56 protein-coding genes (1 of these 56 cut by a window edge) are annotated in these 57,165 nt (G+C 55.2%); 38 read left to right on the forward strand and 18 right to left on the reverse strand.

Annotated elements, in window-relative coordinates:
• From ugpB to ugpQ, 5 genes are all read left to right on the forward strand, one after another.
• Positions 1–1,312, forward strand: partial view of a sn-glycerol-3-phosphate ABC transporter substrate-binding protein UgpB gene (ugpB, locus tag KGP24_RS01630; RefSeq protein WP_223562159.1) — the 3' portion only. Its footprint begins 5 nt before the window's first position; the window shows 1,312 of its 1,317 coding nt (coding positions 6–1,317); the start codon falls outside the window, past its left edge; its stop codon occupies positions 1,310–1,312.
• A gap of 74 nt (positions 1,313–1,386) precedes the next feature.
• Positions 1,387–2,274 (forward strand): sn-glycerol-3-phosphate ABC transporter permease UgpA, encoded by an 888-nt coding sequence (gene ugpA, locus KGP24_RS01635; protein ID WP_223562160.1) that lies wholly within the window; start codon positions 1,387–1,389, stop codon positions 2,272–2,274.
• Complete coding sequence (gene ugpE / locus KGP24_RS01640) at positions 2,271–3,116, forward strand: sn-glycerol-3-phosphate ABC transporter permease UgpE (RefSeq protein WP_223562161.1); 846 nt, start codon at positions 2,271–2,273, stop codon at positions 3,114–3,116. The genes ugpA and ugpE overlap by 4 nt, the downstream gene beginning before the upstream one ends.
• A 1-nt stretch (position 3,117) precedes the next feature.
• Positions 3,118–4,188: a sn-glycerol-3-phosphate import ATP-binding protein UgpC gene (locus tag KGP24_RS01645; protein ID WP_223562162.1), complete on the forward strand. Its 1,071-nt coding sequence runs from the start codon at positions 3,118–3,120 to the stop codon at positions 4,186–4,188.
• Positions 4,185–4,931 (forward strand): glycerophosphodiester phosphodiesterase, encoded by a 747-nt coding sequence (ugpQ, locus tag KGP24_RS01650; protein WP_223562163.1) that lies wholly within the window; start codon positions 4,185–4,187, stop codon positions 4,929–4,931. Before KGP24_RS01645 ends, ugpQ begins: the two co-directional genes overlap by 4 nt.
• Here the strand turns inward: ugpQ and KGP24_RS01655 are convergent.
• Complete coding sequence (locus tag KGP24_RS01655; protein ID WP_223562164.1) at positions 4,915–5,292, reverse strand: DUF2756 family protein; 378 nt, start codon at positions 5,290–5,292, stop codon at positions 4,915–4,917. The genes ugpQ and KGP24_RS01655 overlap by 17 nt on opposite strands.
• 123 nt (positions 5,293–5,415) lie before the next feature.
• Here KGP24_RS01655 and ggt point away from each other — a divergent pair, with 123 nt between their 5' ends.
• Positions 5,416–7,161: a gamma-glutamyltransferase gene (gene ggt / locus KGP24_RS01660; RefSeq protein WP_223562165.1), complete on the forward strand. Its 1,746-nt coding sequence runs from the start codon at positions 5,416–5,418 to the stop codon at positions 7,159–7,161.
• A gap of 88 nt (positions 7,162–7,249) precedes the next feature.
• Here ggt and yhhY read toward each other — a convergent pair whose 3' ends face one another.
• Complete coding sequence (yhhY, locus tag KGP24_RS01665) at positions 7,250–7,738, reverse strand: N-acetyltransferase (protein WP_223562166.1); 489 nt, start codon at positions 7,736–7,738, stop codon at positions 7,250–7,252.
• 255 nt (positions 7,739–7,993) lie between these two features.
• Between yhhY and KGP24_RS01670 the strand changes: the two genes are divergently transcribed.
• From KGP24_RS01670 to gntU, 5 genes are all read left to right on the forward strand, one after another.
• Positions 7,994–9,031, forward strand: coding sequence for an oxidoreductase (locus KGP24_RS01670; RefSeq protein WP_223562167.1), 1,038 nt, complete (start codon positions 7,994–7,996; stop codon positions 9,029–9,031).
• Positions 9,032–9,153: 122 nt separating this feature from the next.
• Positions 9,154–9,849, forward strand: coding sequence for a pirin family protein (locus tag KGP24_RS01675; protein ID WP_223562168.1), 696 nt, complete (start codon positions 9,154–9,156; stop codon positions 9,847–9,849).
• 101 nt (positions 9,850–9,950) lie between these two features.
• Positions 9,951–10,946, forward strand: a complete 996-nt coding sequence (gene gntR, locus KGP24_RS01680; RefSeq protein ID WP_021242747.1) for a gluconate operon transcriptional repressor GntR — start codon at positions 9,951–9,953, stop codon at positions 10,944–10,946.
• A gap of 126 nt (positions 10,947–11,072) precedes the next feature.
• Positions 11,073–11,600, forward strand: coding sequence for a gluconokinase (gene gntK / locus KGP24_RS01685; RefSeq protein WP_223562169.1), 528 nt, complete (start codon positions 11,073–11,075; stop codon positions 11,598–11,600).
• A 3-nt stretch (positions 11,601–11,603) separates the two neighbouring features.
• A complete protein-coding gene (gene gntU, locus KGP24_RS01690) occupies positions 11,604–12,944 on the forward strand; it encodes a gluconate transporter (protein ID WP_010436459.1) in 1,341 nt (446 codons plus the stop codon).
• A gap of 118 nt (positions 12,945–13,062) precedes the next feature.
• Here the strand turns inward: gntU and plsB are convergent, their stop codons facing one another.
• Positions 13,063–15,483: a glycerol-3-phosphate 1-O-acyltransferase PlsB gene (gene plsB / locus KGP24_RS01695; protein ID WP_223562170.1), complete on the reverse strand. Its 2,421-nt coding sequence runs from the start codon at positions 15,481–15,483 to the stop codon at positions 13,063–13,065.
• Between the two features lie 154 nt (positions 15,484–15,637).
• Between plsB and KGP24_RS01700 the strand changes: the two genes are divergently transcribed.
• From KGP24_RS01700 to KGP24_RS01715, 4 genes are all read left to right on the forward strand, one after another.
• Complete coding sequence (locus tag KGP24_RS01700; protein WP_023334158.1) at positions 15,638–16,006, forward strand: diacylglycerol kinase; 369 nt, start codon at positions 15,638–15,640, stop codon at positions 16,004–16,006.
• A gap of 108 nt (positions 16,007–16,114) precedes the next feature.
• Positions 16,115–16,723, forward strand: coding sequence for a transcriptional repressor LexA (lexA, locus tag KGP24_RS01705; protein WP_023334159.1), 609 nt, complete (start codon positions 16,115–16,117; stop codon positions 16,721–16,723).
• Positions 16,724–16,786: 63 nt separating this feature from the next.
• The gene (dinF, locus tag KGP24_RS01710) at positions 16,787–18,124 is read left to right on the forward strand and encodes an MATE family efflux transporter DinF (protein WP_223562171.1); all 1,338 of its coding nucleotides are present in this window, start codon (positions 16,787–16,789) and stop codon (positions 18,122–18,124) included.
• Between the two features lie 120 nt (positions 18,125–18,244).
• Positions 18,245–18,454: a CsbD family protein gene (locus tag KGP24_RS01715; RefSeq protein WP_024906712.1), complete on the forward strand. Its 210-nt coding sequence runs from the start codon at positions 18,245–18,247 to the stop codon at positions 18,452–18,454.
• A gap of 47 nt (positions 18,455–18,501) precedes the next feature.
• Here KGP24_RS01715 and zur read toward each other — a convergent pair whose 3' ends face one another.
• Positions 18,502–19,014: a zinc uptake transcriptional repressor Zur gene (gene zur, locus KGP24_RS01720; RefSeq protein WP_008503369.1), complete on the reverse strand. Its 513-nt coding sequence runs from the start codon at positions 19,012–19,014 to the stop codon at positions 18,502–18,504.
• A 115-nt stretch (positions 19,015–19,129) separates the two neighbouring features.
• On the opposite strand from zur, the gene KGP24_RS01725 reads away from it, so the two are divergent.
• The 4 genes from KGP24_RS01725 (at position 19,130) to pspG (ending at position 22,558) form a co-directional block, all read left to right on the forward strand.
• The gene (locus KGP24_RS01725) at positions 19,130–19,618 is read left to right on the forward strand and encodes a cupin domain-containing protein (RefSeq protein ID WP_223562172.1); all 489 of its coding nucleotides are present in this window, start codon (positions 19,130–19,132) and stop codon (positions 19,616–19,618) included.
• Between the two features lie 172 nt (positions 19,619–19,790).
• Positions 19,791–21,101, forward strand: a complete 1,311-nt coding sequence (locus tag KGP24_RS01730; protein WP_223562173.1) for a conjugal transfer protein TraF — start codon at positions 19,791–19,793, stop codon at positions 21,099–21,101.
• A gap of 82 nt (positions 21,102–21,183) precedes the next feature.
• Entirely contained in the window at positions 21,184–22,179 is a 996-nt protein-coding gene (dusA, locus tag KGP24_RS01735) for a tRNA dihydrouridine(20/20a) synthase DusA (protein ID WP_223562174.1), read from the forward strand.
• A 136-nt stretch (positions 22,180–22,315) separates the two neighbouring features.
• On the forward strand, positions 22,316–22,558 hold the full coding sequence (pspG, locus tag KGP24_RS01740) for an envelope stress response protein PspG (protein ID WP_223563439.1): 243 nt from the start codon (positions 22,316–22,318) through the stop codon (positions 22,556–22,558).
• A 184-nt stretch (positions 22,559–22,742) separates the two neighbouring features.
• Here pspG and KGP24_RS01745 read toward each other — a convergent pair whose 3' ends face one another.
• A complete protein-coding gene (locus KGP24_RS01745) occupies positions 22,743–23,726 on the reverse strand; it encodes a quinone oxidoreductase (protein WP_223562175.1) in 984 nt (327 codons plus the stop codon).
• 66 nt (positions 23,727–23,792) lie between these two features.
• Here KGP24_RS01745 and dnaB point away from each other — a divergent pair, with 66 nt between their 5' ends.
• The 8 genes from dnaB to KGP24_RS01785 all read left to right on the forward strand — a co-directional run bounded on the left by dnaB (position 23,793) and on the right by KGP24_RS01785 (position 31,014).
• Entirely contained in the window at positions 23,793–25,205 is a 1,413-nt protein-coding gene (gene dnaB, locus KGP24_RS01750; protein WP_023310046.1) for a replicative DNA helicase, read from the forward strand.
• Positions 25,206–25,221: 16 nt separating this feature from the next.
• Entirely contained in the window at positions 25,222–26,301 is a 1,080-nt protein-coding gene (alr, locus tag KGP24_RS01755; RefSeq protein ID WP_223562176.1) for an alanine racemase, read from the forward strand.
• Positions 26,302–26,323: 22 nt separating this feature from the next.
• Positions 26,324–26,881, forward strand: coding sequence for a nicotinamide riboside transporter PnuC (gene pnuC, locus KGP24_RS01760; RefSeq protein ID WP_223562177.1), 558 nt, complete (start codon positions 26,324–26,326; stop codon positions 26,879–26,881).
• Positions 26,878–27,888, forward strand: a complete 1,011-nt coding sequence (locus tag KGP24_RS01765) for an AAA family ATPase (RefSeq protein ID WP_223562178.1) — start codon at positions 26,878–26,880, stop codon at positions 27,886–27,888. Before pnuC ends, KGP24_RS01765 begins: the two co-directional genes overlap by 4 nt.
• A 75-nt stretch (positions 27,889–27,963) precedes the next feature.
• A complete protein-coding gene (tyrB, locus tag KGP24_RS01770) occupies positions 27,964–29,157 on the forward strand; it encodes an aromatic amino acid transaminase (protein WP_223562179.1) in 1,194 nt (397 codons plus the stop codon).
• A 257-nt stretch (positions 29,158–29,414) separates the two neighbouring features.
• Entirely contained in the window at positions 29,415–30,128 is a 714-nt protein-coding gene (aphA, locus tag KGP24_RS01775; RefSeq protein WP_223562180.1) for an acid phosphatase AphA, read from the forward strand.
• 113 nt (positions 30,129–30,241) lie between these two features.
• Positions 30,242–30,658: a secondary thiamine-phosphate synthase enzyme YjbQ gene (locus KGP24_RS01780; RefSeq protein WP_223562181.1), complete on the forward strand. Its 417-nt coding sequence runs from the start codon at positions 30,242–30,244 to the stop codon at positions 30,656–30,658.
• Between the two features lie 2 nt (positions 30,659–30,660).
• Positions 30,661–31,014, forward strand: a complete 354-nt coding sequence (locus KGP24_RS01785; RefSeq protein WP_023310053.1) for an MmcQ/YjbR family DNA-binding protein — start codon at positions 30,661–30,663, stop codon at positions 31,012–31,014.
• A gap of 3 nt (positions 31,015–31,017) precedes the next feature.
• On the opposite strand, the gene uvrA is transcribed toward KGP24_RS01785, so the two are convergent.
• Positions 31,018–33,840, reverse strand: a complete 2,823-nt coding sequence (gene uvrA, locus KGP24_RS01790; RefSeq protein ID WP_223562182.1) for an excinuclease ABC subunit UvrA — start codon at positions 33,838–33,840, stop codon at positions 31,018–31,020.
• Positions 33,841–34,091: 251 nt separating this feature from the next.
• Here uvrA and ssb1 point away from each other — a divergent pair, with 251 nt between their 5' ends.
• On the forward strand, positions 34,092–34,622 hold the full coding sequence (ssb1, locus tag KGP24_RS01795) for a single-stranded DNA-binding protein SSB1 (protein WP_023310055.1): 531 nt from the start codon (positions 34,092–34,094) through the stop codon (positions 34,620–34,622).
• Between the two features lie 62 nt (positions 34,623–34,684).
• On the opposite strand, the gene KGP24_RS01800 is transcribed toward ssb1, so the two are convergent.
• A complete protein-coding gene (locus KGP24_RS01800; RefSeq protein WP_008503385.1) occupies positions 34,685–34,966 on the reverse strand; it encodes a YjcB family protein in 282 nt (93 codons plus the stop codon).
• A gap of 642 nt (positions 34,967–35,608) precedes the next feature.
• Between KGP24_RS01800 and KGP24_RS01805 the strand changes: the two genes are divergently transcribed.
• Positions 35,609–37,174, forward strand: a complete 1,566-nt coding sequence (locus KGP24_RS01805) for an EAL domain-containing protein (protein ID WP_223562183.1) — start codon at positions 35,609–35,611, stop codon at positions 37,172–37,174.
• A 6-nt stretch (positions 37,175–37,180) separates the two neighbouring features.
• On the opposite strand, the gene soxS is transcribed toward KGP24_RS01805, so the two are convergent.
• Positions 37,181–37,507 (reverse strand): superoxide response transcriptional regulator SoxS, encoded by a 327-nt coding sequence (soxS, locus tag KGP24_RS01810; RefSeq protein ID WP_013095071.1) that lies wholly within the window; start codon positions 37,505–37,507, stop codon positions 37,181–37,183.
• Between the two features lie 98 nt (positions 37,508–37,605).
• Between soxS and soxR the strand changes: the two genes are divergently transcribed.
• The 4 genes from soxR (at position 37,606) to KGP24_RS01830 (ending at position 42,443) form a co-directional block, all read left to right on the forward strand.
• Positions 37,606–38,064 carry a redox-sensitive transcriptional activator SoxR gene (gene soxR / locus KGP24_RS01815; RefSeq protein WP_023331806.1) on the forward strand — a complete coding sequence of 153 codons (459 nt, stop codon included), beginning with the start codon at positions 37,606–37,608 and terminating at the stop codon, positions 38,062–38,064.
• Between the two features lie 266 nt (positions 38,065–38,330).
• Positions 38,331–39,002, forward strand: a complete 672-nt coding sequence (locus KGP24_RS01820) for a glutathione S-transferase (RefSeq protein ID WP_223562184.1) — start codon at positions 38,331–38,333, stop codon at positions 39,000–39,002.
• Positions 39,003–39,296: 294 nt separating this feature from the next.
• Positions 39,297–40,646 carry a guanine/hypoxanthine transporter GhxP gene (gene ghxP, locus KGP24_RS01825; protein ID WP_223562185.1) on the forward strand — a complete coding sequence of 450 codons (1,350 nt, stop codon included), beginning with the start codon at positions 39,297–39,299 and terminating at the stop codon, positions 40,644–40,646.
• Between the two features lie 150 nt (positions 40,647–40,796).
• Positions 40,797–42,443 carry a Na+/H+ antiporter gene (locus KGP24_RS01830; protein WP_023334184.1) on the forward strand — a complete coding sequence of 549 codons (1,647 nt, stop codon included), beginning with the start codon at positions 40,797–40,799 and terminating at the stop codon, positions 42,441–42,443.
• A 75-nt stretch (positions 42,444–42,518) separates the two neighbouring features.
• Here the strand turns inward: KGP24_RS01830 and KGP24_RS01835 are convergent, their stop codons facing one another.
• Positions 42,519–43,409: a LysR family transcriptional regulator gene (locus tag KGP24_RS01835; protein WP_223562186.1), complete on the reverse strand. Its 891-nt coding sequence runs from the start codon at positions 43,407–43,409 to the stop codon at positions 42,519–42,521.
• A 102-nt stretch (positions 43,410–43,511) separates the two neighbouring features.
• Here KGP24_RS01835 and KGP24_RS01840 point away from each other — a divergent pair, with 102 nt between their 5' ends.
• On the forward strand, positions 43,512–43,922 hold the full coding sequence (locus KGP24_RS01840) for a CidA/LrgA family protein (RefSeq protein WP_223562187.1): 411 nt from the start codon (positions 43,512–43,514) through the stop codon (positions 43,920–43,922).
• Positions 43,915–44,604 carry an LrgB family protein gene (locus KGP24_RS01845; protein WP_223562188.1) on the forward strand — a complete coding sequence of 230 codons (690 nt, stop codon included), beginning with the start codon at positions 43,915–43,917 and terminating at the stop codon, positions 44,602–44,604. Before KGP24_RS01840 ends, KGP24_RS01845 begins: the two co-directional genes overlap by 8 nt.
• A gap of 32 nt (positions 44,605–44,636) precedes the next feature.
• On the opposite strand, the gene actP is transcribed toward KGP24_RS01845, so the two are convergent.
• From actP to acs, 3 genes are all read right to left on the reverse strand, one after another.
• Entirely contained in the window at positions 44,637–46,286 is a 1,650-nt protein-coding gene (gene actP, locus KGP24_RS01850; protein ID WP_047653091.1) for a cation/acetate symporter ActP, read from the reverse strand.
• Positions 46,283–46,597, reverse strand: coding sequence for a DUF485 domain-containing protein (locus tag KGP24_RS01855; protein ID WP_223562189.1), 315 nt, complete (start codon positions 46,595–46,597; stop codon positions 46,283–46,285). The genes actP and KGP24_RS01855 overlap by 4 nt, the downstream gene beginning before the upstream one ends.
• A gap of 78 nt (positions 46,598–46,675) precedes the next feature.
• Complete coding sequence (gene acs, locus KGP24_RS01860; protein ID WP_223562190.1) at positions 46,676–48,634, reverse strand: acetate--CoA ligase; 1,959 nt, start codon at positions 48,632–48,634, stop codon at positions 46,676–46,678.
• A 423-nt stretch (positions 48,635–49,057) separates the two neighbouring features.
• Here acs and gltP point away from each other — a divergent pair, with 423 nt between their 5' ends.
• Positions 49,058–50,371: a glutamate/aspartate:proton symporter GltP gene (gene gltP / locus KGP24_RS01865; RefSeq protein WP_223562191.1), complete on the forward strand. Its 1,314-nt coding sequence runs from the start codon at positions 49,058–49,060 to the stop codon at positions 50,369–50,371.
• 88 nt (positions 50,372–50,459) lie between these two features.
• On the opposite strand, the gene KGP24_RS01870 is transcribed toward gltP, so the two are convergent.
• The 5 genes from KGP24_RS01870 to KGP24_RS01890 all read right to left on the reverse strand — a co-directional run bounded on the left by KGP24_RS01870 (position 50,460) and on the right by KGP24_RS01890 (position 53,714).
• A complete protein-coding gene (locus KGP24_RS01870; RefSeq protein WP_223562192.1) occupies positions 50,460–51,134 on the reverse strand; it encodes a tetratricopeptide repeat protein in 675 nt (224 codons plus the stop codon).
• Between the two features lie 121 nt (positions 51,135–51,255).
• Complete coding sequence (locus KGP24_RS01875) at positions 51,256–51,408, reverse strand: Hok/Gef family protein (protein ID WP_223562193.1); 153 nt, start codon at positions 51,406–51,408, stop codon at positions 51,256–51,258.
• 212 nt (positions 51,409–51,620) lie between these two features.
• Positions 51,621–52,046 carry a glutaredoxin-dependent arsenate reductase gene (gene arsC / locus KGP24_RS01880; protein WP_223562194.1) on the reverse strand — a complete coding sequence of 142 codons (426 nt, stop codon included), beginning with the start codon at positions 52,044–52,046 and terminating at the stop codon, positions 51,621–51,623.
• A 12-nt stretch (positions 52,047–52,058) separates the two neighbouring features.
• Positions 52,059–53,348, reverse strand: coding sequence for an arsenic transporter (locus KGP24_RS01885; RefSeq protein ID WP_223562195.1), 1,290 nt, complete (start codon positions 53,346–53,348; stop codon positions 52,059–52,061).
• Between the two features lie 45 nt (positions 53,349–53,393).
• Positions 53,394–53,714 (reverse strand): transcriptional regulator, encoded by a 321-nt coding sequence (locus KGP24_RS01890; RefSeq protein WP_086527856.1) that lies wholly within the window; start codon positions 53,712–53,714, stop codon positions 53,394–53,396.
• 85 nt (positions 53,715–53,799) lie between these two features.
• Between KGP24_RS01890 and arsH the strand changes: the two genes are divergently transcribed.
• Positions 53,800–54,498, forward strand: a complete 699-nt coding sequence (gene arsH / locus KGP24_RS01895; protein WP_086527855.1) for an arsenical resistance protein ArsH — start codon at positions 53,800–53,802, stop codon at positions 54,496–54,498.
• A 157-nt stretch (positions 54,499–54,655) separates the two neighbouring features.
• Complete coding sequence (locus KGP24_RS01900; RefSeq protein ID WP_133059446.1) at positions 54,656–55,171, forward strand: hypothetical protein; 516 nt, start codon at positions 54,656–54,658, stop codon at positions 55,169–55,171.
• Between the two features lie 567 nt (positions 55,172–55,738).
• Here KGP24_RS01900 and KGP24_RS01905 read toward each other — a convergent pair.
• A protein-coding gene (locus KGP24_RS01905; protein WP_223562196.1) for an IS3 family transposase occupies positions 55,739–57,108 on the reverse strand; the annotation gives its coding sequence in 2 pieces (ribosomal slippage) (positions 55,739–56,619 and positions 56,619–57,108; 1,371 coding nt in all).
• Between the last annotated feature and the right edge of the window lie 57 nt (positions 57,109–57,165).

Raw genomic sequence — 57,165 nt, forward strand, 5'->3', positions numbered from 1 at the left:
ATCGTTACGACACACAGCTTTGGGTCTGGCAATCGGTCTGGCTTTTGCGACGAACGCAATGGCTGTCACCACCATTCCGTTCTGGCATTCCATGGAAGGGGAGTTGGGTAAAGAAGTTGACTCCCTGGCGCAGCGTTTCAACGACACCCATCCGGATTACAAAATTGTGCCGGTGTACAAAGGTAACTACGAGCAGAGCCTGAGCGCGGGCATTGCCGCCTTCCGTACCGGCAACGCGCCTGCACTGTTACAGGTTTATGAAGTGGGCACCGCCACCATGATGGCCTCCAAAGCCATCAAGCCGGTCTATGAAGTGTTCAAAGAAGCGGGTATCAACTTCGATGAATCCCAGTTTGTGCCGACCGTAGCGGGTTACTACACCGATTCCAAAACCGGCCATCTGCTGTCACAGCCGTTTAACAGCTCTACGCCGGTGCTCTACTACAACAAAGACGCCTTCAAAAAAGCTGGTTTAGACCCGGAGCAGCCGCCAAAAACCTGGCAGGACCTGGCGGAGTACACCGCGAAGCTGAAGGCGGCGGGGATGAAGTGCGGCTACGCCAGCGGCTGGCAGGGCTGGATCCAGATTGAAAACTTCAGCGCCTGGCACGGCCTGCCGGTTGCGACCAAAAACAACGGCTTCGACGGTACCGATGCGGTACTGGAGTTCAACAAGCCGGAGCAGGTGAAGCACATCGCGCTGCTTGCCGATCTGAACAAGAAGGGCGACTTCAGCTACTTCGGTCGTAAAGACGAATCCACCGAGAAGTTCTACAACGGCGATTGCGCCATTACCACCGCCTCGTCCGGCTCGCTGGCGGATATCCGTCACTACGCCAAATTCAACTACGGCGTGGGCATGATGCCGTACGACGCAGACGTGAAGGGCGCGCCGCAGAACGCCATTATCGGCGGGGCGAGCCTGTGGGTCATGCAGGGCAAAGACAAAGGCACCTATAAAGGCGTAGCCGAGTTCCTCGACTTCCTGGCGAAGCCGGAAAACGCTGCCGAATGGCACCAGAAGACCGGCTACCTGCCGATCACCAAAGCCGCGTACGACCTGACCCGCGAGCAGGGCTTCTACAGTAAGAACCCAGGGGCGGACATCGCGACGCGCCAGATGCTGAACAAGCCGCCGTTGCCGTTCACTAAAGGCCTGCGTCTGGGCAATATGCCGCAGATCCGCACCATCGTGGATGAGGAGCTGGAAAGCGTGTGGACCGGGAAGAAAACGCCACAGCAGGCGCTGGATTCAGCGGTAGAGCGCGGGAATCAGCTGCTGCGCCGCTTTGAGCAGTCGACGAAGTCTTAATCTTTTTCCCCTCACCCTAACCCTCTCCCTGTGGGAGAGGGCCGGGCTGAGGGGAAACCAACCTGAGCAAACCTATGTCATCATCCCGTCCGGTGTTCCGTTCCCGCTGGCTACCCTATCTTCTGGTCGCGCCGCAGCTGGTCATCACCGTTATTTTCTTTATCTGGCCTGCGGGCGAAGCGCTGTGGTACTCGGTACAAAGCGTCGATCCTTTCGGGCTCTCCAGCCAGTTTGTTGGCCTGGACAACTTCACCGCGCTGTTCCATGACAGCTACTACCTGGACTCTTTCTGGACAACGATGAAGTTCAGCGCCCTCGTAACCGTCAGCGGTCTGGTTGCCTCGCTGTTTTTCGCCGCGCTGGTGGACTACGTGGTGCGCGGCAGCCGAATTTATCAAACCCTGATGCTGCTGCCCTACGCCGTGGCTCCCGCCGTGGCCGCCGTGCTGTGGATCTTCCTGTTTAACCCCGGTCGCGGGTTAATTACCCACTTCCTGGCAGAGTTCGGCTACGACTGGAACCACGCCCAGAATAGCGGTCAGGCGATGTTCCTGGTGGTGTTCGCCTCGGTGTGGAAGCAGATCAGCTACAACTTCCTGTTCTTCTTTGCCGCGCTGAAGTCCATCCCGCGCTCGCTGGTGGAAGCCGCCGCGATTGACGGCGCAGGGCCGATTCGTCGCTTCTTCAGATTATCGCTGCCGCTGATCGCCCCAGTGAGTTTCTTCCTGCTGGTGGTTAACCTCGTGTACGCCTTCTTCGACACCTTCCCGGTGATCGATGCGGCGACTGCAGGCGGCCCGGTGCAGGCGACAACGACGCTTATCTATAAGATCTACCGCGAAGGTTTCGCCGGTCTGGATCTCTCGGCCTCCGCCGCGCAGTCCGTCGTGCTGATGTTCCTGGTCATCATCCTCACGGTGGTGCAGTTCCGCTATGTCGAAAGTAAGGTGCGCTACCAATGATTGAGAACCGTCGCGGGCTGACGATTTTCAGCCATACCATGCTGATTTTAGGGATTATCGTCATCCTGTTCCCGCTGTACGTGGCTTTTGTCGCCGCCACGCTGGACACCAAAGCCGTGTTCGACACGCCGATGACGCTGGTTCCCGGCGGCCATCTTTTCGAGAACATGAAGACCATCTGGACCCAGGGCGTGGGCGCCAACAGCGCGCCGTTCTGGCTGATGATGCTCAACAGCTTCATCATGGCGTTCGGCATTACGGTCGGCAAAATCACGGTGTCGATGCTTTCGGCCTTCGCCATCGTCTGGTTCCGCTTTCCGCTGCGTAACCTCTTCTTCTGGATGATCTTTATCACCCTGATGCTGCCGGTTGAGGTGCGTATCTTCCCGACGGTGGAGGTCATCGCCAACCTGAAGATGCTCGACAGCTACGCGGGCCTGACGCTGCCGCTAATGGCCTCGGCCACCGCGACCTTCCTGTTCCGCCAGTTTTTTATGACTCTGCCGGACGAGCTGATTGAAGCCGCGCGCATCGACGGCGCGTCGCCGATGCGCTTCTTCCGCGACATCGTGCTGCCGCTGTCGAAAACCAACCTGGCCGCGCTGTTTGTGATCACCTTTATCTACGGCTGGAACCAGTATCTGTGGCCGCTGCTGATTATTCAGGACGTCAACCTCGGCACCGCCGTGGCGGGCATCAAAGGCATGATCGCCACCGGCGAAGGCACCACCCTCTGGAACCAGGTGATGGCGGCGATGCTGCTCACCCTTATCCCACCCGTAGTCATTGTTTTAGCCATGCAGCGTGCGTTTGTCCGCGGCCTGGTCGATAGCGAGAAATAAGATGGCAGGTTTAAAATTACAGGCAGTCACCAAAAGCTGGGATGGCAAAACCCAGGTTATTCAGCCGTTAACGCTCGACGTGGCGGACGGGGAATTCATCGTAATGGTCGGCCCGTCCGGCTGCGGAAAATCCACGCTGCTGCGCATGGTGGCCGGGCTGGAGCGCGTGACGTCCGGGGATATCTGGATTGACCGCCAGCGCGTCACCGAGATGGAGCCGAAAGACAGAGGCATTGCGATGGTGTTCCAGAACTACGCCCTCTATCCGCACATGAGCGTGGAAGAGAACATGGCCTGGGGGCTGAAAATCCGCGGCATGGGCAAAGGCCATATCGACGAGCGCGTGAAGGAGGCGGCGCGCATTCTTGAGCTGGACGGCCTGCTCAAGCGCCGCCCGCGCGAGCTTTCCGGCGGACAGCGCCAGCGCGTGGCGATGGGGCGCGCCATCGTGCGCGATCCGGCGGTATTCCTCTTCGACGAGCCGCTGTCTAACCTTGATGCCAAGCTGCGCGTGCAGATGCGTCTTGAGCTGCAGCAGCTGCACCGTCGTCTGAAAACCACCTCCCTGTACGTGACCCACGATCAGGTCGAAGCCATGACCCTCGCCCAGCGCGTGATGGTGATGAACAAAGGCATCGCCGAGCAGATTGGCACTCCGGTGGAAGTGTACGAGAAACCCGCCACCCGCTTTGTGGCGAGCTTTATCGGCAGCCCGGCCATGAACCTGCTGGAAGGGCGTATCAGCAGCGCGGGCACGCACTTTGAGCTGGAAAGCGGGATGGCATTGCCGGTCAACTGGTACTATCGTGGCTACGCCGGGCGTAAGATGACGCTCGGTATCCGCCCGGAGCATATTGGTTTAACCTCTCAGGCGGACGGCGGCGTGCCGCTGGTGATGGACACGCTGGAGATGTTGGGTGCAGATAACCTGGCGCACGGTCGCTGGGGCGAGCAAAAAATGGTGGTGCGTCTGGCCCATCAGGAGCGCCCTAAAGCAGTCAGCACGCTGTGGCTTCACCTGCCGGAAAATCATCTGCACCTGTTTGACGGTGAAACAGGACAACGAGTATGAGCAACTGGCCTTATCCCCACGTCGTCGCCCACCGGGGCGGCGGTAAGCTGGCCCCGGAGAATACCCTGGCGGCGATTGACGTTGGCGCGCGCTACGGTCACACGATGATCGAGTTCGACGCGAAGCTGTCGAAAGACGGCGAAATTTTCCTGCTGCATGACGATAATCTCGAACGCACCAGCAACGGCTGGGGCGTGGCGGGTGAACTGCCGTGGCGCGACCTGCTGAAGGTGGACGCCGGAAGCTGGTACAGCGGCGAATTCAAAGGCGAACCGCTACCGCTGCTGGCGGAAGTGGCCGATCGCTGTCGTCAGCACGGCATGATGGCCAATATCGAAATCAAACCGACCACCGGCACCGGGGCGCTGACGGGCAAAGTGATTGCGCTGGCCGCGCGCGAGCTGTGGGAAGGGATGACCGCGCCGCTGCTGTCATCATTTGAAATCGATGCGCTGGAGGCCGCACAGGAGGCCGCGCCTGAGCTGCCGCGCGGGCTGCTGCTGGACGAGTGGCGCGGGGACTGGCACGAGCTGACGACCCGCTTAGCGTGTGTGTCTATTCATCTTAATCACAAGCTGCTGGACGAGGCGCGGGTGAAGATGCTGAAAGACGCGGGTCTGCATATTCTGGTTTACACCGTCAACAAACCCCAGCGTGCAGCCGAACTGCTGCGCTGGGGCGTGGACAGTATCTGTACCGATGCAATCGATCTGATTGGCCCGAACTTTAGTTCTGCTGATTAAGCATACTGCCATTCGACTGCGGCGGCAGCATATGCTGCTGTCCGCTGCCTGACGACGTCATCCCACCCAACATCCCGCCGTTTTTATTCGGCAGCGGCTGCTCGCGCACCTGCCCCTGCTGTACACGCTGGGTGTTGGCGTTCATCTGATTTTGCAGGCTTTGCTGCTGCAACTGGGTCTGCGTTTTCAACTGCTGGTTAAGCATCCCTTTCTGCTGCTGTTGCTGGCTCATCATCTCGGTTTGCATACGCTGCTGGCTGGGGATGACGTAGCCCTGCTGGTTCGGGTTGTTCATGGTGTTGAGTGGCTGTGCGAGCGCGGCAAACGGGATCAGCGCCGTAAGAATCATCAAGCGTTTCATTGTCATTTCCTCCTTTTGAGGTCTCTCTTAAGTTTACCCCTATTTCACCATGACGATGATTTTTTAGGAGTTGTGAACCAGGCTTAAGCGGGGAATATGGATCCCTTCACCTGGAGAACAATAATGATGAAACCAACGTTTTTGCGCTGGGTCGCCATCGCCGCGCTGATGGCAGGCGGTACATTTAGCGTGGCGGCCAACCCGCCAGCGGCGCCTCCGGTCTCTTACGGCGTGGAGGAAGATGTTTTTCATCCCGTGCGGGCAACCCATGGCATGGTGGCGTCGGTGGATGCGCTGGCAACAAAAGTGGGCGTCGATATTCTCAGGCAGGGCGGTAACGCGGTGGATGCAGCGGTCGCCGTCGGCTATGCGCTGGCGGTAACGCATCCGCAGGCGGGGAACCTCGGCGGCGGCGGCTTTATGATGCTGCGCACCAAAGACGGCAAAACTACCGCAATCGACTTCCGCGAGATGGCGCCTGCTCAGGCGTCCCGCGATATGTTCCTCGACGACCAGGGCAACCCTGACAGCAAAAAATCCCTGACCTCGCATCTCGCCTCCGGCACGCCGGGTACCGTCGCGGGCTTCTCGCTGGCGCTGGAAAAATACGGCACGATGCCGCTGAACAAGGTGGTGCAGCCTGCCATCAGGCTGGCGCGAGAGGGCTTTGTGGTGAATGACGCTCTGGCGGACGATCTCAAGACCTACGGCAGCGAAGTCATTCCCAATCATGAAAACAGCAAGGCCATCTTCTGGAAAGACGGTGAGCCGCTGAAGAAGGGCGACAGGCTGGTGCAGAAGAATCTCGCCAAAAGCCTGGAGCTGATTGCGGAGCACGGTCCGGACGCTTTCTACAAAGGGGCGATTGCCGACCAGATTGCGGAAGAGATGCAAAAGAACGGCGGGCTCATCACCAAAGCGGATCTGGCTGAATACAAGGCGGTGGAGCGCGAGCCGATTAACGGCACCTATCGCGGCTACGAGGTCTTTTCAATGCCGCCGCCGTCCTCCGGGGGGATCCACATCGTGCAGATCCTCAACATTCTTGAAAACTTCGATATGCACAAGTTCGGCTTCGGCAGCGCGGATGCCATGCAGGTGATGGCGGAAGCGGAAAAACGCGCCTACGCCGACCGTTCGGAATATCTCGGCGATCCGGACTTCGTGAAGGTGCCATGGCAGGCGCTGACCAACAAGGCGTATGCCAAATCGATTGCGGAACAGATCGACATCAACAAGGCCAAACCGTCGAGCGAGATCCGCCCCGGCAAGCTGGCGCCGTACGAAAGCAACCAGACCACCCACTTCTCGGTGGTGGATAAAGACGGTAACGCGGTGGCGGTGACCTATACGCTCAACACCACCTTCGGCACCGGGATTGTGGCGGGCAACAGCGGCATTCTGCTGAACAACGAGATGGATGACTTCTCCGCCAAGCCGGGCGTGCCGAACGTCTACGGGCTGGTCGGCGGCGATGCAAATGCGGTAGGGCCGAAGAAACGTCCGCTGTCGTCTATGTCGCCTACAATTGTCGTGAAAGACGGGAAAACCTGGCTGGTAACCGGCAGCCCTGGCGGCAGCCGTATTATCACTACCGTGCTGCAGATGGTGGTGAACAGCATCGACTTTGGGATGAACGTCGCCGAAGCGACCAACGCCCCGCGTTTCCATCACCAGTGGCTGCCGGACGAGCTGCGCGTCGAGAAGGGCTTTAGCCCGGATACTATTAAGCTGCTTGAGCAGCGTGGGCAGAAGGTGGCGGTGAAAGAGGCGATGGGCAGTACCCAGAGCATTATGGTGGGGCCAGACGGGGCGCTGTTTGGCGCATCAGATCCGCGTTCGGTGGATGATTTGTCGGCGGGGTATTGATGTGTTGCCGGGTGGTGGCTTCGCCTTACCCGGCCTGTGTTTTTCATTCCCTCTCCCGGTGGGAGAGGGTTAGGGTGAGGGCAACAAGCTACTTCATTCGCGCCATATAATACGCGTCTACATATTCACCGTTGCGCAGGGCAAATTTCCTGCCGGTCCCTTCGATTTCAAAGCCAAAATTTTTATAGAGCGCAACAGCCGCTGGGTTATCGGCAAAGACCGTCAGTTCGATTCGTTCGATACGCAGCCAGTTGTCGCACAGATTAACCATTTCGCTCATGAGCCTGCGGCCTACGCCGCGACCCTGCATATCCGCTGCCACGCTGATACCGAATGTGGCAACGTGGCTGCGACGCGGGTTTTCCATCACGTCCAGCGCCATGTGCCCAATGACGCGCTTTTCCAGACAGGCAACAAGATGGCGTCGGCCTGGTTTTGTCGCAACGCGTTCGTGCCACATTTCCATTGAGGGATGAGGGAGCTGTAGCGTGTCGTGATACACATCAGGATGCGACATGATGTCGCGCAAAGCTTCTGCATCGCTGGGTTCGATGTGGCGTATCACTATCTCACTCATTCCTTATTCCTCAGTCAGTTAAACGTCCTTTCCAACATCAATGACTTTAAAATTTGAGTCAACCGCTATTTTTTGCAAAAAGTATTGGACAAGTGCGAATGATAATGATTGTTATTGCTCTGCATTCAGGAAGACCCCTACGGGAACCTGAAAGCACGACATTGCTCACATTGCTTCCAGTATTACTTTAGCCAGCTTTTAGCTGGCTTTTTTTTGTTATGGTTAGACTCAGTAACCTTCCAAAAGGACTGAGCCATGACACTACATTGCGCATTTATTGGATTTGGTAAAAGTACGACCCGCTATCACCTGCCGTATGTTCTCAACCGTAAAGACAGCTGGCACGTGGCACACATCTTCCGCCGCCGCGCGAAGCCGGAAGAGCAATCCCCGCAGTATTCCCACATTCATTTCACCAGCGATCTCGACGAGGTGCTTAACGATCCGCAGGTGAAGTTGGTCATTGTCTGCACCCACGCAGACAGCCATTTTGAGTACGCGAAGCGCGCACTGGAGGCGGGTAAAAACGTGCTGGTGGAAAAGCCGTTCACCCCGACCATCGCCGAAGCGAAGGAACTGTTCGCGCTGGCGAAAAGCAAAGGGCTGACCGTCACGCCGTACCAGAACCGTCGCTTTGACAGCTGCTTCCTGACGGCGAAAAAGGCGATTGAAAGCGGCAAGCTGGGCGACATCGTGGAAATTGAAAGCCACTTCGATTACTACCGTCCGGTCGCGGAAACCCAGCCCGGCCTGCCGCAGGACGGCTCGTTCTATGGCCTCGGCGTGCACACCATGGACCAGATCATCTCCCTGTTTGGCCGCCCGGACCTCGTGGCATATGACATCCGCAGCCTGCGTAATAAAGCCAACCCGGACGACACCTTTGAAGCGCAGCTGTTCTACGGCGACCTGAAGGCCATCGTCAAAACCAGCCATCTGGTAAAAATCGACTATCCGAAATTTATCGTTCACGGCACCAAAGGCTCGTTTATCAAGTACGGCATCGACCAGCAGGAGACGAGCCTGAAGGCCAACATCATGCCGGGCGAAGCGGGTTTTGCGGCGGATGATTCCGTGGGCGTGCTGGAGTATGTGAACGATGAGGGCGTGACGGTCAGGGAAGAACGTGAACCGGAAACCGGCGACTATGGGCGCGTCTACGATGCGCTGTATGAAACACTCACAACCGGCGCGCCGAATTACGTCAAGGAATCTGACGTTCTGACCAACCTGGAAATCCTCGAGCGGGCCTTCGGGCAGGCTTCTCCTGCCACGGTAACCCTCGCGAAATAAGCAAAAACGGCTCCTCTGCGCTTATTCATAATTTTTGAACAGAGGAGTCAATTTTCACCCTCTATGATCCCAGGCGGTTTGCGTCCACACTTACTCCATCGAAACGAACTGAGGGTGAAACAATGATCTACTTACGCAAAGCAAACGAACGTGGTCACGCGAATCATGGCTGGCTGGACTCATGGCATTCATTCTCGTTTGCCGACTACTACGACCCAAACTTCATGGGCTTCTCCGCACTGCGCGTGATTAACGACGACGTGATTGATGCAGGCCAGGGCTTCGGTACCCACCCGCACAAAGACATGGAAATCCTGACCTATGTGCTGGAAGGGGCGGTGGAACACCAGGACAGCATGGGCAACAAAGAGCAGGTTCCGGCGGGCGAGTTCCAGATTATGAGCGCGGGTACCGGGGTGCGTCACTCCGAGTACAACCCGAGCAAAACGGAAAAACTGCACCTGTATCAAATCTGGATCATTCCAGAAGAGACCGGCATCACGCCACGCTACGAGCAGCGCCGCTTCGATGCAAAGCAGGGCAAACAGCTGGTGCTGTCCCCGGATGCGCGTGAAGGTTCCCTGAAGGTGCATCAGGATATGGAGCTGTACCGCTGGGCGCTGGCGAAAGACGAACAGTCTTTGCACCAGATTGCCGCCAACCGCCGCGTGTGGATCCAGGTGGTAAAAGGCGAGGTGACTATCAACGGCACCAAAGCGACTACCGCTGACGGTCTGGCCGTCTGGGATGAGCAGGCACTCTCCGTGCACGCCGACAGCGAAAGCGAAATTCTGCTGTTTGACCTGCCGCCGGTGTAATAAATCATAAATAAATGCCCATCCTTCCCTTTGACAGGGGAAGGATGGGCTTTGTCCGTGATAAACTGAGCAAATCTCTCACTTCAAGATTTCTCAGGACGATGAAAAAGAAACGCCCCGTACTTCAGGATGTCGCCGATCGCGTCGGTGTGACCAAAATGACGGTCAGCCGTTTTTTACGTAACCCGGAACAGGTTTCCGTGGCGTTACGTGGCAAGATTGCCGCTGCCCTTGATGAACTGGGTTATATCCCCAACCGCGCACCCGATATTCTCTCCAATGCGACCAGCCGTGCGGTGGGCGTCCTGCTTCCTTCCCTGACCAACCAGGTTTTCGCCGAAGTTTTGCGCGGCATTGAAAGCGTCACCGATGCTTTTGGCTATCAGACCATGCTCGCCCACTACGGGTACAAGCCGGAACTGGAAGAGGAACGTCTTGAGTCCATGCTTTCCTGGAACATCGATGGCCTGATTTTAACCGAACGTACCCACACTGCCCGCACGCTCAAAATGATTGAAGTGGCCGGCATTCCGGTGGTGGAGCTGATGGACAGCCAGTCCCCGTGCCTCGATATCGCCGTGGGGTTCGATAACTTCGAAGCGGCGCGCCAGATGACGGCGGCGATCATTGCCCGCGGTCATCGTCATATCGCCTATCTGGGCGCGCGTCTTGATGAACGTACTATCATCAAACAGAAGGGATACGAGCAGGCGATGCTCGACGCGAACTTAACCCCGTACAGCGTGATGGTGGAGCAGTCCTCTTCCTATACGTCGGGTATTGAGCTGATGCGTCAGGCACGACGCGAGTATCCGCAACTGGACGGTATTTTCTGTACCAACGATGACCTTGCTGTTGGCGCGGCGTTTGAGTGTCAGCGTCTGGGGCTGAAGATCCCTGATGATATGGCGATCGCCGGTTTCCACGGCCACGACATTGGCCAGGTGATGGAGCCGCGTCTGGCGAGCGTCCTGACCCCACGTGAACGTATGGGCCGCATTGGCGCAGAACGCCTGCTGGCGCGCATTCGTGGCGAGACGGTTACCCCAAAAATGTTAGATTTAGGTTTCACCTTGTCACCGGGTGGATCTATTTGAACTGACAAATTTGAAGTAGCTCACACTTATTCACTTCGCGCACGTTTGGATATTGCTTCTCTTTTGCCCCAGCAGGACAATGTTACCGATAACTGTTACCCGTAACAATTGACTGAGGGACACCCTTTGAGCACGACTAATTACGATCACCACGTCTACGTCCTGATGGGCGTTTCCGGTAGCGGGAAATCAGCCGTAGCCAGCGAAGTGGCGCATCAACTCCAGGCTGCGTTTCTTGATGGCGACTTCCTCCATCCGCGCAGCAACATCATGAAAATGGCCTCCGGCGAGCCGCTGAACGACGACGACCGCAAACCGTGGTTGCAGGCGCTGAATGACGCCGCGTTCGCGATGCAGCGTACCAACAAAGTCTCCCTGATCGTCTGCTCCGCGCTGAAAAAAACCTACCGCGACCTGCTGCGCGACGGCAACCCGAATCTCTCTTTCATCTACCTGAAAGGGGATTTCGAGGTGATTGAAAGCCGTCTGAAGGCGCGTAAAGGGCACTTCTTTAAAACCCAGATGCTGGTCACGCAGTTTGAAGCGCTGCAGGAGCCGGGTGCGGACGAGAGGGACGTATTAGTGGTTGATATCGATCAGCCGCTGGACGGTGTTGTTGCCAGCACCATCGAGGTCATTAATAAAAGGCAGTAAGTTTTGAGTACATTAACGCTTGTTTTGACAGCAGTGGGTTCCGTATTGCTACTGCTGTTTTTAGTGATGAAGGCGCGTATGCATGCCTTTGTTGCTTTGATGGTGGTTTCTATCGGTGCAGGTCTCTTTTCCGGTATGCCGCTCGACAAGATCGCCGCGACGATGGAAAAAGGGATGGGCGGCACGCTGGGCTTCCTGGCGATTGTGGTCGCCCTTGGCGCGATGTTTGGCAAGATTTTGCACGAGACGGGCGCGGTCGACCAGATTGCCGTCAAGATGCTGAAATCCTTCGGCCACAGCCGTGCGCACTACGCGATTGGCCTGGCTGGCCTGATCTGCGCGCTGCCGCTGTTCTTTGAAGTGGCCGTTGTGCTGCTGATAAGCGTCGCGTTCTCCATGGCGCGCCATACCGGCACTAACCTCGTGAAGCTGGTTATTCCGCTGTTTGCGGGCGTGGCGGCCGCCGCAGCGTTTCTGCTGCCGGGGCCTGCGCCGATGCTGCTGGCCTCCCAGATGCACGCTGATTTTGGCTGGATGATCCTGATTGGCCTCTGCGCCGCGATCCCGGGGATGATTATCGCCGGTCCGCTGTGGGGCAACTTCATCAGCCGCTACGTTGAGCTGCACATTCCGGACGACATCACCGAGCCGCACCTGGGCGAGGGCAAAATGCCGTCCTTCGGCTTCAGCCTGTCGCTGATCCTGCTCCCGCTGGTGCTGGTGGGACTGAAAACCATCGCCGCGCGCTTTGTGCCGGTGGGTTCCAGCGCCTACGAGTGGTTTGAGTTCATCGGTCACCCGTTCACCGCGATCCTGGTGGCGTGTCTGGTGGCGATTTACGGCCTGGCGATGCGTCAGGGGATGCCGAAAGACCGCGTGATGGAGATCTGCGGCGCCGCGCTGCAGCCTGCGGGCATTATCCTGCTGGTGATCGGTGCCGGGGGTGTGTTCAAGCAGGTGCTGGTGGATTCCGGCGTAGGCCCGGCACTGGGCGAAGCGCTGACCGGAATGGGCCTGCCGATTGCGGTTACCTGCTTTGTGCTGGCCGCAGCGGTGCGTATCATTCAGGGCTCCGCAACCGTGGCGTGTTTAACCGCCGTGGGTCTGGTGATGCCGGTGATTGAACAGCTGAACTACTCCGGTGCGCAGATGGCGGCGCTCTCAATCTGCATCGCGGGCGGCTCGATTGTGGTATCCCACGTTAACGATGCAGGCTTCTGGCTTTTCGGTAAATTTACCGGCGCGACCGAAGCGCAAACCCTGAAAACCTGGACGCTGATGGAAACCATCCTCGGCACAACGGGGGCGATTGTCGGGATGATTGCCTTCACGCTGCTGAGCTGAATGCGGTGATTTAACAAGGCCCAAAAATAAGGCCCGGTAGCGTTAACGCTTACCGGGCCTTTATATTATGCAGAACACCAGGCCGGGTATGGTGAAACCACCACCCGGCTTTTTCACGTCACTCGTCCTGCGTCGCGCTCTCAATCGTTAAACGCACATCCGAGGTGATCAGTTCTGCCAGCATCTGGTACACCTTCAGCGTCTCTTCCGGCTCGGCATCGCCCGTATCACTGATGTAGCCTTCGTCGCGCAGCGTCAGAACCAGAGTGCTGAAGACCGCTTTGTCGAAGAATTCAGGAGCGTTAATGCCGTGCAGAACGGACAGACGCTGTGCCAGCGTCCGGCTCTCTTTCTCCAGCGTACCGCGGTTGATAGACGGATTCGCACTCAGCAGCCAGAACGTAATGGCGTAGCGCTGCAGCGTTTCGCGCGCACCGGCGGCCAGCAGCTGCAGGGTGCGGGAGCGTGACGGATTGATGTGCAGCTCGTCATTCGTGACGGTGATTAGCCCTTGACGACGTAGTTCTTCCGTCAGTTTGTCCAGTTCACCCGCCAGCTCATCCTTGCTCCAGCGTAGGAACAGCTCCGCTTTCAGCATCGGGTAGAGCGTATCAACGTGACGCAATAGCTCCTGACGCGAGATGCGGCGATGCTGGGTAATGATGGCCGCCATGAGCGACGGCAGCATCAGCATATGGGTGATGTTGTTGCGGTAGTACGTCATCAGCACTGCCTGCTCACGCGGCAGAATGATGATGTCGCCGATTGTGTCTTTTTCGACTTCAAACTTATTCATCTGCAGCGCGTGATCGATAAGCTCACTGGCGGTTGCTGAAGGCACGGTTGAATCAACCGAATACGGCACGTTGCGCATCATATCCAGATAGCAATCCAGCTGTTCCGTCAGTTGCTCACGGGTCAGTGAGCGCTGGCGCGAAGCGAGAAGTGCCGTACAGCACAAGTTCATGGCATTAGCCGCACCGGCGTTGTTAATGCGCACCATTAGTTCGGACGCAATGCCGTTGACCGTTGGCGTCAGCCAGGCCGGACGAATCGCTTCGATAGGATCGATGGATTCGCGCCACTCGGGAACGTGATGGTTCAGATATGTCATCAGCGGCATCGGCTCGCCGAAGTTCACATAGCCCTGGCCGAGATTGCGTAGCTTGCTCAAGCCGCGCAGCATCTGCGGCAGGCTCTCTTTCTCTTTGGTCGCACCGCGCAGCTCTTTGGCGTACGTGCCCACTTCCATCACGTGCTCATAGCCAATGTAGATTGGCACTAGCGTGATGGGACGGGTTCCTCCGCGCAGCATCGCCTGGATGGTCATCGACAGCGTGCCGGTCTTCGGATCGAGCAGACGTCCGGTACGGGAACGACCGCCCTCCACGAAGTACTCCACGGAATAGCCGCGGCTGAACAGCTCGCCCAGATACTCGCGGAACACGGTGGAGTAGAGCTTGTTGCCCTTGAAGGTACGACGGATAAAGAAGGCGCCCAGGCGGCGGAAAATCGGACCTGCTGGCCAGAAATTCAGGTTGATACCGGCAGCAATATGCGGCGGTACCAGCCCCTGGTGATAGAGCACGTAGGAAAGAAGCAGGTAGTCCATGTGGCTGCGGTGGCAGGGGACATAGACAATCTCATGGCCATCATGCGCCAGCTGGCGTACACGCTCGGCGTTATGAACGTTGATGCCCTGATACAGGCGGTTCCAGGTAAAGCCGAGAATACGATCGGACAGGCGAATCATCTCGTAAGAGAAGTTCGCTGCAATCTCTTCCATCAGCGCAATGGCGTTCTGCTGGGCTTTCTCATGCGATATTTTCTTGCTGCGCGCTTCGTCTTCAACGGCGCGAGCAATCGCTTTGGAGGCCAACAGCTTGTTGAACAAATCCTGACGCGCCGGGAGACGCGGCCCTACGGCAGCCAGGCGCTGACGGGCAAAGTGCATACGCGCCACGCGCGCCAGTTTTTGCGCGATGATCTTGTCGGTGCCGTGCTCGTCCGCCATTCGACGCAGCGAAACGGAAGGGGAGAAACGCACAAAGCTGTCGCGTCCCAGCCAGGAGACCGCGAAGAACTTCTGAATGCCGTTAAGCATGCGCAGTGGTGGGTTCTCTTCACCTTTTTCACGGCCCGGACGACGACCAAACATCACCGATACCGGCACCATCTGCACATCCAGATCGGGGTTGCTGCGATGCAGGTCGAGATAGTCATGGAACAGCTTGATGGACTCTTCTTTTGGCGTGTAGTAGGTAAACACGCGCGGTCCACCGTGAATGAACACGTAGCGCGGCAGCAGCGTACCGTCAACTTCAAGCGGTTCAAGCGGGTCCGGTAAGTCATGCGCCAGACACTGGGCGCGAAGCGTCAGTAAGTCTGCCTTCGAGTTATAAGGCAAAACGTACATAATAGGACGCGACGTATCGAGCCCCAACTCCAGCGCGGGTTCTGCTGGGATAGACTTGCTTTTTACCAGTATGCTTAATGGTAAATTAAGTAATTTGTAGTAAATTCGTGGCCAGCCGGACATAAACGATGTAAAGCCTCTGGTTAATAATGCAATTGCGGCGCAAGGATAACAGAAAGCGCGCAAAATTTCTGTTGTTACCCGTCATACTTCAGGCTGTAGCGAAACGCGCTACGGCTCCTGTTACTGACGCTCTTTTTTTAAAAAGGTTCTTTTAATGGCCAATAATACCACTGGGTTAACGCGTATCATCAAAGCCGCCGGCTATTCATGGAAAGGTTTCCGTGCTGCGTGGATCAACGAAGCCGCTTTTCGCCAGGAGGGCGTCGCCGCTATCATCGCGGTGATCATTGCCTGTTTCCTTGATGTTGATGCTATTACTCGCGTGCTTCTTATCGGTTCCGTGCTTCTGGTGATGATAGTGGAAATTCTTAATAGCGCTATTGAAGCCGTTGTTGATCGCATCGGTTCCGATTTCCATGAGCTTTCTGGCCGCGCAAAAGACATGGGCTCTGCTGCTGTGTTGCTGGCGATTATCACTGCCGTTATTACCTGGGTCACGCTGCTTTGGTCACATTTCCGATGAGCCTCGAGGAATAATTAAGTCCCTGGTTTTTTGTGCAGTTTTTGATTCCAAAATCGCCTTTGACTGTATATACTCACAGCATAACTGTATATACACCCAGGGGGCGGAATGAAAGCGTTAACGACCAGGCAGCAAGAGGTGTTTGATCTCATCCGGGATCATATCGGCCAGACGGGTATGCCACCCACGCGTGCGGAAATCGCTCAGCGTCTGGGCTTCCGTTCTCCGAATGCTGCCGAAGAACACCTGAAAGCGCTGGCGCGTAAGGGCGTGATTGAGATTGTTTCAGGCGCGTCACGTGGTATCCGCCTGCTGGTGGAAGAAGAGACGGGTATTCCGCTGGTGGGGCGTGTTGCTGCCGGTGAGCCTTTGCTGGCGCAGCAGCATATTGAAGGCCACTACCAGGTCGATCCGGCCATGTTCAAACCGAGCGCTGATTTCCTGCTGCGCGTTAGCGGCATGTCGATGAAAGACATCGGTATTCTTGACGGCGATCTGCTTGCGGTGCACAAAACGCAGGATGTGCGTAACGGTCAGGTGGTTGTCGCGCGCATTGATGATGAAGTCACCGTCAAGCGTCTGAAAAAACAGGGGAACACAGTTCAGCTACTGCCTGAAAACAACGAGTTCTCCCCGATTGTGGTCGATCTCCGCGAACAGAACTTCTCTATCGAAGGACTGGCGGTTGGGGTGATTCGCAACGGTGAATGGCTGTAACCTCTTCCTGACAGGCTATGGCGCCGCTGTAGCCTGCTTCATTCCCCACTCCCGGTATTTTTCATGTCACTGCTGACGGCATCCGATAAGGCATTGTGGCGTCTTGCTCTGCCGATGATTTTTTCCAATATTACCGTGCCCTTGCTGGGTCTGGTCGATACTGCCGTTATTGGTCATCTTGATTCGCCGGTTTATCTCGGCGGCGTGGCGATTGGCGCAACGGCAACCAGCTTCCTGTTTATGCTGCTGCTCTTTTTGCGTATGAGCACCACCGGGCTCACGGCACAGGCTTATGGTGCAAAAGATCCGCTGCGTCTGGCGCGGGCTCTGGTCCAGCCGCTGATCCTTGCGCTTGGCGCGGGGGCGTTAATCGTTATATTACGTGCGCCCCTGATCGACTTTGCACTCCATGTTGTTGGCGGCAGCGAGGCGGTACTGGCCCAGGCTCGACGTTTCCTTGAAATCCGCTGGCTCAGCGCGCCCGCCTCGCTGGCTAACCTGGTTCTGCTGGGGTGGCTACTGGGCGTTCAGTACGCCCGTGCGCCAGTGATTTTGCTGGTGGTGGGCAACCTTCTCAACATTGTGCTGGATGTCTGGCTGGTAATGGGACTGCATATGAATGTGCAGGGCGCGGCGCTGGCGACGGCGATTGCCGAGTACGGAACCTTTATTATTGGTCTTTGGATGGTCTGGCGCGTGCTGGCGATGCGCGGCATCTCCCTGGCGCTGCTCAAAACCGCATGGCGCGGCAATATCCGTAAGCTGCTGGCACTTAATCGTGACATCATGCTGCGCTCGCTGCTGCTTCAGCTCTGCTTCGGCGCGCTGACGGTTTTCGGGGCTCGACTGGGGCCAGAAATCGTTGCGGTCAACGCGGTATTGATGACGCTGCTGACCTTTACCGCCTACGCGCTGGACGGTTTTGCCTATGCGGTAGAAGCGCATTCCGGGCAGGCGTACGGTGCGCGCGAAAGCGGGCAGCTTCGGGACGTCTGGCGGGCAGCCTGCCGTCAGTCGGGACTGGTGGCGCTGGCGTTCGGCCTGGTTTACGCCTGCTTTGGTGAGCAGATCGTTTCATTACTTACGTCTATCCCTGCGCTGCGCGAGCTGGCGAGTCACTATCTCATCTGGCAAGTCATCTTACCGGTAGTCGGCGTCTGGTGTTATCTGCTGGACGGCATGTTTATTGGTGCGACGCGCGGAGCGGAAATGCGCAACAGCATGGCGGTCGCGGCGGTAGGGTTTGGCCTGACGCTGCTGACGCTTCCCTGGCTTGGAAATCACGGTTTGTGGCTGGCCCTGGCCGTTTTCCTCTCGCTGCGAGGGATATCGCTGGCTTTTATCTGGCACCGCCACTGGCAAAACGATACCTGGTTCCCTTCACGTCACGATATATCGTGACGGTTAAAGATTCCGAATATGAAATCAACTGCCAAATCCTTAACTACAATATTTATCACGTCCAGCAGAAAAGAACGTAACGGACGTTACGACCCGACGTTTAACTAAGAGGACACGATGATGAATAAAGACGAAATCGGCGGCAACTGGAAGCAGTTCAAAGGTAAAGCGAAAGAAAAGTGGGGTAAGCTGACAGATGACGATATGACCGTCATTGAAGGTAAACGCGATCAGCTTGTCGGTAAAATTCAGGAACGCTACGGCTACGCGAAAGATCAGGCGGAAAACGAAGTCAAAGACTGGGAAACCCGTAACGACTACCGCTGGTAACGCTGAATAACCCACAGGGCGGCTCTAAGCCGCCTTTTCTTTTGCCGTTAACGCGGCTTTTTCTTCACCAGAATTGAGTGGTCGTGCTGACATGCGTCCTGATGACGACAAGCTTCCACTTCCACGCAGGCAGAGCACAGCCCATGCGCTTCAATCACGTTATGACGCAGGGCAAAACCCATTTTCGCTGCCAGCGTATGCATAATATCTTCCACGCCTTCCGCAGCTTCTTCTTTCACCACGCCGCAGCGGTCACAGATAAACATCGCCGATGTGTGGGTGGGCTGATCAAACAGATGGCACAGCACATAGCTGTTGGTGGACTCAACTTTATGCACGAATCCTTGTTCCAGCAGGAAATCCAGCGCGCGATACACGGTTGGTGGCTTCGCCTGCGGCTCGCTTTCGCGGAGCAGGTCCAGCAGATCGTAAGCGCTGATGGCACCCTGCTGCAGGCTCATGAGACGTAATACTTCAAGGCGCTGCGGAGTCAGGCGCACATTGCGTTGCGCACACAGCTTTTCGGCCTGCGCTAACAGCTCTTTTGTGGACTTATCCATTTAGCACCCCGGATGTTATAGGACGGAAAACGCCCACTTTATCATGTTCTGGTAAAAACGCCGAGATCCGCCAGTCTGTGCTATACCTGACCCATTGCAAACCGGGAAATAAACAATGAAAAAACCTGACTGTATTCGGCACTGGCGCGACGTAGAAGGCGCGGATGATTCGACCTATCCAGGTAGCGATGAGCTTTTTTCTATCGGCGCCCCGTTGGCTCGCAAGCTTGGGCTAGGGCGCATTGGCATCCATCATGAGCGTTTGCCGCCCGGGCGCAGAACGTCCTATCCGCATGCGGAAAGCGATGAAGAAGAGTTCATTTATGTGCTCGAAGGTTATCCAGAGGCGTGGATTAATGGCTATTTATGGAAACTTGAACCGGGCGACAGCGTCGGTTTTCCTGCCGGAACCGGTATCTGCCACACCTTTATCAACAACACGGACGAAGAGGTGCGGTTACTGGTCGTTGGCGAGGCCAACAAGAAGCACAACCGCATCTACTATCCGCTCAACCCCGTGTATGCCGCTACCCGTGAGGATCGCTGGGTAGACCACCCACCCCAGTTTTTTGGACCGCATGATGGAAAACCTGGGAAAAAATAATTTCCTCTTCTATAAATATTGAGGGCCGTCACAAAATATAACAGGCCGTAAGGGAGTTTTACTTAGGGATAGAAATAGCGGGTCTTTTACTACTTATTCACAGCAATAGTTCGTTCCTGTTTGGGTGATAACAGACAGGGGTTATTTCATAACAGACTATAACGGGCATACTGTGAAAAAAAATTTTAAATTTTCGGTGGTTAGTATCGCTGTTTCCTTGTTTATGGCAAATCAGGCGGGAGCAGCCAATACCTGGACAGAATCACGGAGCGACGCAATGGGTGGCACTGGCGTTGCCTCCGGGAGCTATGGTAGCGGGGCGTTAATCAACCCCGCGTTGCTGGCAAAGGCAAAACCGGACGATGATGTGACGGTCATTTTGCCGTCCGTTGGCGTCCAGGTGACGGATGAGGACAATCTTCAGGATGAGATTGATACCATCAACGACAAAATCAACCATTATAAGGATGTGGTTAATAACCTTACGCCAATTGAGGTCATCACCAATCCGCTAGGCTCCATCAACCAGTTCCAGGGCGCGGCCAAAGATCTTGCCGATGAGCTGGACTATCTCAAGGGTAAAACCGCACGCGCGACGGCAGGCGCTGGGCTTGCCGTGAGTATCCCTAACGATGTGCTTTCCGTAGCCTTTATGGCGAAAGGCTATGCTCATGGCCGGGTGAGCTCGTCCATCGATCAGCAAGATATTGATTATCTGCGCGGCATTCAACGAAGCAATGTGGTGGCTGCCGGTGTTGCCCTGGACGCTGCGCTGAACGGTACGGATCAGATCACTAAAAACCTCAACTCAACGGCGTCTGGCCGGGCGGCGATTGTGTCCGACTATGGTGTTGCCGTTGCCCGTCAGTTTGACCTCGGCGGCGTCCCGGTTTCCGTGGGTGTGACGCCAAAGCTGCAAAAAACCTGGGTCTATAACTACACCACGTCAATCTACGATTACGACAGTAACAAGTGGAACGATAGCCGCTACCGCACGGACGACACGGGCTTTAACGTCGATGCCGGTATTGCGGCTGATTTCGGCGAACACTGGACCGTTGGCGTGAGCGGTCAAAACCTTATGTCGCGCGATATCGATACCAAAGATATCCGTATCCGTAACGGGCGTACGGGAGAAGTGGTGAGCTATAAAGACACCTACCAGATCCGTCCGCTGGTGACCGCCGGTGCCGCCTGGCACAACGACCTGGTGACGCTGACCGCCGATGGTGATTTGACGGAAACCAAAGGATTCAAGAGCGAAGATACGTCGCAGTATGTTGGCGTGGGTGCCGAGGTGACGCCGCTGAGCTGGCTGGCGGTGCGTGCGGGTTATCGCGCGGACGTGAAGGGTAACGACAGCAATGTCTTTACCGGCGGTGTCGGTTTCGCGCCGTTTAGCACTGTACATGTTGACCTGATGGGCCTGTACGGTGAAGACGAAACCTGGGGCGCAGGGGCTCAGCTGAGCATGACGTTCTAAAGTCAACCGGAGGCGCTGCGCCTCCGGCTTTTCTTTGTGCTATAGTAGCGCCCCTTTTCCACCAGATGCTTAAAACTTCGCCATGTCGTCAGAATTACAGACCGCTTTTCCTGCACACCGTTTCTCCATTGCGCCGATGCTCGACTGGACGGACAGACACTGCCGCTATTTCCTGCGCCAGCTCTCCCGCCACACGCTGCTGTACACCGAAATGGTGACCACGGGCGCAATCATTCACGGGAAGGGCGATTATCTGGCCTATAGCGAAGAAGAGCATCCGGTTGCCCTGCAGCTGGGCGGCAGCGATCCGGCCGCGCTGGCGCAGTGTGCAAAGCTGGCAGAAGCGCGTGGCTACGACGAGATCAACCTGAACGTTGGCTGCCCGTCCGACCACGTGCAAAACGGCATGTTTGGCGCATGTTTGATGGGGAACGCGCAGCTGGTAGCGGACTGTATCAAGGCGATGCGCGACGTGGTATCCATTCCGGTCACGGTCAAAACCCGTATCGGCATTGACGACCAGGACAGCTACGAATTCCTGTGCGACTTCATCAACACGGTATCCGGGAAAGGCGAGTGCGAGATGTTCATCATTCATGCGCGAAAAGCCTGGCTCTCCGGCCTCAGCCCGAAAGAGAACCGTGAGATCCCACCGCTTGACTATCCGCGCGTGTATCAGCTGAAGCGTGACTTCCCGCACCTGACCATGTCCATCAACGGCGGCATCAAGTCGCTGGAGGAGGCCAAAGCGCATCTGGCGCATATGGATGGGGTGATGGTTGGGCGCGAGGCGTATCAGAACCCGGGCATTCTGGCGACGGTCGATCGCGAAATCTTTGGCACCGAAGGCGCAGATACCGATCCGGTGACCGTTGTGCGTGCCATGTATCCATATATTGAGCGCGAGCTGAGCAACGGTACGTATCTTGGCCATATCACCCGCCATATGCTTGGCCTGTTCCAGAGTATTCCGGGCGCGCGTCAGTGGCGCCGCTACCTGAGCGAGAATGCGCATAAAGCCGGAGCCGATATTGAGGTGCTGGAACATGCGCTGCGACTGGTGGCAGACAAGCGATAACTTTCGCTAAAAGTTCGTCAAATTCACCACGCCCTGCGAACGTTAGCGGGGCGTTTTGCTTAAATAACAACAGGTTAACACTGGCATGATTCTTGTAGTGCTTACTGCATTACTCGGGAACTCGTGGGAGAGCACCATGCTGGAACTACTTTTTGTGATTGGCTTTTTTGTCATGCTGTTAGCGACAGGCGTTTCGCTGCTCGGCATTCTGGCGGCTATCGTGGTGGCGACGGTGGTCATGTTTATTGGCGGACTGTTTGCCCTGACGATCAAACTGCTGCCGTGGTTACTGCTGGCCATTGCGGTCGTGTGGGTGATACGGGCGATTAAATCACCAAAAGTGCCCAGTTATCAGCGCAATAACCGCTCTCGTTACTAAGGTATTGAGGGGTTCGTCACATAGTTGTAACTTTTCCGGCGGCATGGCTTAGAACAGAATAGGATTTAGTTATCGAATCTGTCACTATGACTGCCGTTAAAGAATTCATCGCGCTGTACCCTACATACAGCCGAACTAAAAAAAGAAAGGGCTTCCCACGGGAAGCCCAATTTCTTTTTGGGGCTCAGGGAATCAACAAACTCGACCCCTGCGTTGCCCGGCTCTCCAGCACCTCATGCGCGCGCTGCGCATCGGTTAGCGCGAATTTCTGCGCATCTGCCACATCCACTTTGATGACGCCGCTGGCGATCAGCGAGAACAGCTCGTTGCTGGCTTCCTCAAGTTCTTCCCGGTTGGTGATGTATCCTTGCAGGGAAGGGCGAGTCACATACAGAGAACCTTTCTGATTCAGAATGCCGAGATTTATGCCGGTGACTGCACCTGACGCATTCCCGAAGCTTACCATCAGACCACGGCGTTGCAGACAGTCCAGCGACGCTTCCCATGTGTCTTTCCCCACCGAGTCATACACCACGCGCACTTTTTTGCCGCTGGTGATCTCCTTCAGCCGTTCGACAACGCTCTCTTCACGATAGTTAATTACCTGCCAGGCGCCCGCCTGCAGCGCGCGCTGCGCTTTTTGGGCATTGCCCACGGTGCCGATCAGCTTCGCGCCGAGTGCTTTTGCCCACTGACAGGCGATGAGCCCGACGCCGCCCGCAGCGGCATGAAACAGGAACTGCTCGTCGGGCTTAATTTCATAGGTTTTGCGCAGCAGGTAGTAAACCGTCAGACCTTTCAGGAACGAGGCCGCCGCCTGCTCAAAGGAGATGGCGTTAGGTAGCAGGGCGGCTTTATCCGCCGGAACGTTGTGGACGGAGCTGTAAGCGCCCAGCGCAGACTGGGCATACACCACGCGGTCGCCCTCTTTAATATGCTTAACCGCGCTGCCCACTTTGATGACGACACCGGCCGCCTCGGTGCCAAGCCCGCTCGGCATCGACGGAGGCGGGTAGAGACCGCCGCGAATATAGGTATCAATGTAGTTAATGCCTATGGCTTTGTTTTCAACCTGCACTTCATTTTCGCCAGGCGCGGCAGGGGTGAACTCCACCGCTTTCAGTACGTCTGGCCCACCGTGTTTCTGGAATTCAATGCGCGTTGCCATGCTCCCTCCGTAAGAAAAATATGGTAATCTTTCGACCCACTCTTTATCTCGGTAACTCCATTCACTATGGCAGGAAACAAACCCTTCAACAAACAGACTGAACCTCGCGAGCGTGATTTCCAGGTCGCAGGGTTAAAAGTCCCGCCGCACTCGATTGAAGCGGAACAGTCGGTGTTGGGCGGTTTAATGCTGGATAACGAACGCTGGGATGACGTCGCCGAGCGCGTCGTGGCGGAAGATTTCTACACCCGCCCGCACCGCCACATCTTTACCGAAATGGCGCGTCTGCAGGAGTCGGGCAGCCCGATCGACCTCATCACGCTTGCGGAATCGCTGGAACGTCTTGGGCAACTAGATAGCTGCGGCGGGTTTGCCTATCTGGCGGAACTGTCAAAAAACACGCCTAGTGCGGCGAACATCAGCGCTTACGCCGACATCGTGCGCGAACGTGCCGTCGTCCGCGAGATGATCTCGGTCGCGAATGAGATCGCCGAAGCCGGGTTCGATCCGCAGGGTCGCACCAGTGAAGACCTGCTCGATCTTGCCGAGTCTCGCGTCTTTAAAATCGCCGAAAGCCGCGCCAATAAAGACGAAGGCCCAAAAAACATCGCCGATGTCCTCGACGCCACCGTCGCCCGTATCGAGCAGCTGTTCCAGCAGCCGCACGACGGTGTGACCGGGGTGAACACCGGCTATGACGATCTCAACAAGAAAACCGCCGGTCTGCAGCCGTCGGATTTGATTATCGTCGCGGCGCGTCCGTCGATGGGTAAAACGACATTTGCGATGAACCTCGTCGAAAATGCGGCGATGTTGCAGGATAAGCCGGTGCTTATTTTCAGTCTTGAGATGCCCTCTGAGCAGATTATGATGCGTTCTCTGGCGTCGCTGTCGCGCGTGGATCAGACCCGCATTCGTACCGGCCAGCTCGATGATGAAGACTGGGCGCGCATCTCCGGCACCATGGGCATTCTGCTGGAAAAACGTAACATCTATATTGATGACTCCTCCGGCCTGACGCCGACGGAAGTGCGCTCCCGCGCGCGCCGTATCGCCCGCGAACACGGCGGCATCGGCCTTATCATGATCGACTACCTTCAGCTGATGCGCGTCCCGTCGCTCTCTGACAACCGTACGCTGGAGATCGCAGAGATATCCCGCTCGCTGAAGGCGCTAGCCAAAGAGCTGCACGTGCCGGTGGTGGCGCTGTCGCAGCTTAACCGTTCTCTGGAACAACGTGCCGACAAGCGCCCGGTCAACTCTGACCTGCGTGAGTCCGGCTCCATCGAGCAGGATGCCGACTTAATCATGTTCATCTACCGTGATGAGGTTTATCACGAGAACAGTGACCTGAAAGGGATCGCCGAGATTATTATTGGTAAACAACGTAACGGCCCGATCGGGACGGTGCGTCTGACCTTTAACGGACAGTGGTCGCGTTTCGACAACTATGCCGGTCCTCAATATGATGATGAGTAATTTCTAAGGAATTCAAATGCAAGCGGCAACTATTGTCATTAACCGCCGCGCTCTGCGACACAACCTGCAACGTCTGCGTGAACTGGCACCCGCCAGCAAGCTCGTTGCAGTCGTGAAAGCGAACGCTTACGGACACGGTCTTCTTGAGACCGCGCGAACGCTCCCCGATGCCGATGCCTTTGGCGTCGCCCGTCTTGAAGAAGCTCTCCGCCTGCGCGCAGGGGGGATTACCCAACCGATTCTGCTCCTCGAAGGCTTTTTCGAAGCCAGCGATCTGCCGACCATTGCTGACCAGCATCTGCACACGGCGGTACACAACGAAGAACAGCTGGCCGCGCTGGAAACCGCCGAGCTGAGCGAGCCGGTGACCGTCTGGATGAAGCTCGACACGGGCATGCACCGTCTGGGCGTGCGTCCGGAAAGCGCGGAAGCGTTTTATCAGCGTTTATGCCGGTGCAAAAACGTGCGTCAGCCGGTGAATATTGTTAGCCACTTCGCCCGTGCCGATGAACCCGAGTGCGGGGCGACCGAGCGGCAGCTGGATATCTTTAATAGCTTCTGCGAAGGCAAGCCGGGGATGCGCTCGATTGCGGCATCCGGCGGTATTCTGCTGTGGCCGCAGTCGCATTTCGACTGGGTGCGACCGGGCATCATTCTTTACGGCGTGTCGCCGCTGGAGAACAAACCCTGGGGGCCGGACTTTGGCCTCCAGCCGGTCATGTCGCTGGTCTCTAACCTGATTGCCGTGCGTGACCATAAAGCGGGCGAGCCGGTGGGCTACGGCGGTACCTGGACCAGCGAGCGTGATACCCGTCTCGGCGTGGTGGCGATGGGCTATGGCGACGGATATCCGCGTGCCGCACCCTCGGGGACGCCGGTTCTGGTCAACGGTCGCGAGGTAAAAATCGTCGGCCGCGTGGCGATGGATATGATTTGTGTCGATCTGGGGCCTGAAGCCCAGGATAAGCCTGGCGACGATGTCGTGATGTGGGGTGAAGGTCTGCCTGTTGAACGCATTGCTGAAATCACAAAAGTAAGTGTTTACGAACTTATCACGCGCCTGACGTCAAGGGTTGCGATGAAGTACATCGACTAACATTTCATTCCAGGGAAGGATAATGTCCCCTTCAGAAATCGCCGCGTGTCTGGCCTATGCACTCTCCGTCTGGCTGGCTGCCAGAAACAATATCCATACGTGGTGGATAGGCATCATAGGCAGCGGGCTTTATGTCTGGGTCTTCTACTCTGTACAGCTCTATGCTGACGTTACCCTTCAGTTCTTTTTCATCCTAACGAGCATAATCGGCTGGCTGCATTGGCTTAAAGGCAATCATGGAGAGGTCTTGCCTGTTCGTCGTACCAGACCGGGACATTTTTTTATGCTTTTAGCCTGCGCCATAAGCGTAGCAGCGGCGTACGGATGGATATTGCATCGCTTTACAAATGCATGGGCCCCCTGGCTGGACTCCATCATTTTGACCTTCAGCATTCTTGCTCAGTTTATGTTGATGGGCCGGCGTCTGGAAAATTGGTACATCTGGCTTTCCGTTAACACGCTGGCAGTACCGCTGTACGCGACGAGAGAACTGTATCTGACCGCCGGTCTATATCTGCTGTTTTGGTTTAATGCGTGGCACGGACTGTATCAGTGGCGCAAGGAGATCCGTGCGCAATGACGCTGTATGCCAACGGCCTGGTGGTCGGCAAATTCGCACCATTACATGCGGGCCATGAAGCGCTTATTAATGCGGCACTTGAGCAGTGCAAGACGGTCTATATCATCAGCTATTCGTTGCCGGAAATACGCGGTTACGAACCTGAAAAGCGGCTTAACTGGCTAACAAAGCGCTTCCCGCAATGTCGCCACCTCGTGCTTTCGGCGCAGGTGTTGGCTTCATATGGCATTGCACCACCGCCACCGAATGACGCTGATGACGATCTTCACCGTCACTATGTTGCAACGCTGTGTGAGGACATTTTGCATTGTCAGCCAGAGGCGGTATTTACTGCCGAAGACTATGGAGACGGGTTTGCCACTGTCCTGAGCCAGCGTTTCGGAAGACCGGTTGCGCACGTGCGCCTCCAGCGTCCACGTGGGCCAGAGGCTCCTTCGGGAACGCGCATCCGTTCTGATGTTCATCGTTATCGTCAGATGATGTCCCCTGAGGTGTATCGCAGCTTTGTTTTTCGTATCTGCTTATTAGGTGGAGAATCGACGGGCAAAAGTACGCTTGCAAAGGCACTGGCGCAGACGCTAAACGTCCCGTACGTTGCAGAGTATGGTCGTGAACACTGGGAAGCGAAGAACGGCATCCTGGATCGGGAGGATTTGCTGCATATTGCCCGCGAGCAGGTGCGTCGGGAAGAATTAGCCTGCACGGCGCCTTATCTGGTCTGTGATACTTCACCTTTAACGACCCTGTTTTACGCGCTCGATCAGTTTGGCAGCGCGCCGCAGGCGTTAATGACGCTCGCTGAACGAGACTATGCACTGGTCGTACTTTGCGGAGATGAATTTCCGTTTGTGCAGGATGGCACCCGGCAGGGCGAGGCGTTTCGCCACCGCCAGCAGGTATGGTATGAAGCAGAGCTGTCACAACGGAACATTCCTTTTCTACGCGTGCAGGGCTCACTGCCTGAGCGAATCGATCACATTTGCCGATATATCCAGGGACTGACCTGATATCGCTCTCGACCTTCACCTGCTTCCGGTTTATTGTTGAAATCCCTGCCTCATCGAATTCCGGAGAACCATCGCGTGTTTCAGAAAGTTGACGCCTATGCCGGCGACCCTATTCTCTCCTTAATGGAGCGTTTCAAAGAAGATCCTCGCAGCGACAAAGTGAACCTCAGCATTGGTCTGTATTACAACGAGGACGGCATTATTCCTCAATTAAAAGCCGTTGCCGAAGCCGAAGCGCGTCTGAACGCCGTTCCACACGGTGCTTCTCTTTATCTGCCGATGGAAGGGTTAAACGCCTACCGCAACACCATCGCTCCGCTGTTATTCGGTGCCGATCACGCGGTGCTCGCGCAAAAACGCGTGGCGACCATCCAGACGCTGGGCGGCTCGGGTGCGCTGAAAGTGGGAGCAGACTTCCTGAAAAAATACTTCCCGGATTCAGGCGTGTGGGTCAGTGATCCGACGTGGGAAAACCACGTTGCGATCTTCGAGGGCGCAGGCTTCAAAGTGGCGACCTATCCGTGGTTTGACAGCGAAACCAACGGCGTGCGCGTTGAAGCGCTGCTGGAAAAACTGAACACCCTGCCGGCGCGCAGCATTGTGCTGCTGCATCCATGCTGCCATAACCCGACCGGTGCGGATCTTACCAACGCCCAGTGGGATGCGGTGATTGAGGTACTGAAGGCCCGCAATCTGATCCCGTTCCTCGACATCGCCTACCAGGGCTTTGGTGCGGGCATGGAAGAAGATGCTTACGCCATTCGCGCCGTGGCGAGCGCCGGGCTGCCAGCGCTGGTCAGCAACTCCTTCTCTAAAATCTTCTCCCTGTACGGTGAACGCGTTGGCGGTCTGTCCGTGGTGTGTGAAGACGCCGAAGCGGCAGGTCGCGTGCTCGGCCAGCTCAAGGCGACGGTGCGCCGCATTTACTCCAGCCCGCCGAACTTTGGTGCGCAGGTGGTGGCGACGGTGCTCGGTGACGAGCAGCTGAAAGCGTCCTGGCTTGCGGAAGTGGAAGCGATGCGTAAGCGAATCCTGTCCATGCGTCAGGAGCTGGTTAACGTGCTGAAAGAGGCCGTGCCGGGACATAACTTCGACTATCTGCTCAAGCAGCGCGGGATGTTCAGCTATACCGGACTGAGTGCGGCACAGGTCGATCGTCTGCGCGAAGAGTTCGGCGTCTACCTGATCGCCAGCGGCCGTATGTGCGTGGCGGGTCTGAACGCCAGTAACGTTCATCGCGTGGCGCAGGCGTTTGCTGCTGTAATGTAAGTACTCACTATTCATTTCTCCCTCTCCCTGTGGGAGAGGGCCGGGATGAAGGCATCAGGCCGCACAAGAATCTTGCCCGGTGGCGCTGCGCTTACCGGGCCTACACGCTTCTTCCGCGCTTTGTGATCGTCTTCTTTTTATTCAGCCTCATAAGCAAAAACTCCTTCCCTTCACCTCCCGCCGGGGTTATGGTCGGATAGTTTTTTGACCATTCGCTCAAATTAAAACGATAACAAACTGAATATTCAGGGGAAAATATGCGCAAGATCACACTGGCGCTCAGCGCCGCCTGCTTATTGTTCTCGCTTAATAGCGCCGTCGTCGCGCGCGCTTCTGCCCCGACGCCGCTTTACACCGGCACCACCGCCGCCATTCTTGCCGAGCAGGCGCCCATTCACTGGGTTTCCGTGGCCCAAATCGAAAACAGCCTGATGGGCCGTGCGCCAATGGCCGTGGGTTTTGACATTGACGATACCGTGCTGTTCTCAAGCCCCGGCTTCTGGCGCGGGAAGAAAACGTATTCTCCGGAAAGCGAAGCGTATCTGAAGAACCCGGAATTCTGGGAAAAAATGAATAACGGCTGGGACGAATTCAGCATCCCGAAAGAGGTTGCCCGTGCGCTTATTGCCATGCACGTGAAGCGCGGTGACAGCATTTACTTTGTCACCGGCCGCAGTCAGACCAAAACGGAAACCGTCTCTAAAACGCTGCAGGATGATTTCAAGATCCCGGCGACCAGCATGAACCCGGTAATTTTTGCCGGTGACAAAGAAGGGCAAAACACCAAAACCCAGTGGCTGGAAAAGAAAAACATCAAAGTATTCTATGGTGATTCAGATAACGACATCACCGCCGCGCACGACGTGGGGGCCAGAGGGATCCGGGTATTACGGGCCTCTAACTCGACCTATCGACCGCTGCCGATGGCCGGAAAGTTTGGCGAAGAAGTGATCGTCAACTCGGAGTATTAAGTACCCGGCAGCGGATTTGACTCTTTTTTAATCAAATCTCGCTGCTGCGGGTTTTACCTTTCGTCTTCTTGCTGCACACTTAGAAAGATTCATCTTTCATTACGGAGCAGCACATGTGGTACCAGCAGACCCTGACCTTAAGCGCTAAACCACGCGGATTTCACCTGGTGACGGACGAAGTCATCGGTCAAATCCGCGACCTGTCGCGGGTCAGGACGGGTTTGCTGCACCTGCTTCTTCAGCACACGTCTGCCTCTCTCACGCTTAATGAAAATTGCGATCCCACCGTCCGGTCTGACATGGAGCACCATTTTCTGAAGACCGTCCCGGACAGCGCACCTTACGAGCATGACTATGAGGGGGCGGACGATATGCCTTCGCATATTAAATCCTCCCTGTTGGGCGTATCGTTGATGCTGCCGGTTCACAACGGGCGGCTGCTGTTGGGCACATGGCAGGGGATCTGGCTGGGAGAGCATCGCATTCACGGTGGTTCGCGTAAAATTATCGCCACGCTACAAGGGGACTAAAGATGACAATTTCGGAGATACTTCAGTACTGCATGAGTAAACCTGGCGCAGAGCAAAGCGTTCATAGCGACTGGAAAGCCACGCAGATTAAAGTGGGAGATGTCCTGTTTGCGATGGTGAAAGAAGTAGAGGGGCGCCCGGCGGCGTCGCTGAAAACCAGCCCTGAACTGGCGGATTTGCTACGTCAACAGCATGATGACGTGAGGCCGAGCAAGCACCTCAATAAGGCGCACTGGAGCACCGTCTATCTGGATGGATCGATTCCTGGCTCGCAAATTTACTACCTGGTGGACGCGTCCTATCAGCAGGCGGTTGAGCTGCTGCCGGAAACGACCCGACAGCAACTCTCCGTGTGACAATTACAGCAACGGCTTAAGGAAGCGTGCGGTGTGCGAGGCTTCGCACTCTGCAACGGTCTCTGGCGTACCGGAGACGAGAATTTCACCGCCGCCGCTGCCGCCTTCCGGACCGAGATCGACAATCCAGTCCGCGGTTTTAATCACGTCCAGGTTATGTTCGATGACCACAATAGTGTTGCCCTGATCGCGCAGCTGATGCAGCACGTCGAGCAGCTGCTGGATGTCGGCAAAGTGCAGGCCGGTGGTCGGCTCGTCAAGAATGTAGAGCGTCTGACCGGTGCCGCGTTTGGACAGCTCACGCGCCAGCTTCACGCGCTGCGCTTCCCCGCCGGACAGCGTGGTTGCGGACTGTCCCAGACGAATGTAGGTCAGGCCCACGTCCATCAGCGTCTGCAGCTTACGCGCCAGCGCAGGGACGGCGTCAAAGAATTCGCGCGCCTCTTCAATGGTCATGTCCAGTACTTCGTGGATGGTCTTGCCTTTGTACTTAATCTCCAGCGTTTCGCGGTTATAGCGTTTGCCTTTGCACTGATCGCACGGCACGTAGATATCCGGCAGGAAGTGCATCTCAACCTTGATCACGCCGTCGCCCTGGCACGCTTCGCAGCGGCCACCGCGAACGTTAAAGCTGAAACGCCCTGGCGTATAGCCGCGTGAACGCGCTTCCGGCACACCGGCAAAGAGTTCACGCACGGGCGTAAAGACACCGGTATAGGTTGCCGGGTTAGAGCGCGGAGTACGGCCAATCGGGCTCTGGTCAATGTCGATAACTTTATCGAAATGCTCCAGACCCTGGATGTCGCGGTACGGCGCAGGCTCGGCCAGCGTCGCGCCGTTCAGCGCCGTCTGCGCAATTGGGAACAGCGTATCGTTGATCAGCGTCGATTTACCGGAACCGGACACGCCGGTGATGCAGGTAAACAGGCCAACCGGCAGCGTCAGGGTGACGTCTTTCAGGTTGTTGCCGCGCGCGCCGGTCAGCTTCAGCACTTTTTCCGGATCTGCCGCTACGCGCTGTTTTGGCACCTCAATCTTACGCTTGCCGCTCATGTACTGGCCGGTCAGCGATTCGGGCACCGCCATGATGTCCTTCAGCGTCCCTTCTGCAACGACCTGACCGCCATGTACGCCTGCACCAGGACCAATATCGATGACGTGGTCAGCCGCGCGGATCGCATCTTCGTCGTGCTCGACCACAATCACCGTGTTGCCGAGGTTGCGCAGGTGGACCAGCGTGCCGAGCAGACGCTCGTTGTCGCGCTGGTGCAGGCCGATGGACGGCTCATCCAGCACGTACATGACGCCGACCAGGCCCGCGCCAATCTGGCTCGCCAGACGGATACGCTGCGCTTCACCGCCGGAGAGCGTTTCTGCCGAGCGGGAAAGCGTCAGGTAGTTCAGGCCAACGTTCACGAGGAACTTCAGGCGATCGCCAATCTCTTTCAGCACTTTTTCGGCGATTTTCGCGCGCTGGCCGGAAAGCTTCAGGTTGTTGAAGAAGTCCATCGCGTGGCCGATGCTCATGTCTGAGATGGTCGGCAGCGCCGTGTTTTCCACAAACACGTGGCGCGCTTCGCGACGCAGACGCGTTCCTTCACAGGTGGCGCAGGAGCGGTTGCTGATGAACTTCGCCAGCTCCTCACGCACCGCGCTGGATTCGGTCTCTTTGTAGCGGCGCTCCATGTTGTGCAGCACCCCTTCGAACGGGTGGCGACGCACGGAAGTATCGCCGCGATCGTTCATATACTTGAACTCGATGTTCTCTTTGCCGGAACCGAACAGGATCACTTTGTGCACGTTCGCGCTCAGGCTGGCCCACGGGGCTTCAACGTCGAACTTGTAGTGCTCTGCCAGCGATTTTAGCATCTGGAAGTAGTAGAAGTTACGCTTGTCCCAGCCGCGAATGGCCCCGCCCGCCAGCGACAGCTCCGGGTTCTGAATGACGCGGTCCGGGTCGAAATACTGCTGGACGCCCAGACCGTCACACGTCGGGCACGCGCCCGCCGGGTTGTTAAAGGAGAACAGGCGCGGTTCCAGCTCGCGCATGCTATAGCCGCAAATCGGACAGGCAAAGTTGGCGGAGAAGAGCAACTCTTCCGCTTTCGGGTCGTCCATGTCGGAGACCACGGCCGTGCCGCCGGAGAGTTCCAGCGCCGTTTCAAAGGATTCCGCCAGACGCGTGGCGAGATCGTCGCGCACCTTGAAGCGGTCAATGACCACTTCGATGGTGTGCTTCTTCTGCAGCTCCAGCTTTGGTGGATCGGACAGGTCGCACACTTCGCCGTCGATACGGGCGCGGATATAGCCCTGGCTTGCCAGGTTTTCCAGCGTCTTGGTGTGCTCGCCTTTGCGCTCTTTAATGATCGGTGCCAGCAGCATCAGGCGTTTGCCTTCAGGCTGCGACAGCACGTTATCCACCATCTGGCTTACGGTCTGTGCCGCCAGGGGGACGTCGTGGTCAGGGCAGCGCGGCTCACCCACGCGTGCATACAGCAGACGCAGGTAGTCGTGAATTTCGGTAATGGTACCGACCGTTGAACGCGGGTTATGCGAGGTGGACTTCTGCTCAATAGAGATAGCAGGGGATAACCCTTCAATGTGGTCGACATCCGGTTTTTCCATCAGCGACAGGAACTGACGCGCGTACGCAGAAAGTGATTCAACGTAACGACGCTGTCCTTCGGCATACAAGGTGTCGAAAGCCAGTGAGGATTTGCCAGACCCCGAAAGCCCGGTCACGACGATGAGTTTGTCGCGAGGGATTATGAGGTTGATATTCTTGAGATTGTGGGTGCGGGCGCCCCGAACTTCGATCTTATCCATTCACCTTTCCCGGTTGGAACACGGATTGCCTGGTTTGTTTGAAGGACAAACGGCTGTCAGAAACGGCTAATTATGACACAATTTAACCTGTTTGAATATACAGTATTGGAATGCATTTTCTGATTGGCTGTGTAACAATGTCGAGTTCGCGAGAGATTTCTGAACCGACTACGCAACTATGCAAATTGCTGCGTGGAAATGGTACACTCGCGCGTTTACACTATTAAGAAACGTATTCAGGAGACATGAACATGGCCAGCAGAGGCGTAAACAAGGTGATTCTCGTCGGTAATCTGGGCCAGGACCCGGAAGTACGCTACATGCCGAGTGGTGGCGCAGTTGCCAACATTACGCTGGCTACTTCCGAATCCTGGCGTGATAAAGCGACCGGTGAGATGAAAGAGCAGACCGAATGGCACCGCGTTGTGCTGTTTGGCAAACTGGCCGAAGTGGCCGGTGAGTATCTGCGTAAAGGCTCTCAGGTCTATATCGAAGGCCAGCTGCGTACCCGCAAATGGACCGATCAGTCCGGTGCTGAGAAGTACACCACTGAAGTCGTGGTTAACGTGGGCGGCACCATGCAGATGCTGGGTGGCCGTCAGGGCGGTGGTGCACCAGCGGGTGGCGGTCAGAGCCAGCAGCAGGGCGGTTGGGGTCAGCCTCAGCAGCCTCAGGGCGGCAACCAGTTCAGCGGTGGCGCACAGTCTCGTCCGCAGCAGCAGTCTGCTCCGGCGCCGTCTAACGAACCGCCAATGGATTTCGACGACGACATTCCGTTCTGATTTCCGCGTGCTTAAAACAAAAAACCCAGACTATGGTCTGGGTTTTTTTATTCCGTAAGGGATCAGGTAATCACCATCGGCCAGTCTGGTGGCGTGTGGCTCATCGCCTCAACCATCACCACTTTAATATTTTCCCAGACAGCGGCGATATCCAGTAGGGTGATGCCAAGCAGACCCGTTGCAAACCAGCAGGCCGCACCCAGCCCCAGCAGCGTACTGATGACAGCAAGACCCGCATAGTCAGATTTACGAAACTGAATGTTCAGCGTGCTGGCCAAAAACATCAGTACCGCACTCAACAAAGGCCAGCGCAGGAGAACCATGCTGGTAGTAATGGTTGCCATAAAACCCATCCTCTACAAAAAAGACGAACTGAATGAAACGGTGTTTCTCGTTACAAAATATGTGTGAACTATATCACGTTTGTTGATTTATTCGCCAGTATCTGTGCGAGCAAAAAAGGATTTTATTCCTCAGGAAAGGCGATTGTGCGTGCTGGTTCTGCCTTCGGCGTACGAGGGGACGGATCCACAGCGTGCCGGAAACGCCCATCGGGCAGGTGGGGATACCGCAAATTCGGTTTTTATAAAAGGGGCGTTATTCTCAGCCGAAACTGAAAATATTGCGCAAAGCCTGATTATTTATAAATCAACGAACACAATACCCCAGAGCAAATAGCATAAACGTCATGATGAAGCTGTACTTTTTTCATGCTGTCAGACGTTTGGCTTAATCAACGATCGTCTGTTGTGTTATCTTTGCGCCTGCCCCGGCGGGCTGGATAATTATTTTCCTTAATTGAAACGGAACGAATACTTACAGTTTAACTTACGGGAAAATATTATCGTCATAACGAATTTTAAGATTTTTAATACTAAAAGTCTGTTGCTAACTTCGCATGATTCATGCAACGTAATCACCTGTTCAACAAAACATCCGGCCTTCATTACTACAGGCGTACAATATGCAGGGATATAGGGCGGGAAATGAATCGTAGCGCGCGGCGCAAAACGCTCAGGGTGGTAGGGATCATCATGGTAGTTATGCTGCCGGTGATGCTTGCGCTATGGTTTGCCCAGCTACGAGCCGTGTCTGAAACAAGCGCCCAGCTACGTACATTTGCTGAACTGGCTTTAGACAAAACAGAGCTGGTTATTCAACAGGTTGAACTGGCCCGGGACGAGGCTGAAAAATATCAGGGTGAGCTTTGCACGCCGGGACACCGTCAATATATGCTGAACGTTGTTCGTGGCCGCCTGTTTGTCGCCGATTTAATTTATGCTGAAGGTCAGAATTTTCTTTGTTCGACCGTTTTTACACCGGATCGGCCCTACGCCATTCCTGTCGCTAATTACACGCGTAAACCTGACGTCGCTATCTATTATTATCGCGATACCCCATTTTATACTGGCTATAAAATGACATATATGCAGCGCGGAAATTATGTAGTGGTCGTCAATCCGCTTTCATACAGCGAAGTCATGTCTGCGGATCATTCTCTCTCCTGGGGTGTGTACGACACGGTAACCAATGCTTTCTTTTCCGTCAGCCAGAAAGCCAATGTTTCTTTATTAAATTCGATGATTCGGGATAAGGAATCGGTATTTCAAAAAGATAACCGCTTTTATACGATCGTAACATCCCCCAAAAGACCTATTGCGGCGATTGTGTCGACATCGAATAAACGCTTTTATGAAACGCTTTATCACCAGGCGACGTTGACGCTGCCGCTGGGCATGATCTGCAGCATTATTATTTTACTGGTATGGTCTCGTACCCATCGTGAGCTTAATTCGCCGGGGCGCTTACTGCACCGGGCGCTGAACAAACGCCAGCTTTGCGTCCACTATCAGCCGATTATTGATATCAAGAACAACAAGTGTGTGGGCGCGGAAGCGTTGTTACGCTGGCCTGGCTTTAACGGGCAGGTGATGAGCCCGGCTGAGTTTATTCCGCTGGCGGAAAATGAGGGGATGAGCGAGCGTATTACGGACTATGTCGTTGAGGAGGTGTTCAACGATCTGGGCCATTTCCTGGCCGAGCACCCTCATCTCTATATTTCGATTAACCTGTCGGCCACGGATTTCCACTCCTCGCGGCTGATCGCCATGATTTCCGACAAGGCCCACCACTATGCCGTCCGCGCGCAGCAAATCAAAATAGAAGTAACGGAACGCGGTTTTATCGATGTGCCAAAAACCACGCCGGTGATTCAGGCTTTTCGTCAGGCGGGTTATGAAGTCGCGATCGATGATTTCGGTACCGGTTACTCGAACCTGCACAACCTCTACTCGCTGAACGTGGATATTCTGAAAATTGATAAATCATTTATCGATACCTTAACGACTAACAGTACCAGCCACCTGATCGCCGAGCATATTATCGAGATGGCGCAAAGCCTGCGGCTTAAAACCATTGCGGAAGGGGTAGAGACGGCAGAGCAGGTGAGCTGGCTGTTGAAGCGTGGCGTCCAGTTTTGTCAGGGATGGCATTTCGCGAAAGCGATGCCGCCCCAGGAATTTATGACCTGGCAGCAGCAACCTTTGCACTGAGGGTGATTAATTTAACTGGTGGCGATAGTCGCTCGGCGTGCGGTCAAACTCACGACGAAACACGCGGGAAAAGGTTTGTTGCGACACATAGCCAAGATCCATCGCGATATCAAAAATGGGCCGCTGCGTTGAGCGTAGCGCCTGCGCCGCCAGCAGCAGTCTGCGCTGGCGAATGTACTCACCCAGCGTCTGATGCATGACCGTGCGGAACATTCTCTGTAAATACCATTTCGAATAGCCCGACTTTTTAGCGACCACATCAATGTTTAACGGTTGGTCGATATGTTCATCAATCCATTCAATAAGCGTCTGAATAATCTGCTGATGCGACATAAGGTTGCCCCTCTGTAGATACAACTATCTCGGTTAATTCGTCGTTTTCTCTGTGGGGGAGTATAATTCCTCAAGTTAACTTGAGGTAAAGAGGTTTTATGGAAAAGAGATTGCCGCGAATTAAAGCGCTTTTAACCCCCGGTGAAGTGGCGAAGCGAAGCGGCGTGGCGGTATCGGCGCTCCACTTCTATGAAAGCAAAGGGTTAATCAAGAGTATCCGTAACGGGGGCAACCAGCGTCGCTACACCCGCGACGTGCTCCGGTACGTGGCGATTATCAAAATTGCGCAACGAATCGGAATTCCCCTGGCCACGATCGGGGAAGCGTTTGGCGTACTGCCGGAAGGACACACGCTGAGCCCAAAAGAGTGGAAAGAGCTGTCGTCCCAGTGGCGTGAAGAGCTGGACAGGCGTATTCATACGCTGGTCGCGCTGCGTGACGAGCTGGATGGCTGCATTGGCTGCGGCTGCCTGTCGCGCAGCGACTGCCCGCTGCGTAACCCCGGCGACAGGCTGGGCGAGCAGGGAACGGGGGCGCGGTTGCTGGAAGAAGATTAATAAAGAACTAAAGCGCCACATAAGGGCGCTTTAGTTTTTCCCGGTCTTTGTCTTTCACTCTATCCCGCTGGTTCACGGGAGGGTTTCCCCCGACGTCAACACCCCTCGTGTCGAGCTGGTTGAGGAGGTTCCGGATTGTGTTGACAATTTAATTCTATCCAGGACCCGTTATTTCGCCAGCCTCGCAGACCGCTTTTTAGACGAATTTTTTTCGCGGTGTTGTTCAATTTTCTATAGTTAAAAAGTATGAATAACAGGAGAAAACCATGCTCACGGTACATCATCTTAACCAGTCGCGCTCGCACCGCGCGCTCTGGGCGCTGGAAGAACTCGGTCTGCCATATGAGATCGTCCACTACCAGCGCGAAAAGAACATGCTGGCACCGGAGGCTCTTAAAAAGGTGCATCCGTTGGGCAAATCACCGGTCATCGAAGACAACGGACTGATCCTTGCAGAGTCGGGCGCCATCCTGGAGTACCTGCAGGAAACGTACGATCCCGAGTCACGCCTTAAGCCTTTAGAGCCGGCGCATAAGGTGCAATACCGCTTCTGGCTGCATTACGCCGAAGGATCGCTGATGCCGCTGCTGTTAATGAAGCTGGTCTTCAGCAGCCTCGGCAAGCCGCCGGTGCCGTTTGGCATCAGAACCCTGGGTAAAGCGCTGGGGCAGGGAGTGCAGAAAGCGTATCTCAACCGCCAGCTGGAAACCCATGCACGCTTTATTGAGTCCCATCTTGCTAAAAACAGCTGGTTTGCCGGGGATACGCTCAGCATGGCCGATATTCAGATGAGCTTCCCGATCTTTGCCCTGCTGGCGCGCGGTGGCATCAATAATCTCCCGCATATTCAGGCATGGAAGCAAAAAGTGGAGAACTGCCCTGGCTGGCAACGAACCCTGGAAAAAGGGGGGCCGTTATCTATCCCGGGTGAGGACTGAAATGTAAACAAATTGCGCATAAACGATAACGTTTGCGCATCCTCTGTTTATTTCTTCAGCGTCATAAGTGAATTTTAGCGAAAAACGATAAAGTTCAGTTGAAAAGGGCGGGGATTACGCTAGATAATCGTTTGCCTTAATTTGACCACCCGTTTGTAAGCGTGGAGCTAAACGTTTGCTTTTTTTGTGACGCCCTTTCGTCGCAAACGCAACACAAGGATTTGACGTTTAGCTGGCAGTGGCGTCTCCACCTCGCTTACGGACTTCCTAAAAAACTCTCAGGGGATGTTTTCTATGTCTACGCCATCTGCGCGTACTGGCGGTTCACTTGACGCCATGTTTAAAATTTCGGCTCGCGGCAGCACCGTGCGTCAGGAGATCGTTGCCGGTTTGACAACATTTCTGGCGATGGTTTACTCCGTCATCGTTGTGCCGGGTATGCTGGGTAAAGCAGGCTTCCCGCCAGCGGCTGTCTTTGTGGCGACCTGCCTTGTGGCCGGCGTGGGCTCCATCGTGATGGGCCTGTGGGCGAACCTGCCGCTGGCAATTGGTTGCGCCATCTCTCTGACCGCTTTCACCGCGTTCAGCCTGGTGCTGGGTCAGCACATCAGCGTACCGGTTGCGCTGGGTGCCGTGTTCCTGATGGGTGTGCTGTTTACCGTGATTTCAGCGACCGGCATCCGTAGCTGGATTTTGCGCAACCTGCCGCAGGGCGTGGCGCACGGTACCGGTATCGGTATCGGCCTGTTCCTGTTGCTGATCGCCGCCAACGGCGTCGGTCTGGTCATCAAGAACCCGTTGGACGGTCTGCCGGTAGCGCTTGGCCATTTCGCCAGCTTCCCGGTGATTATGTCGCTGATCGGTCTGGCGGTGATTATCGGTCTGGAAAAACTGAAAGTTCCGGGCGGCATTCTGCTGACCATTATCGGCGTTTCGATTATCGGCCTGATTTTCGATCCAACCGTACACTTCTCCGGTATCTTCGCCATGCCGTCGCTGAGCGATGATAAAGGCAACTCCCTGATTGGCAGCCTGGATATCGTTGGCGCACTGAATCCGGTAATCCTGCCAAGCGTGCTGGCGCTGGTCATGACCGCCGTGTTTGACGCGACCGGTACCATCCGTGCGGTGGCCGGTCAGGCGAACCTGCTGGATAAAGACGGTCAGATTATTGATGGCGGCAAAGCGCTGACCACCGACTCCCTGAGCAGCGTCTTCTCTGGTCTGGTGGGGGCGGCGCCTGCGGCGGTGTATATCGAATCCGCAGCGGGTACGGCGGCAGGCGGTAAAACCGGCCTGACGGCGATCACCGTGGGCGTGCTGTTCATGCTGATCCTGTTCCTCTCACCGCTCTCCTATCTGGTTCCGGCGTACGCAACCGCACCGGCGCTGATGTACGTTGGCCTGTTGATGCTGAGCAACGTGGCGAAAATCGACTTTGCGGATTTCGTGGACGCCATGTCTGGCCTGATTACCGCGGTCTTCATCGTGCTGACCTGTAACATCGTTACCGGCATTATGATCGGCTTCGCGTCGCTGGTGATCGGTCGTCTGGTCTCCGGTGAATGGCGCAAGCTGAACGTCGGCACCGTGGTGATCGCCGTTGCGCTGGTGGCGTTCTACGCGGGCGGCTGGGCAATCTGAGTTATCCATTGATGCGAAAACGGGTGGCTCAGGCCGCCCGTTTTTATTTTCAGGACTCATCCTGTTGTCTTTTGCGTTACTCTGGGGAAGATAGAATAAAAGGCACGACGCCTTCCGGAGTACATAAGCAATACAGCAAACAGGGAACGCATGGAAATCTTCTTCACAATACTCATCATGACCCTTGTGGTCTCGTTATCCGGGGTGGTTACACGCGTACTGCCCTTTCAGGTCCCCCTGCCATTAATGCAAATTGCCATCGGCGCGCTGCTGGCGTGGCCGACGTTTGGCCTGCACGTGGAATTTGACCCCGAACTGTTCCTCGTGCTGTTTATTCCGCCACTGCTGTTTGCCGATGGCTGGAAAACGCCCACGCGTGAATTCCTTGAGCACGGGCGCGAGATCTTCGGCCTGGCGCTGGCGCTGGTGGTGGTCACCGTCGTCGGGATTGGTTTTCTGATCTACTGGGCGGTGCCGGGTATTCCATTAATACCCGCTTTTGCGCTGGCCGCCGTGCTGTCGCCAACCGATGCCGTGGCGCTGTCCGGCATTGTGGGTGAAGGCCGTATTCCGAAGAAAATCATGGGGATTTTACAGGGTGAGGCGCTGATGAACGACGCCTCCGGCCTGGTCGCCCTGAAGTTTGCCGTGGCCGTTGCGATGGGCACGATGGTCTTTACCGTCGGCGGCGCGACGCTGGAATTCTTCAAGGTGGCGATTGGCGGTATTCTCGCAGGCTTCGTGGTGAGCTGGCTGTACGGCCGCTCGCTGCGCTTCCTCAGCCGCTGGGGCGGCGATGAACCCGCTACGCAGATCGTACTGCTGTTCCTGCTGCCGTTTGCCTCTTATCTGATTGCTGAACATATCGGCGTGTCGGGCATTCTGGCAGCGGTTGCTGCGGGGATGACCATCACCCGTTCCGGCGTAATGCGCCGCGCGCCGCTGGCCATGCGCCTGCGTGCCAACAGCACCTGGGCCATGCTGGAATTTGTCTTTAACGGCATGGTCTTCCTGCTTTTGGGCCTGCAGCTGCCGGGCATTATGGAATCCTCGCTGGTGGCGGCCGAGGCCGATCCGAACGTTGAGGTCTGGATGCTGTTTACCGACGTCGTGCTGATCTACCTGGCGCTGATGCTGGTGCGTTTTGGCTGGCTGTGGACGATGAAAAACTTCAGCGTCCGCTTCCTGAAGAAAAAGCCGATGGAGTTCGGCTCCTGGACAACGCGTGAACTGCTGATTGCCTCTTTTGCGGGCGTACGCGGGGCGATCACCCTTGCCGGTGTCCTCTCCATTCCGCTGCTGCTGCCGACGGGCGACGTCTTCCCGGCGCGCTACGAGCTGGTGTTCCTGGCGGCGGGCGTAATTCTGTTCTCACTGTTTGTCGGCGTGATTATGCTGCCGATTTTACTTCAGCATATTGATGCCGGTGATTCGACCCAGCAGCATAAAGAGGAGCGTATTGCGCGGGCGGCTACTGCCGAAGTGGCAATTGTCGCGATTCAGAAGATGGAAGAGCGCCTGGCCGCGGATGCGGAAGAGAACATCGATAATCAGCTGCTGACGGAAGTCAGTTCCCGCGTGATTGGTAACCTGCGTCGTCGGGCCGACGGGCGTAACGATGTGGAAAGCTCGCTGCAGGAGGAAAACCTGGAGCGTCGGTTCCGCCTGGCGGCGCTGCGCTCAGAGCGTGCCGAGCTGTATCACCTGCGCGCCACGCGCCAGATCAGCAACGAAACGCTGCAAAAGCTGCTGCACGATCTGGACCTGCTGGAAGCGCTGTTGATAGAGAATCAGTAGCGCTGTTTTTGCCCGGTGGCGCTGCGCTTACCGGGCCTGCGAGCTCGATCGGTTCCCTCTCCCTGTGGGAGAGGGTTAGGGTGAAGGGGAAACCCAAAACCCCTCACAGCATTGCAACCACGCCTGCGCGCTCTGCGATAAATACACCCCTTCACGCCAGATCATCCCCAGCTGCCAGTGTAGGTCGCTCTCCAGCGGGATCCAGCGCAGCGTGTTTTTATCCAGCCGCTCGCAAATCGGCTGCGGCAGAATGGCAATCCCCACGCCGGCCTGCACCATCGCTGCCAGGAAATCCCACTGTCCGCTGCGCACCGCAATGCGCGGCTTCACGTTATGGTGGTTAAACAGCGTCATCAGCTGGCGGCTGAGGGCGAAGTCTTCGTTGTAGATCAGCAGAGGGTGCTCGCCGAGCAGTTCAGGCTTCACCGAATCTCTCTTCAGCCAGTCACCGGAGCGGGGAACCAGCACGCACAGCGGATGGCTAAAGAGCGGAAGCGTCGCCAGACCGCTCTCTTCCTCAACGGGGAGGGCGGTCATGGCCACGTCGAGCTCGCCGTTGGTAACGGCCTGCTGAACGGTTAAGCCGCCAAACTCCGAAATCTTCAGCTCAACGCCGGGATAACGCTGGCGAAACAGGCCGATCGGCCCGGCCATCATCATCCCCACCATTGGTGGAATGCCGAGGCGAAGCACCCCTTTCGTCAGATGATTGATATCGTCCAGCTCTGCTTCCAGCTGGCGGAACTCCGCCAGGATCGCCAGCCCGCGTTCGAATACCACGCGTCCGGTGTCGGTCAGCAACAGCTTGCGCCCGTCGCGGATCAGCAGGGTACAGTTCAGTTCATCTTCGAGGTTTTTCAGCATCTTGCTGATGGTGGGCTGGGTAACAAACAACTTCTCCGCTGCGCGGGTAAAACTTTGCTGGCGAACCACTTCGACAAAATAGCGCAGCGTTCTTATGTCCATGATTATTCCTCGAAACTATACCTTTGATGATTTTAATTCATTTCAGTCCATACCGTGCGCTCTCTATACTGGCGCCTCGTCTCATTTTTGAGGAAAACCCCCATGGCCGTGGCGTTAAGCCGTGTTACGCCTGCCGTTGTACAACGACTCCAGGTACCGGTTCAGGTACTGCTCTACGCGGGACTGTTTGTTTTCGCTGAATATCTTGTCGGCTGGCTGCATCTGCCGCTGCCCGCCAATCTTGTCGGGATGCTGCTGATGCTGACGCTTATTCTGTGTCGCGTGGTCCCCCTTAACTGGGTGCGTGCCGGGGCGCGCTGGCTGCTGGCGGAAATGCTGCTGTTCTTTGTCCCTGCCGTGGTGGCGGTGGTGAACTATGCGCAGCTGCTGATGGTGGATGGCTGGCGAATCTTTGCGGTCATCGCGCTGAGTACGTTGATGGTGCTGGGGGCGACCGCCTGGGTCGTGGATAAAGTGTACCGGTTTGAAATCAGCAGGCACAAACATGACTAATTTTCAGATAAGCGTCCTGTGCCTGATCGCGACGCTCGTGATCTACTTCGCCAACAAGCGGCTGTATCGCCGGTTTCATGCCCTGCCGCTGATGCCGCTGGTCTTCACGCCGATCCTGCTGGTGCTGATGCTGGTCTTCGGCCACATTTCCTGGCAGAACTACATTGGTGAATCCCACTGGCTGCTGTGGCTGCTCGGCCCGGCGACCATCGCCTTTGCCGTGCCCGTTTACGACAACCTGGCGATTATCAAACGCCACTGGATGTCGCTCAGCGCAGGCGTGATCACCGCCACGGTGGTCGCGGTCTGCAGCTCCGTCTGGCTGGCGAGACTGTTTACGCTGCCCGATGAAATTCAGCGCAGCCTGGCCGTGCGTTCGGTGACCACGCCGTTTGCGCTGGCCGCCGCGAAACCGCTCGGCGGACAGCCGGATCTGGTGGCGCTGTTTGTGGTGGTGACGGGCGTCTTTGGGATGGCGGTCGGCGATATGCTCTTTCTGCGGCTTTCTATCCAGGAAGGGATGGCAAAGGGGGCAGGGTTTGGCGCGGCGTCGCACGGGGCGGGCACGGCACGTTCGTATGAGCTGGGGCAGCAGGAGGGCGTCGTCGCGAGCCTGGTGATGATGCTCTCAGGCGTAGTGATGGTGCTAATTGCCCCGCTGGTGGCGTGGGTGATGTTTTAAGCTCCCCGGCCAGAATGACCGGGGAGAAAGGTTTAGTGCGCGCGGCCCTGCTCAACGCCCAGGCCGGTTTGTGAACGGATAAACTGGGCGCGGAATTTCTCACGCTCCAGGTTACCTTCCGGCGAATTGTCGGTGGCCGAGAAGAACCAGATACCGATAAACGCCACGGCGATAGAGAACAGCGCCGGGTATTCATATGGGAAGATAGCGCTTGCGTGACCGAGGATCTGCACCCAGATGGTTGGGCCCAGAATCATCAGGATCACCGCCGTCAGCAGCCCCAGCCAGCCGCCAATCATTGCGCCACGGGTGGTCAGTTTCGACCAGTACATGGAGAGCAGGATGATCGGGAAGTTACAGCTGGCCGCAATCGAGAAGGCTAGCCCCACCATAAAGGCGATGTTCTGCTTCTCGAACAGAATGCCTAACAGAATCGCGACAACGCCCAGCACCAGGACGGTGATTTTCGAGACCTTCAGCTCATCGCGCTCGCTCGCGCCTTTACGGAAGACGTTGGCGTAGAGGTCATGCGACACCGCAGACGCGCCGGCCAGCGTCAGCCCTGCAACCACAGCCAGAATGGTGGCGAAGGCCACGGCGGAGATAAAGCCGAGGAACAGGTTACCGCCCACCGCGTCCGCCAGATGCACCGCCGCCATGTTGTTACCGCCAATCAGCGCGCCCGCCGCGTCTTTAAACGCCGGGTTCGCCCCCACCAGCATGATCGCGCCAAAGCCGATGATAAAGGTCAGGATGTAGAAGTAACCCATGAAACCGGTGGCGTAGAAGACGCTCTTACGCGCTTCACGCGCATCGCTCACGGTGAAGAAGCGCATCAGGATATGCGGTAAACCTGCGGTACCGAACATCAGGCCGAGACCCAGTGAGAGCGCGGATATCGGATCTTTCACCAGCCCACCCGGGCTCATGATCGCTTCCCCTTTCGGGTGGACCGCCATCGCTTCGGTAAACAGATTGTTGAAGCTGAACCCGACGTGCTTCATCACCATAAAGGCCATAAAGCTGGCACCGAACAGCAGCAGGACGGCTTTGATAATCTGCACCCAGGTGGTCGCCAGCATGCCGCCGAACAGCACGTACATCACCATCAGCACGCCAACCAGCACCACCGCGACGTGGTAGTTGAGGCCGAAAAGCAGTTCGATCAATTTACCCGCACCCACCATCTGCGCAATCAGGTACAGCGCCACCACCACCAGCGAGCCGCAGGCGGAAAGGGTGCGAATCGGCCCTTGCTTCAGGCGATACGAGGCCACGTCTGCGAAGGTATAGCGGCCCAGGTTACGCAGGCGCTCGGCAATCAGGAACAGGATGATCGGCCAGCCGACGAGGAAGCCGAGAGAGTAGATCAGGCCGTCATAGCCGGAGGTGTACACCAGCGCGGAGATCCCGAGGAAAGAGGCGGCTGACATAAAGTCACCCGCAATCGCCAGTCCGTTCTGGAAGCCGGTAATGTTGCCGCCAGCGGTGTAGTAATCATTACGGGAGCGCACGCGTTTCGACGCCCAGTAGGTGATGTACAGCGTCAGCAGGACGAAAATCAGGAACATCACAATGGCCTGCCAGTTGGTTGGCTGGCGCTGGACCTCGCCGGTAATGGCATCCGCCGCGTGGGCGGCAAAGGGAAGCGTGGCGGCGAGCGCCGTCAAAACTCTCTTCATGATGCTTTTACCTCTTGCAGTACCGCTTTATTAAGACGATCGAATTCACCGTTCGCGCGCCAGACGTAGACGCCGGTCAGCAAGAATGAAATCACAATCACGCCAATGCCAATCGGAATACCGCGCGTCACGCTGGTCCCCTCGTGCAGCGGGGTGCCCAGCCAGTGCGGCGCAAAGGCGATCAGCAGAATAAAGCCGACGTAGATAATCAGCATGATGATGGAAAGGGTGAAGGCAAACCGTTGCCGCTTATCGACGAGCTCCCTGTAGTGCGCACTATTCTCTATCTGCTGACAAATATCGTTATTCATCACAGAGTCTCCAGAAGTATTTGTAGGGGAGGTTTTATTATTCCCTCTCCCGTGAGGGAGAGGGTTAGGTTGAGGGGGTTACGATGGCATCGCGATGGCCTGCTTCTCTTCGAGCAATTTTTCCACCACGCCAGGATCCGCGAGCGTTGAGGTATCACCAAGGTTACTGGTGTCTCCAGCCGCGATTTTGCGCAAGATACGACGCATAATTTTGCCGGAGCGGGTTTTCGGCAGCGAGTCGGTCCAGTGCAGCACGTCCGGCGTCGCCAGCGGGCCAATCTCTTTACGCACCCAGTTGCGCACCTCAGCGTAGAGCTCTGGCGACGGTTCTTCACCGTGGTTCAGGGTGACATAGGCGTAAATCGCCTGGCCTTTGATGTTGTGCGGAATACCGACAACGGCGGCTTCGGCAATCTTCGGATGCGACACCAGCGCCGATTCAATCTCAGCGGTGCCCAGACGGTGGCCGGAGACGTTCAGCACGTCGTCCACGCGCCCGGTTATCCAGTAATAACCGTCTTCGTCACGACGCGCGCCGTCGCCGCTGAAGTACATGTTTTTAAAGGTCGAGAAGTAGGTCTGCTCGAAGCGATCGTGATCGCCGAACAGGGTACGCGCCTGGCCCGGCCAGGAGTCTGCGATCACCAGGTTGCCTTCGGTGGCGCCTTCCAGCGGGTTGCCTTCATTATCCACCAGCGCAGGCTGCACGCCGAAGAATGGACGGGTTGCGGAACCGGCTTTCAGCTGCGTGGCGCCCGGCATCGGGGTGATCATGAAGCCGCCGGTTTCGGTCTGCCACCAGGTGTCCATCACCGGGCATTTCTCGTTGCCGATTTTCTTCCAGTACCACTCCCAGGCTTCCGGGTTAATGGGCTCACCCACGGAACCGAGGATGCGCAATGAGGAACGGTCCGTGCCTTCGATGGCTTTATCGCCTTCCGCCATTAATGCGCGGATCGCCGTTGGCGCGGTATAGAGAATGTTGACCTGGTGTTTGTCGACCACCTGACACATGCGCGCCGGGGTCGGCCAGTTTGGTACGCCCTCAAACATCAGGGTTGTTGCGCCACAGGCCAGCGGGCCGTACAGCAGGTAGCTGTGTCCGGTGACCCAGCCCACGTCGGCGGTACACCAGTAGATGTCGCCCGGATGGTAGTCGAAGACGTATTTGAAGGTGGTGGCCGCATAGACCAGATAGCCGCCGGTGGTGTGCAGCACGCCTTTCGGCTTACCGGTTGAGCCGGAGGTATAAAGAATGAACAGCGGATCTTCTGCGTTCATCTCTTCCGGCTGATGCTGGTCGCTCGCTTTTTCAATCAGGTCGCTCCACCACAGGTCGCGCCCTTCGTTCCAGTCGATTTTGCCGCCGGTACGCTTAAGGACGATGACGTTACTGACCGTTTTGACGTTCGGGTTTTTCAGCGCGTCGTCGACGTTTTTCTTCAGTGGGATACCGCGTCCGGCGCGCACGCCTTCATCGGCGGTGATCACCAGTTTTGAACTTGAATCGACAATACGACCCGCAACCGCTTCTGGCGAGAACCCGCCAAAAATCACCGAGTGAATCGCGCCGATACGCGCGCAGGCCAGCATGGCCACCGCCGCTTCCGGCACCATCGGCATATAGATAGCGACCACATCGCCTTTTTTAATGCCTTTTTCCAGCAGGACGTTGGCGAAGCGGCACACGTCGCGGTGCAGCTCTTTGTAGGTAATGTGTTTGCTTTGCGATGCGTCATCGCCTTCCCAGATGATGGCCGTCTCATTCCCGCGTTCGGCGAGGTGACGATCAAGGCAGTTCGCCGCCAGGTTCAGGGTGCCATCTTCATACCATTTAATGGAGACATTGCCGGGCTCAAAGGAGGTGTTCTTCACCTTCTGATAAGGTTTGATCCAGTCAAGGATATGGCCCTGCTCACCCCAGAAGGTGTCCGGGGCGGTGATAGATTGCTGATATTTCTCGTGGTACTGCTCCGGGGTGATCAGGCAACGGTCCGCAATATTTGCGGGAATGTCATGTTTGTGGATTTGGCTCATGGCTTTTTTTCTCCTTGTAAGATGTTAATAATATGTCGCAAAAACGTTAATTGTAGGGGCTTTACAAGCTTTGTTTAGTATTTGGGCTACAGATCACGCATTGTTTGAAGAGTATGAAAAATGAGCGAATGAAACTTTGAAGGAAAATAATTTATGCTGAAGATTATTCACATTTATGTTTAAAAAAGCGTTTTTATAACAAAAGGTTATTTATCAGAATTAGAACAAACTCTCGTCATCGTCGCTTTTGTGAGTGAAACGCGTCGTTCTTTAAGGCTTGCGCAACAGGTCGCGCAAATGATACTCATACGCCGCGTTAAAAAATCCCATAAACCAACGCAACACAATTCATACCCTTTCAGTATGTCTCCATATTCATGCAGTTTGAGTGAATAAGGCGCTTCATTGAGGAAGTCAGTTTCTATGAAAAACGTTAAAGTCAGCCTTGCCTGGCAGATCTTAATCGCCCTTGTACTGGGCATCTTGCTGGGCAGTTACCTTCATTATCACAGCGACAGCCGCGAATGGCTGATTGCGAACCTGCTTTCACCTGCAGGGGATATCTTTATTCATCTGATCAAGATGATTGTGGTACCGATTGTGATCTCGACGCTGGTGGTCGGTATTGCTGGCGTCGGCGATGCGAAGCAGTTAGGCCGTATTGGTGCGAAAACCATTATCTATTTCGAAGTGATCACTACGATTGCGATTATCCTCGGTATCACGCTGGCGAACGTGTTCCAGCCGGGTTCCGGGATCGATATGTCGCAGCTGGCAACGGTGGATATTTCGAAATACCAAAGTACGACCGCTGACGTGCAGAGCCACGCGCATGGCCTGATGGGTACTATCCTGTCGCTGGTGCCGACCAACATCGTGGCGTCGATGGCGAAGGGCGAGATGCTGCCGATCATCTTCTTCTCGGTACTGTTTGGTCTGGGGCTCTCTTCCCTGCCAGCGACGCACCGTGAGCCGCTGGTGACCGTGTTCCGCTCTATCTCAGAAACCATGTTCAAAGTGACCCATATGGTGATGCGTTACGCGCCGGTAGGGGTGTTTGCACTTATCGCCGTCACCGTGGCGAACTTCGGTTTTGCCTCCCTGTGGCCGCTGGCGAAGCTGGTGATCCTGGTGCACTTCGCCATCCTGTTCTTCGCGCTGGTGGTGCTGGGGATCGTGGCGCGCCTGTGCGGGCTGAGCATCTGGATCCTGATTCGTATCCTGAAAGATGAACTGATTCTGGCGTACTCCACGGCAAGTTCTGAGAGCGTGCTGCCGCGCATCATTGAGAAGATGGAAGCCTACGGCGCGCCTGCCTCTATTACCAGCTTCGTGGTACCAACCGGCTACTCCTTTAACCTGGACGGTTCAACGCTTTACCAGAGTATCGCCGCTATCTTTATTGCGCAGCTGTACGGGATTGATCTGTCGCTGTGGCAGGAGATCGTCCTGGTACTGACGCTGATGGTGACGTCCAAAGGTATTGCTGGCGTTCCGGGCGTCTCCTTCGTGGTGCTGCTGGCTACGCTCGGCAGCGTCGGTATTCCGCTGGAAGGTCTGGCATTTATCGCCGGTGTGGACCGTATCCTCGACATGGCGCGTACGGCGCTGAACGTGGTGGGGAATGCCCTGGCGGTGCTGGTTATCGCCAAGTGGGAACACAAATTCGACCGCAAAAAAGCGCTGGCGTATGAACGCGAGGTGCTGGGTCGTTTTGATAAGACGGCTGACCAGTAATGTAAAAAGCCGGGTGGCGGCTTCGCCTTACCCGGCCTACCATACTATTCCCTCTTCCCTTCGGGGAGAGGGCCAGGGTGAGGGGGTTTTACTCCCCGCTCAACGCATCAAACTCTTCGCACCCCGTATCAAACCCTTCAGTGCAGCTCAGGTTCAACCAGTACAGCGCTTTCTGCTTATTTGGTGTGATAAAGCCTTTCTCCCCCTGCCTGAACAACATTCCTGCCCAGTACTCGGCGTAGCCGGTACGCGAAAGGGCTGAACTTCGCTTGAACCACGAGGCGGCCTGCACGTCATCCTGCGCCACCTCTACGCCGTTGGCATAAATCAGCCCCAGCAGCAGCTGCGCATCGACCGCAGAGTCGCTATCGATATCTTTGGTCGCCGTTTGCAGCAGTTTAATGGCCTGGGGATAGTCCGTTTTTCCCGCCTGAGTATTCACCAGAATGCGCGCCAGCATGATCGCGCCGCGTTTGCTGCCAGCAATGTTTGCCTGCTGGGCCAGGGCTTTGGCCTGGGCGTAATCGCCCTGCGTAAAGAGGATTTGCGAGAGCAACCCCATGGCGTCGACATCGCCGCCTTTCGCGGCTTTCTCGGCCCACTGTGCGGCCTGCTTGCTGTCGCCGGAGCTGAAGTACGTATCGGCAAGATAATACTGGGCACGCGCATCACCGGCTTCCGCCTGTTTCCGATACTGGCTGCCTATCTCATCCGCGCGGGCGAAGGACGTTAAAAACATTAACAACAGAAAAATGGCTTTCATGGACTCTTATCATCTGGATACACGCCGCGCAGTATAATCGCGGGCGCAAAATAAAAAAATGGGTGCATTAAGACCTCAGCATCCTACAAGCCGGGCGGAACCGTTGTTCCGCCCGTAGAGGTTAGCCCGGGTTGCAGGCTAATTTTGCCGCCACCTCCTGATGTTCACTCTTTATTGAAAACTCGCATAACTTACCGCGAGTAATAAAGGTAAAGATCGCTATCGTCAGGCAAACAATAAAGACGATGCCTAACGCAGTTTTTAATGGCGTCATGCCTTTTACTCCTTGTCAAAAAAAGAATAAGAGGCTACTCTCAACCTGTTGGGAGTTGAGTGAGTAGCCTCGGGTTGTACTGACCCCAAAAAGTTGGACAGAATTACCGAGGCTTCACAGAAAGAGTCCATATATTTATGGACTCTTTTTTGTTTCAAGAAAACGTTAAATAATGCAAAGAGTAGCTGAATTATCCATCCCACTGCTTTTCCCTACTTAATCCGCCTCCCTTTTTCATCAATGACCTTTTCACCATCTTCTTTCGTGAAAGAGCCTTTCTGAGGTTCAGGAATAATATCCAAAACCACCTCAGAAGGACGGCATAATCTGGTACCAATCGGTGTCACGACGATTGGGCGATTGATAAGTATAGGATACTTAACCATAAAACCTATCAACTGCTCATCGGTATACTTGTCTTCAGCGAGACTTAGTTGCTCATAAGGCTCAACATTCTTTCTCAGCAATGACCGTACCGAAATGCCCATATCGGCAATCAACTTAATAAGCTCATCCTTTGACGGGGGAGTATCAAGATAATAAATAATTGTAGGCTCATTACCGCTGTTACGGATCATCTCCAGCGTGTTGCGTGAAGTACCGCAGGCCGGGTTGTGATAGATGGTGATGTTGCTCATATCGGTATCTCATTACAAAGTGACAGAGAGCCGCCACGCTAGCGCGGCCAGAGTGATACACAGTACAGGCAGCGTCATGATAATGCCGGTACGGAAGTAATATCCCCATGTGATGGTCATGTTTTTCTGTGCCAATACATGCAGCCACAGCAGGGTGGCCAGGCTGCCGATCGGGGTGATTTTCGGACCTAAATCACAGCCAATAACATTGGCATAAATCATCGCCTCTTTGACGATGCCGGTCGCTGTACTCCCGTCGATTGACAGTGCTCCAATCAGCACAGTCGGCATGTTGTTCATCGCCGAAGACAGAAATGCCGTCAGGAAGCCTGTGCCGAACGTGGAAGCCCATAACCCTTTATCCGCCAGTAGGTTAAGCACTTCAGACAGGTACTCTGTGAGTCCGGCATTGCGGAGGCCATAAACAACCATGTACATACCCAACGAGAAAATCACGATCTGCCATGGTGCTCCGCGTAGCACTTTACCGGTGTTAATGGCATGGCCTCTTTTCGCTACCACGAACAAAGCAACTGCGCCTGTTGCTGCTATCGCGCTGACGGGGATCCCCAGCGGCTCCAGCGCAAAGAACCCGACCAGCAGAAACAACAGAACAATCCAGCCCGCCCTGAAAGTTGCCGGGTCCTTGATCGCACTAGCAGGCACCTTCAGTAGTGAAACGTCATATGCCGTGGGGATATCCCGGCGGAAAAAGAGATGAAGCATAATCAGCGTGCCAGCAATTGCAGCCAAATTCACTGGTACCATAACGGAGGCGTATGGCGTAAAGCCCAGACCGAAGAAATCCGCCGAGACAATATTCACCAAGTTAGAGACAATCAGCGGTAAACTGGCGGTATCAGCGATAAACCCTGCGGCCATGACAAAGGCCAGTGTTGTGCCCCGGCTGAATCCCAGAGCGAGCAGCATCGCAATCACAATCGGCGTCAGGATCAGAGCTGCGCCGTCGTTAGCAAACAACGCAGCAACAGCAGCACCAAGCAGGACAATCCAGGTAAACAGTAAGCGACCACGTCCGTGGCCCCAGCGTGCGACATGCAGCGCAGCCCATTCGAAGAAACCGGATTCATCGAGCAGCAGACTGATGATGATTACCGCTATAAATGCAGCTGTCGCATTCCAGACGATATTCCAGACAATGGGGATATCATCGATGTGGATGACGCCTGTTCCTAGTGCCAATACAGCACCGATACTTGCGCTCCAGCCAATACTAAGTCCTCTGGGCTGCCAGATGACCAAGACTAGCGTCAATAAAAAAATACTCCCTGCCAAAAGCATTTTAGACTCCGTTAATATATGATTATGTGTATATGTTTGATTACCTCAACATGAAGTGCAGGCGGAATTTGCCAGCCATTCGCGTACGTCCTCCCGCAGGGACTGCCAGGATGTTGTGATTATCTCTGATGCCCATGCGGGAATGTGGGGAGACAGACGATAGTGGACCCATTTGCCTTCTCGACGATCAATAACCAGCTCGGCTTCACGTAAGATGGCCATGTGACGCGATATTTTAGGCTGAGACTCAGAAGTGACTGCACAAATATCGCAAACGCAAAGCTCTCCAGACTCCCTGAGTAGCATGACAATAGCGAGTCTTGTTTCATCCGAAAGGATTTTGAAAAGCTGGACAGGCTGTAGCATTTTTCACTCCATTCCATGTATCATACGCATATGATAAATCATATATGTTGGTTTTAAAATCATCCATTATCCATGGAGTAGAAAAATGGAACAATTTCCCGCTCTGACCCCCGAATATTTTGATAAACATATTCATGAGCGTCTGCATATGCAGCAGTCACCACGAATTTTAATTCTGTATGGATCGGTAAGAGAGCGCTCCTACAGCCGCTACGCAGCAGAGGAAGCAGGGCGTCTGCTGACGGCGATGGGGGCAGAGGTCAAACTGTTTAATCCCTCAGGTTTGCCATTGCCGGATGACGCCCCTGATACGCATCCTAAGGTCACCGAACTGCGCGAGCTTGTCAGATGGTGTGACGGGATGGTGTGGAGTTCTCCGGAGCGGCATGGAGCAATGAGCGCGATAATGAAGGCGCAAATCGACTGGATACCACTGAGCGAAGGTGCAGTTCGTCCATCCCAGGGAAAAACCCTCGCATTGATGCAGGTTTGCGGCGGTTCTCAGTCTTTCAATGCAGTGAACCAGATGCGCATTCTGGGAAGGTGGATGCGGATGTTCACTATCCCTAACCAGTCCTCAGTGGCAAAGGCATGGCAGGAATTCGATGAAAGCGGAAGAATGAAACCTTCTTCCTGGTACGATCGTATCGTCGATGTCGCCGAAGAGTTGTTTAAGATTACGTTACTGCTTAAAGGACATACCGGTTATCTCGCCGACCGTTACTCTGAACGAAAAGAGAGTCACCAGGCCCTCTCAGAGCGAGTAAATCAGGAAAAGCTCTGACGAGGTAAAAAGTCAGCCATTTTTGCGCTGGGTCAGGTGCCAGGAAGAGAGCCAGGCTAAGCGCAAACAGTATACATATCTTTTACAACTCCGGCGCACCCCCGGTTGGTGGGGATATGGTATTATTCCAGCTCCATTGGATTTGTAAGGGATACAAGTGAAAGGCGCACATAAAAATCTTTCCTTTGATGGAAAAAGTTACTGCATGAAGCATCTGGCGCCTTTTACGTTTATGGCTGATATTGCCAATATTCCTGACCCTGTTCAGATCACCATTAACTACAGTAATCATGTGTTTTCTGATCAAAAAGGGAACGGGCCGGAAATCCCACCTGATCGATTTTTCTGTGCAGACAGATATGCGGCCAGCCTTAACTTACCGAAGATGCTTTCAACAAATCTGCTGTCCTCCTATGTTGTTCCTCATATCAATAAGGGCAACAACGAGATGTATCACTATATGGAGGTTAATGATTATGCGATCTTCTTTGACCTTCGCAAGGACAACAGTCACCCTAACGGGTTGAAGCTGTATGTCGTCTCTGCATACGAAGTCCATCAATGGGGGCGACACTCCATTCCAAAGAGTAAGCCAATGAAGTTTTCGTATGTTGCACATCTTCGACTGAACGGACAGACGGTTTACACATCCAGAAAAGCAAAAAGGCGCTGATATCAGCGCCTTTTCACCAGAGTAGACCATCGATGTTATCCACTCTTGTTGGGGTCCGGTCTCTGTCTTTGGGTATCCCGCTCTTAGGCTGGGGGAGATTGTTCTCCGACATCAATACCCCATCAACATATTCGTGTTGAATGGTTCCGGTCAGTATCGATGAGTGAATAGTAATGAACCTGACCTTTACCTGCAAGGTCACTGCTATTCATAGCTATTCATGACAATTCTTCTGTGCAGGAATGCGTTTTAACAGCCTGCAGTTCGCAACCAAAACCCCCAACAACCGTTTTTTACTGTTGAACTGCAATCGGCGTTACATGTAACGAAAAATCGCGCAGCGGGCTTCCTGTTGCGAATTTGAGGCATGTTTTCAGCGTAAAAAGTTTTGTAAAATTTTTACGGGAAGCACGTTTTGCTAACTTTCAGTGCTGATTAGCCCAACTTTAATCTGAAAAAACACCACTAAATCCCGCAATAGCGCACTGACATTTGCGCTATTGAAACCTCTGCTCAAGTGATACTGCTGAGTGACAAACTCAACAAAATGCAGTGTCGTTAGCGTGGCTAAATCCTCAATGGGTAAGATTTAAGTCTGTATTCAACGGGACTAAGACCATTTAACTTGAGGCTGATTCGTCTGGTGTTGTAATACCGAATGTAATCTTCAATGGCTTTCTTAAGTTCATGAAGATCATTGAATTTATTGGTATAGAAGCATTCTGACTTTAACGTTCCGAAAAAACATTCAGCACAGGCATTATCCAGACAGTTTCCTTTTCTGGACATGCTCTGTAAGACACCGAACTCTCGCAACTGATACTGATACCATCTATGACGGTATTGCCAGCCCTGATCTGAGTGAAGAACAGGAGCGCTGTCCGCATCCAGCCTGGCAAATGCCTTAATGAGCATATCATCAATCATTGGCATTGTTGGGCGCTCTGAAATACTGAAGGAAATTACTTCGTTATTGAAGAGGTCGATGATGGGTGAAAGATAGAGTTTTCGACCATTGACGGCAAATTCAGTGACATCGGTGACCCATTTTTCGTTAGGTCTGCTGGCTTTAAAATTTCGCTGTAAGATGTTGTCAGCCGTACAACCTCGCTCGCCACGCCATGAACTGTAGCGTTTAACCCTGATAGCTGCTTTGAGATCAAGCCCGTTCATTAAGCGCTGAACGACTTTGTGGTTGATCACGCCCACTTCTCTTCTGAGAGCCAGAGTTATACGACGGTAGCCATAGCGTCCCTGATTTTCATCATATATCTCTTTAATTCTGAGGTTTATTTCATCGTATTTTCCTGCCGACTTAAGTGCTTTAAGATGGTAGTAAAACGTGCTCCTAGGTATCCTGGCCATACTGAGCAATTGTTCTAGTGGGTAAAACTGCCTCAGTTCATTTACAACTCTGACCTTGTCTCTTACTGAACTAAGGCTTTCAACTTTTGCAGGTAAAGTATCCGTAACTCAAGAAACTTTATTCTCTTTTCCAGCTCGTGAATCCTTTGTGCTCGCGAGCGTTCCAGTGTGGCTTCTGCAGCTTCAGGGTTTTCAGTCATATGAGGAGCCCTTTTTTTACCTATCTTGAGTGAGCGAAGCCCCTCTTCCCCATGCTCCTTGAATACTTTCATCCACTTGCCTACAGACGCAGCACCTGCAAGATTGAATTTTGTGGCCACCTGATTCTGGGAAATCTGACCTGAAAGCACTGCTTTCACTGCTTCAACTCGTATGTCCGGATCAATTGATACGCCTTTATCCCTGGGCCTTAGTCCCTCTTCTCCATGTGTATCATAGGCGGCAACCCAGATTCTAACCTGGGTTCTGGGTACATTGAATCGAGCGGAGGTTAAACGATAGCCCTCATCGCTAGCAAAATAGTGCATAACGACTTCAAGGCGCTCTTCAAAGGTATACTTACGTCTGGACATGGGACTCTCCAATTTGAGAGTCCAACTAAATGGGTGCAGTTCAGGTTAAATGAAAAT

The sequence above is a fragment of the Enterobacter sp. JBIWA008 genome, from assembly GCF_019968765.1.
GTDB lineage: Bacteria > Pseudomonadota > Gammaproteobacteria > Enterobacterales > Enterobacteriaceae > Enterobacter.

Bases quoted from the DNA above. Each gene is read 5' to 3' on its own strand.
- ugpA (WP_223562160.1), top strand. From the start codon at position 1,387: ATGTCATCATCCCGTCCGGTGTTCCGTTCCCGCTGGCTACCCTATCTT.
- KGP24_RS01840 (WP_223562187.1), top strand. From the start codon at position 43,512: ATGGCCGTGGCGTTAAGCCGTGTTACGCCTGCCGTTGTACAACGACTC.
- dnaB (WP_023310046.1), top strand. From the start codon at position 23,793: ATGGCAGGAAACAAACCCTTCAACAAACAGACTGAACCTCGCGAGCGT.
- KGP24_RS01725 (WP_223562172.1), top strand. From the start codon at position 19,130: ATGAAAAAACCTGACTGTATTCGGCACTGGCGCGACGTAGAAGGCGCG.
- KGP24_RS01675 (WP_223562168.1), top strand. From the start codon at position 9,154: ATGATCTACTTACGCAAAGCAAACGAACGTGGTCACGCGAATCATGGC.
- KGP24_RS01645 (WP_223562162.1), top strand. From the start codon at position 3,118: ATGGCAGGTTTAAAATTACAGGCAGTCACCAAAAGCTGGGATGGCAAA.
- KGP24_RS01800 (WP_008503385.1), bottom strand. From the start codon at position 34,966: ATGGCAACCATTACTACCAGCATGGTTCTCCTGCGCTGGCCTTTGTTG.
- KGP24_RS01780 (WP_223562181.1), top strand. From the start codon at position 30,242: ATGTGGTACCAGCAGACCCTGACCTTAAGCGCTAAACCACGCGGATTT.
- KGP24_RS01870 (WP_223562192.1), bottom strand. From the start codon at position 51,134: ATGAAAGCCATTTTTCTGTTGTTAATGTTTTTAACGTCCTTCGCCCGC.
- ghxP (WP_223562185.1), top strand. From the start codon at position 39,297: ATGTCTACGCCATCTGCGCGTACTGGCGGTTCACTTGACGCCATGTTT.
- KGP24_RS01765 (WP_223562178.1), top strand. From the start codon at position 26,878: ATGACGCTGTATGCCAACGGCCTGGTGGTCGGCAAATTCGCACCATTA.
- KGP24_RS01885 (WP_223562195.1), bottom strand. From the start codon at position 53,348: ATGCTTTTGGCAGGGAGTATTTTTTTATTGACGCTAGTCTTGGTCATC.
- KGP24_RS01845 (WP_223562188.1), top strand. From the start codon at position 43,915: ATGACTAATTTTCAGATAAGCGTCCTGTGCCTGATCGCGACGCTCGTG.
- pnuC (WP_223562177.1), top strand. From the start codon at position 26,324: ATGTCCCCTTCAGAAATCGCCGCGTGTCTGGCCTATGCACTCTCCGTC.
- yhhY (WP_223562166.1), bottom strand. From the start codon at position 7,738: ATGAGTGAGATAGTGATACGCCACATCGAACCCAGCGATGCAGAAGCT.
- arsC (WP_223562194.1), bottom strand. From the start codon at position 52,046: ATGAGCAACATCACCATCTATCACAACCCGGCCTGCGGTACTTCACGC.
- KGP24_RS01745 (WP_223562175.1), bottom strand. From the start codon at position 23,726: ATGGCAACGCGCATTGAATTCCAGAAACACGGTGGGCCAGACGTACTG.
- KGP24_RS01715 (WP_024906712.1), top strand. From the start codon at position 18,245: ATGAATAAAGACGAAATCGGCGGCAACTGGAAGCAGTTCAAAGGTAAA.
- gltP (WP_223562191.1), top strand. From the start codon at position 49,058: ATGAAAAACGTTAAAGTCAGCCTTGCCTGGCAGATCTTAATCGCCCTT.
- KGP24_RS01655 (WP_223562164.1), bottom strand. From the start codon at position 5,292: ATGAAACGCTTGATGATTCTTACGGCGCTGATCCCGTTTGCCGCGCTC.
- ugpE (WP_223562161.1), top strand. From the start codon at position 2,271: ATGATTGAGAACCGTCGCGGGCTGACGATTTTCAGCCATACCATGCTG.
- KGP24_RS01785 (WP_023310053.1), top strand. From the start codon at position 30,661: ATGACAATTTCGGAGATACTTCAGTACTGCATGAGTAAACCTGGCGCA.
- gntR (WP_021242747.1), top strand. From the start codon at position 9,951: ATGAAAAAGAAACGCCCCGTACTTCAGGATGTCGCCGATCGCGTCGGT.
- ssb1 (WP_023310055.1), top strand. From the start codon at position 34,092: ATGGCCAGCAGAGGCGTAAACAAGGTGATTCTCGTCGGTAATCTGGGC.
- dusA (WP_223562174.1), top strand. From the start codon at position 21,184: ATGTCGTCAGAATTACAGACCGCTTTTCCTGCACACCGTTTCTCCATT.
- KGP24_RS01890 (WP_086527856.1), bottom strand. From the start codon at position 53,714: ATGCTACAGCCTGTCCAGCTTTTCAAAATCCTTTCGGATGAAACAAGA.
- actP (WP_047653091.1), bottom strand. From the start codon at position 46,286: ATGAAGAGAGTTTTGACGGCGCTCGCCGCCACGCTTCCCTTTGCCGCC.
- KGP24_RS01700 (WP_023334158.1), top strand. From the start codon at position 15,638: ATGGCCAATAATACCACTGGGTTAACGCGTATCATCAAAGCCGCCGGC.
- lexA (WP_023334159.1), top strand. From the start codon at position 16,115: ATGAAAGCGTTAACGACCAGGCAGCAAGAGGTGTTTGATCTCATCCGG.
- plsB (WP_223562170.1), bottom strand. From the start codon at position 15,483: ATGTCCGGCTGGCCACGAATTTACTACAAATTACTTAATTTACCATTA.
- uvrA (WP_223562182.1), bottom strand. From the start codon at position 33,840: ATGGATAAGATCGAAGTTCGGGGCGCCCGCACCCACAATCTCAAGAAT.
- ugpQ (WP_223562163.1), top strand. From the start codon at position 4,185: ATGAGCAACTGGCCTTATCCCCACGTCGTCGCCCACCGGGGCGGCGGT.
- arsH (WP_086527855.1), top strand. From the start codon at position 53,800: ATGGAACAATTTCCCGCTCTGACCCCCGAATATTTTGATAAACATATT.
- soxR (WP_023331806.1), top strand. From the start codon at position 37,606: ATGGAAAAGAGATTGCCGCGAATTAAAGCGCTTTTAACCCCCGGTGAA.
- zur (WP_008503369.1), bottom strand. From the start codon at position 19,014: ATGGATAAGTCCACAAAAGAGCTGTTAGCGCAGGCCGAAAAGCTGTGT.
- KGP24_RS01835 (WP_223562186.1), bottom strand. From the start codon at position 43,409: ATGGACATAAGAACGCTGCGCTATTTTGTCGAAGTGGTTCGCCAGCAA.
- KGP24_RS01855 (WP_223562189.1), bottom strand. From the start codon at position 46,597: ATGAATAACGATATTTGTCAGCAGATAGAGAATAGTGCGCACTACAGG.
- ggt (WP_223562165.1), top strand. From the start codon at position 5,416: ATGATGAAACCAACGTTTTTGCGCTGGGTCGCCATCGCCGCGCTGATG.
- KGP24_RS01830 (WP_023334184.1), top strand. From the start codon at position 40,797: ATGGAAATCTTCTTCACAATACTCATCATGACCCTTGTGGTCTCGTTA.
- soxS (WP_013095071.1), bottom strand. From the start codon at position 37,507: ATGTCGCATCAGCAGATTATTCAGACGCTTATTGAATGGATTGATGAA.
- pspG (WP_223563439.1), top strand. From the start codon at position 22,316: ATGCTGGAACTACTTTTTGTGATTGGCTTTTTTGTCATGCTGTTAGCG.
- alr (WP_223562176.1), top strand. From the start codon at position 25,222: ATGCAAGCGGCAACTATTGTCATTAACCGCCGCGCTCTGCGACACAAC.
- KGP24_RS01820 (WP_223562184.1), top strand. From the start codon at position 38,331: ATGCTCACGGTACATCATCTTAACCAGTCGCGCTCGCACCGCGCGCTC.
- aphA (WP_223562180.1), top strand. From the start codon at position 29,415: ATGCGCAAGATCACACTGGCGCTCAGCGCCGCCTGCTTATTGTTCTCG.
- KGP24_RS01670 (WP_223562167.1), top strand. From the start codon at position 7,994: ATGACACTACATTGCGCATTTATTGGATTTGGTAAAAGTACGACCCGC.
- KGP24_RS01805 (WP_223562183.1), top strand. From the start codon at position 35,609: ATGAATCGTAGCGCGCGGCGCAAAACGCTCAGGGTGGTAGGGATCATC.
- KGP24_RS01875 (WP_223562193.1), bottom strand. From the start codon at position 51,408: ATGACGCCATTAAAAACTGCGTTAGGCATCGTCTTTATTGTTTGCCTG.
- acs (WP_223562190.1), bottom strand. From the start codon at position 48,634: ATGAGCCAAATCCACAAACATGACATTCCCGCAAATATTGCGGACCGT.
- dinF (WP_223562171.1), top strand. From the start codon at position 16,787: ATGTCACTGCTGACGGCATCCGATAAGGCATTGTGGCGTCTTGCTCTG.